The 57,671-nt window shown below is 60.5% G+C and carries 45 protein-coding genes, 1 tRNA gene and 1 riboswitch (1 of these 47 only partly in view); of the genes, 13 read left to right on the top strand and 33 right to left on the bottom strand.

What is annotated here, in order from left to right:
• Both PUT78_RS10775 and gltB read left to right on the top strand, forming a co-directional pair.
• On the top strand, window positions 1-350 hold the 3' end of the coding sequence (locus PUT78_RS10775) for an NAD(P)-dependent oxidoreductase (protein WP_274352272.1). It extends 1,093 nt beyond the left edge of the window; the window shows 350 of its 1,443 coding nt (coding positions 1,094-1,443); its start codon lies off the left edge, out of view; its stop codon occupies window positions 348-350.
• A 26-nt stretch (window positions 351-376) separates the two neighbouring features.
• The gene (gene gltB, locus PUT78_RS10770) at window positions 377-4,915 is read left to right on the top strand and encodes a glutamate synthase large subunit (protein ID WP_274352271.1); all 4,539 of its coding nucleotides are present in this window, start codon (window positions 377-379) and stop codon (window positions 4,913-4,915) included.
• A gap of 432 nt (window positions 4,916-5,347) precedes the next feature.
• Here the strand turns inward: gltB and PUT78_RS10765 are convergent, their stop codons facing one another.
• The 5 genes from PUT78_RS10765 to PUT78_RS10745 all read right to left on the bottom strand — a co-directional run bounded on the left by PUT78_RS10765 (window position 5,348) and on the right by PUT78_RS10745 (window position 9,041).
• Entirely contained in the window at window positions 5,348-6,181 is an 834-nt protein-coding gene (locus tag PUT78_RS10765) for a C40 family peptidase (RefSeq protein ID WP_274352270.1), read from the bottom strand.
• Entirely contained in the window at window positions 6,178-7,587 is a 1,410-nt protein-coding gene (locus PUT78_RS10760; protein WP_274352269.1) for a leucyl aminopeptidase family protein, read from the bottom strand. Before PUT78_RS10760 ends, PUT78_RS10765 begins: the two co-directional genes overlap by 4 nt.
• A gap of 208 nt (window positions 7,588-7,795) precedes the next feature.
• Window positions 7,796-8,176 (bottom strand): hypothetical protein, encoded by a 381-nt coding sequence (locus PUT78_RS10755; RefSeq protein WP_274352268.1) that lies wholly within the window; start codon window positions 8,174-8,176, stop codon window positions 7,796-7,798.
• A 171-nt stretch (window positions 8,177-8,347) separates the two neighbouring features.
• Window positions 8,348-8,740 (bottom strand): SgcJ/EcaC family oxidoreductase, encoded by a 393-nt coding sequence (locus PUT78_RS10750; RefSeq protein ID WP_274352267.1) that lies wholly within the window; start codon window positions 8,738-8,740, stop codon window positions 8,348-8,350.
• Window positions 8,741-8,888: 148 nt separating this feature from the next.
• Window positions 8,889-9,041, bottom strand: a complete 153-nt coding sequence (locus PUT78_RS10745) for a hypothetical protein (RefSeq protein WP_274352266.1) — start codon at window positions 9,039-9,041, stop codon at window positions 8,889-8,891.
• A gap of 58 nt (window positions 9,042-9,099) precedes the next feature.
• Here PUT78_RS10745 and PUT78_RS10740 point away from each other — a divergent pair, with 58 nt between their 5' ends.
• The 4 genes from PUT78_RS10740 (at window position 9,100) to PUT78_RS10725 (ending at window position 14,912) form a co-directional block, all read left to right on the top strand.
• The gene (locus PUT78_RS10740; protein ID WP_274352265.1) at window positions 9,100-11,289 is read left to right on the top strand and encodes a gluzincin family metallopeptidase; all 2,190 of its coding nucleotides are present in this window, start codon (window positions 9,100-9,102) and stop codon (window positions 11,287-11,289) included.
• The gene (locus tag PUT78_RS10735) at window positions 11,289-12,836 is read left to right on the top strand and encodes a ComEC/Rec2 family competence protein (protein ID WP_274352264.1); all 1,548 of its coding nucleotides are present in this window, start codon (window positions 11,289-11,291) and stop codon (window positions 12,834-12,836) included. Before PUT78_RS10740 ends, PUT78_RS10735 begins: the two co-directional genes overlap by 1 nt.
• 45 nt (window positions 12,837-12,881) lie before the next feature.
• Complete coding sequence (locus PUT78_RS10730; protein ID WP_274352263.1) at window positions 12,882-14,000, top strand: patatin-like phospholipase family protein; 1,119 nt, start codon at window positions 12,882-12,884, stop codon at window positions 13,998-14,000.
• Between the two features lie 198 nt (window positions 14,001-14,198).
• Window positions 14,199-14,912: a DUF1428 domain-containing protein gene (locus tag PUT78_RS10725; protein WP_274352262.1), complete on the top strand. Its 714-nt coding sequence runs from the start codon at window positions 14,199-14,201 to the stop codon at window positions 14,910-14,912.
• 128 nt (window positions 14,913-15,040) lie between these two features.
• On the opposite strand, the gene pheT is transcribed toward PUT78_RS10725, so the two are convergent.
• On the bottom strand, window positions 15,041-17,461 hold the full coding sequence (gene pheT, locus PUT78_RS10720; protein WP_274352261.1) for a phenylalanine--tRNA ligase subunit beta: 2,421 nt from the start codon (window positions 17,459-17,461) through the stop codon (window positions 15,041-15,043).
• A gap of 51 nt (window positions 17,462-17,512) precedes the next feature.
• Complete coding sequence (locus tag PUT78_RS10715; RefSeq protein ID WP_274352260.1) at window positions 17,513-18,292, bottom strand: DUF1013 domain-containing protein; 780 nt, start codon at window positions 18,290-18,292, stop codon at window positions 17,513-17,515.
• Between the two features lie 145 nt (window positions 18,293-18,437).
• Here PUT78_RS10715 and PUT78_RS10710 point away from each other — a divergent pair, with 145 nt between their 5' ends.
• Window positions 18,438-19,100: a ribonuclease T2 family protein gene (locus tag PUT78_RS10710; RefSeq protein ID WP_274352259.1), complete on the top strand. Its 663-nt coding sequence runs from the start codon at window positions 18,438-18,440 to the stop codon at window positions 19,098-19,100.
• 26 nt (window positions 19,101-19,126) lie between these two features.
• Here the strand turns inward: PUT78_RS10710 and PUT78_RS10705 are convergent, their stop codons facing one another.
• On the bottom strand, window positions 19,127-21,265 hold the full coding sequence (locus PUT78_RS10705; protein ID WP_274352258.1) for a hybrid sensor histidine kinase/response regulator: 2,139 nt from the start codon (window positions 21,263-21,265) through the stop codon (window positions 19,127-19,129).
• A gap of 279 nt (window positions 21,266-21,544) precedes the next feature.
• Between PUT78_RS10705 and carB the strand changes: the two genes are divergently transcribed.
• The 4 genes from carB to PUT78_RS10685 all read left to right on the top strand — a co-directional run bounded on the left by carB (window position 21,545) and on the right by PUT78_RS10685 (window position 27,656).
• Window positions 21,545-24,877, top strand: a complete 3,333-nt coding sequence (carB, locus tag PUT78_RS10700; protein WP_274352257.1) for a carbamoyl-phosphate synthase large subunit — start codon at window positions 21,545-21,547, stop codon at window positions 24,875-24,877.
• An 88-nt stretch (window positions 24,878-24,965) separates the two neighbouring features.
• Complete coding sequence (locus tag PUT78_RS10695; RefSeq protein ID WP_274352256.1) at window positions 24,966-25,781, top strand: WecB/TagA/CpsF family glycosyltransferase; 816 nt, start codon at window positions 24,966-24,968, stop codon at window positions 25,779-25,781.
• Complete coding sequence (locus PUT78_RS10690; protein WP_274352255.1) at window positions 25,778-26,779, top strand: hypothetical protein; 1,002 nt, start codon at window positions 25,778-25,780, stop codon at window positions 26,777-26,779. The genes PUT78_RS10695 and PUT78_RS10690 overlap by 4 nt, the downstream gene beginning before the upstream one ends.
• 43 nt (window positions 26,780-26,822) lie before the next feature.
• On the top strand, window positions 26,823-27,656 hold the full coding sequence (locus tag PUT78_RS10685) for a glycosyltransferase family 2 protein (protein WP_274352254.1): 834 nt from the start codon (window positions 26,823-26,825) through the stop codon (window positions 27,654-27,656).
• A gap of 242 nt (window positions 27,657-27,898) precedes the next feature.
• Here the strand turns inward: PUT78_RS10685 and PUT78_RS10680 are convergent, their stop codons facing one another.
• The 11 genes from PUT78_RS10680 to uvrB all read right to left on the bottom strand — a co-directional run bounded on the left by PUT78_RS10680 (window position 27,899) and on the right by uvrB (window position 37,880).
• Entirely contained in the window at window positions 27,899-28,663 is a 765-nt protein-coding gene (locus PUT78_RS10680) for an ABC transporter permease (protein ID WP_274352253.1), read from the bottom strand.
• Complete coding sequence (locus PUT78_RS10675) at window positions 28,660-29,391, bottom strand: ABC transporter ATP-binding protein (RefSeq protein WP_274352252.1); 732 nt, start codon at window positions 29,389-29,391, stop codon at window positions 28,660-28,662. The genes PUT78_RS10680 and PUT78_RS10675 overlap by 4 nt, the downstream gene beginning before the upstream one ends.
• A complete protein-coding gene (locus PUT78_RS10670; protein ID WP_274352251.1) occupies window positions 29,388-30,062 on the bottom strand; it encodes a TenA family protein in 675 nt (224 codons plus the stop codon). Before PUT78_RS10670 ends, PUT78_RS10675 begins: the two co-directional genes overlap by 4 nt.
• Complete coding sequence (locus PUT78_RS10665; protein ID WP_274352250.1) at window positions 30,059-31,009, bottom strand: ABC transporter substrate-binding protein; 951 nt, start codon at window positions 31,007-31,009, stop codon at window positions 30,059-30,061. The genes PUT78_RS10670 and PUT78_RS10665 overlap by 4 nt, the downstream gene beginning before the upstream one ends.
• A 13-nt stretch (window positions 31,010-31,022) precedes the next feature.
• Window positions 31,023-31,976, bottom strand: a complete 954-nt coding sequence (locus PUT78_RS10660; RefSeq protein ID WP_274352249.1) for a HesA/MoeB/ThiF family protein — start codon at window positions 31,974-31,976, stop codon at window positions 31,023-31,025.
• Window positions 31,973-32,569: a thiamine phosphate synthase gene (locus PUT78_RS10655; protein WP_274352248.1), complete on the bottom strand. Its 597-nt coding sequence runs from the start codon at window positions 32,567-32,569 to the stop codon at window positions 31,973-31,975. Before PUT78_RS10655 ends, PUT78_RS10660 begins: the two co-directional genes overlap by 4 nt.
• On the bottom strand, window positions 32,566-33,327 hold the full coding sequence (locus PUT78_RS10650; protein WP_274352324.1) for a thiazole synthase: 762 nt from the start codon (window positions 33,325-33,327) through the stop codon (window positions 32,566-32,568). Before PUT78_RS10650 ends, PUT78_RS10655 begins: the two co-directional genes overlap by 4 nt.
• A 65-nt stretch (window positions 33,328-33,392) precedes the next feature.
• Window positions 33,393-33,590, bottom strand: coding sequence for a sulfur carrier protein ThiS (gene thiS / locus PUT78_RS10645; RefSeq protein WP_274352247.1), 198 nt, complete (start codon window positions 33,588-33,590; stop codon window positions 33,393-33,395).
• Window positions 33,580-34,548: an FAD-dependent oxidoreductase gene (locus PUT78_RS10640; RefSeq protein WP_274352246.1), complete on the bottom strand. Its 969-nt coding sequence runs from the start codon at window positions 34,546-34,548 to the stop codon at window positions 33,580-33,582. The genes thiS and PUT78_RS10640 overlap by 11 nt, the downstream gene beginning before the upstream one ends.
• Entirely contained in the window at window positions 34,541-35,344 is an 804-nt protein-coding gene (thiD, locus tag PUT78_RS10635) for a bifunctional hydroxymethylpyrimidine kinase/phosphomethylpyrimidine kinase (RefSeq protein WP_420793492.1), read from the bottom strand. Before thiD ends, PUT78_RS10640 begins: the two co-directional genes overlap by 8 nt.
• Window positions 35,345-35,402: 58 nt before the next feature.
• Window positions 35,403-35,506: riboswitch (TPP riboswitch) on the bottom strand.
• A 196-nt stretch (window positions 35,507-35,702) separates the two neighbouring features.
• On the bottom strand, window positions 35,703-37,880 hold the full coding sequence (gene uvrB, locus PUT78_RS10630; protein ID WP_274352244.1) for an excinuclease ABC subunit UvrB: 2,178 nt from the start codon (window positions 37,878-37,880) through the stop codon (window positions 35,703-35,705).
• Window positions 37,881-38,000: 120 nt separating this feature from the next.
• Between uvrB and PUT78_RS10625 the strand changes: the two genes are divergently transcribed.
• Window positions 38,001-39,803: a Na/Pi cotransporter family protein gene (locus PUT78_RS10625; RefSeq protein ID WP_274352243.1), complete on the top strand. Its 1,803-nt coding sequence runs from the start codon at window positions 38,001-38,003 to the stop codon at window positions 39,801-39,803.
• 57 nt (window positions 39,804-39,860) lie between these two features.
• Window positions 39,861-40,085 (top strand): hypothetical protein, encoded by a 225-nt coding sequence (locus PUT78_RS10620; RefSeq protein WP_274352242.1) that lies wholly within the window; start codon window positions 39,861-39,863, stop codon window positions 40,083-40,085.
• A 174-nt stretch (window positions 40,086-40,259) separates the two neighbouring features.
• On the opposite strand, the gene PUT78_RS10615 is transcribed toward PUT78_RS10620, so the two are convergent.
• From PUT78_RS10615 to PUT78_RS10550, 14 genes are all read right to left on the bottom strand, one after another.
• Complete coding sequence (locus tag PUT78_RS10615; protein ID WP_274352241.1) at window positions 40,260-41,162, bottom strand: DMT family transporter; 903 nt, start codon at window positions 41,160-41,162, stop codon at window positions 40,260-40,262.
• A gap of 199 nt (window positions 41,163-41,361) precedes the next feature.
• Window positions 41,362-41,436, bottom strand: a tRNA-Glu gene (locus tag PUT78_RS10610).
• Window positions 41,437-41,528: 92 nt separating this feature from the next.
• On the bottom strand, window positions 41,529-43,289 hold the full coding sequence (gene recJ, locus PUT78_RS10605) for a single-stranded-DNA-specific exonuclease RecJ (RefSeq protein ID WP_274352240.1): 1,761 nt from the start codon (window positions 43,287-43,289) through the stop codon (window positions 41,529-41,531).
• On the bottom strand, window positions 43,282-43,848 hold the full coding sequence (locus tag PUT78_RS10600) for a cysteine hydrolase family protein (protein ID WP_274352239.1): 567 nt from the start codon (window positions 43,846-43,848) through the stop codon (window positions 43,282-43,284). The genes recJ and PUT78_RS10600 overlap by 8 nt, the downstream gene beginning before the upstream one ends.
• 49 nt (window positions 43,849-43,897) lie before the next feature.
• Entirely contained in the window at window positions 43,898-44,860 is a 963-nt protein-coding gene (glpX, locus tag PUT78_RS10595; RefSeq protein WP_274352238.1) for a class II fructose-bisphosphatase, read from the bottom strand.
• A gap of 116 nt (window positions 44,861-44,976) precedes the next feature.
• A complete protein-coding gene (locus tag PUT78_RS10590; protein ID WP_274352237.1) occupies window positions 44,977-46,263 on the bottom strand; it encodes a homoserine dehydrogenase in 1,287 nt (428 codons plus the stop codon).
• 121 nt (window positions 46,264-46,384) lie between these two features.
• Entirely contained in the window at window positions 46,385-50,440 is a 4,056-nt protein-coding gene (locus PUT78_RS10585) for a PAS domain S-box protein (protein ID WP_274352236.1), read from the bottom strand.
• Window positions 50,441-50,590: 150 nt separating this feature from the next.
• The gene (argE, locus tag PUT78_RS10580; RefSeq protein WP_274352235.1) at window positions 50,591-51,769 is read right to left on the bottom strand and encodes an acetylornithine deacetylase; all 1,179 of its coding nucleotides are present in this window, start codon (window positions 51,767-51,769) and stop codon (window positions 50,591-50,593) included.
• 114 nt (window positions 51,770-51,883) lie between these two features.
• Window positions 51,884-52,798, bottom strand: coding sequence for a prephenate/arogenate dehydrogenase family protein (locus PUT78_RS10575; RefSeq protein ID WP_274352234.1), 915 nt, complete (start codon window positions 52,796-52,798; stop codon window positions 51,884-51,886).
• Entirely contained in the window at window positions 52,795-53,883 is a 1,089-nt protein-coding gene (hisC, locus tag PUT78_RS10570; protein ID WP_274352233.1) for a histidinol-phosphate transaminase, read from the bottom strand. Before hisC ends, PUT78_RS10575 begins: the two co-directional genes overlap by 4 nt.
• Window positions 53,884-54,001: 118 nt before the next feature.
• On the bottom strand, window positions 54,002-54,991 hold the full coding sequence (locus PUT78_RS10565; protein ID WP_274352232.1) for a DMT family transporter: 990 nt from the start codon (window positions 54,989-54,991) through the stop codon (window positions 54,002-54,004).
• Between the two features lie 64 nt (window positions 54,992-55,055).
• Complete coding sequence (gene ygfZ / locus PUT78_RS10560) at window positions 55,056-55,802, bottom strand: CAF17-like 4Fe-4S cluster assembly/insertion protein YgfZ (protein WP_274352231.1); 747 nt, start codon at window positions 55,800-55,802, stop codon at window positions 55,056-55,058.
• Between the two features lie 63 nt (window positions 55,803-55,865).
• The gene (locus PUT78_RS10555; RefSeq protein ID WP_274352230.1) at window positions 55,866-56,777 is read right to left on the bottom strand and encodes a pirin family protein; all 912 of its coding nucleotides are present in this window, start codon (window positions 56,775-56,777) and stop codon (window positions 55,866-55,868) included.
• 348 nt (window positions 56,778-57,125) lie between these two features.
• Window positions 57,126-57,503: a hypothetical protein gene (locus tag PUT78_RS10550; RefSeq protein WP_274352229.1), complete on the bottom strand. Its 378-nt coding sequence runs from the start codon at window positions 57,501-57,503 to the stop codon at window positions 57,126-57,128.
• Window positions 57,504-57,671 lie beyond the last annotated feature (168 nt).

Raw genomic sequence — 57,671 nt, 5'->3', positions numbered from 1 at the left:
TCCGGGTGCAGAAAATGCGTCTGGGCCAGCCCGATGCGTCTGGCCGCCGATCACCGGAAGTCATCGACGGGGCGGATTATACCGAAGACGCCGACATGGCGATCATGGCGCTGGGTTTTGAAGCGGAAGACCTGCCAACGCTTTGGGGTGTGCCCGAATTGCCGGTGACCCGCTGGGGCACCGTTCGCGCGAAATTCAACACGCATGAAACCGACATGCCCGGTGTCTGGGCGGTTGGGGACATCGTGCGTGGGGCCAGTCTGGTGGTCTGGGCCATTCGTGACGGGCGCGAAGCTGCGCAATCCATTCTGAATTATCTTTCGGCACCCGCACAGGTCGCTGCCGAATAATCCAATTCCGGTCGAAGGAACCCGACATGACGCAATATGATGACGCTTGGGCCGCCCGTGAAGAAGCCCACCGTGCCTTTGTCGCTGAACATGGCCTGTACAAACCCGAAGACGAACATTCGTCCTGCGGCGTGGGATTGGTCGTGTCACTGGACGGTAAACCGTCGCGCAAGGTGGTCGAAAACGGTATCGAAGCGCTGAAAGCCATCTGGCACCGCGGCGCTGTTGATGCCGATGGCAAGACAGGTGATGGTGCGGGCATTCATGTGCAGATCCCCGTCAGCTTCTTCTATGACAAGATCCGCCGCACTGGCCATGAACCATTGGTGGACCAGTTGGTGGCTGTGGGTCAGGTTTTCCTGCCACGCACCGATTTTGCCGCGCAGGAACGCTCGCGCACCATCGTTGAATCCGAAGTTCTGCGCATGGGCTATGCTATCTATGGCTGGCGGCATGTGCCGGTGACGGTCAGTGTGCTGGGCGAAAAGGCAAATGCAACACGGCCAGAGATTGAACAGATCCTGATCCGCAACGCCAAAGGAACGGACGAAGAAACGTTTGAACGCGAACTCTATGTCATTCGTCGGCGGATCGAAAAAGCAATCACCGCAGCGGGCATCGCGGGTTTCTATATCTGCTCGCTGTCGTGCCGGTCGATCATCTACAAGGGGATGATGCTGGCCGAACAGGTGGCCGAATTCTATCCCGACCTGAAGGATGAGCGCTTTGAATCAGCCTTTGCCATCTATCATCAGCGTTATTCGACCAATACTTTCCCGCAATGGTGGTTGGCCCAGCCATTCCGCATGCTGGCGCATAACGGCGAAATCAACACGCTGAAGGGCAACCTGAACTGGCTGAAAAGCCATGAGATCCGGATGGCGTCGGCGGCATTTGGCGAAATGGCCGATGACATCAAGCCGATTGTCGCATCAGGCGGGTCTGATTCGGCGGCGCTGGATTCCGTGTTCGAGGTGCTGGTACGCGCAGGCCGCAGCGCGCCGATGGCCAAGACGATGCTGGTCCCCGAAGCATGGTCCAAACAGGCCGTGGAAATGCCCAAGGCTTGGCGGGACATGTATTCCTACTGCAATTCGGTCATGGAACCCTGGGACGGCCCTGCCGCGTTGGCAATGACCGACGGGCGCTGGGTCTGCGCGGGTCTGGACCGCAACGGGCTGCGCCCCATGCGCTATGTGGTAACAGGTGACGGCTTGCTTATCGCAGGATCAGAAGCTGGCATGGTGGTCGTCGACGAACTGAGCGTCCGTGAAAAAGGCGCGCTTGGTCCGGGCCAGATGATCGCGGTCGATATGACCGAAGGCAAGCTGTATCACGACACCGAAATCAAGGATAAACTGGCACAGGCGCAACCGTTCGGCGACTGGAACGACAAGATTGTCGATCTGAATGACAAGCTGCGCGATGTGCCGGAACACCGCAAGCTGGATACGGCAGAACTACGCAAGCGTCAGGTCGCGGCGGGCTACACCATTGAAGAGGTGGAACAGGTTCTGGCGCCCATGGCCGAAGACGGCAAGGAAATGATTGCGTCCATGGGCGATGACACGCCGTCTGCCGTGCTCAGCGAAATCTATCGCCCGCTGTCGCATTACTTCCGCCAGAACTTCAGCCAGGTTACGAACCCCGCCATCGACAGTCTGCGCGAATTCCGCGTCATGTCATTGAATACGCGCTTCGGGAACCTGCGCAATGTGCTGGATGAAGACAGCAGCCAGACCGAAATTCTGGTTCTGGAAAGCCCGTTTGTTGCCAATGGCGAATTCGACGAAATGGTGCGCGAATTCGGCGATCAGGTCGCCTTCATCGATTGCACCTTCCCTGTTGACGCGGGCGAAGATGCGCTGCGCGACGGGTTGGAACGTATCCGCGCCGAAGCCGAAGATGCGGTACGTTCGGGCGCAGGCCATCTGGTCCTGACCGACGAACATCAGGGGCCGGACAAGGTTGCGATGCCGATCATCCTTGCAACCAGCGCTGTGCATGGCTGGCTGACACGCAAGGGTCTGCGCACATTCTGTTCGCTGAACGTGCGGTCGGCGGAATGCATCGATCCGCATTATTTCGCAGTGCTGATCGGCTGCGGCGCAACCACGGTCAACGCCTATCTGGCGCAGGAAACAATTGCTGACCGCATTGACCGTGGCCTGATCGAAGGCACGCTTGTTGCCGCAATGCGCCGCTACCGTGCTGCCATTGATGCAGGACTTCTGAAAATCATGTCCAAGATGGGCATTTCGGTGATGTCCTCCTACCGTGGCGGTCTGAACTTTGAAGCTGTGGGCCTGTCGCGCGCGCTGTGCGCGGAATATTTCCCCGGCATGCACAGCCGCATTTCCGGCATTGGTCTGCACGGTATCCAGATGAAACTGGAAGAAGTCCATGCCAAGGGTTGGCGTGACGGGCAGGATGTTATGCCTATCGGCGGGTTCTACAAATCACGCCGCACTGGCGAAAAACATGCCTGGGAAGCGCAGACAATGCATCTGCTGCAACAGGCCTGCAACCAGTCCAGCTATGCGTTGTGGAAACAGTATAGCACAGCCATGCAGGCCAATCCGCCGATTCATCTGCGCGATCTTCTGGACATCAAATCGCTGGGCAAGGCCATTCCAATTGAAGAAGTGGAAAGCATCACAGCGATCCGCAAGCGTTTTGTCACCCCCGGCATGTCACTTGGGGCGCTTAGCCCCGAAGCGCATATGACGCTGAACATCGCCATGAACCGCATCGGCGCGAAGTCCGACAGTGGCGAGGGCGGCGAAGATCCCGCCCATGCACACCCGCTACCCAATGGCGACAACCCCTGCGCGAAGATCAAGCAGGTGGCGTCTGGCCGGTTTGGCGTGACGGCAGAATACCTGAACGCCTGCGAAGAACTGGAAATCAAGGTAGCCCAGGGTGCGAAACCCGGCGAAGGTGGCCAGCTTCCGGGCATGAAAGTGACCAAGCTGATCGCACGCCTGCGCCATTCGACCCCCGGTGTGACGCTGATTTCACCGCCCCCCCATCACGACATCTATTCGATCGAAGATCTGGCGCAGCTGATCTACGACCTGAAGCAGATCAACCCGCGCGTGAAAGTCACGGTCAAGCTGGTGGCGTCATCGGGCGTTGGCACAATTGCGGCCGGTGTGGCCAAGGCCAAGGCAGATATCATCCTGATTTCGGGCCATAACGGCGGCACCGGGGCCAGCCCGGCAACGTCAATCAAATATGCGGGTCTGCCGTGGGAAATGGGCCTGACCGAAGCGCATCAGGTGCTGGCTATGAACAAGCTTCGCGAACGTGTAACCCTGCGCACGGATGGCGGGCTGCGCACCGGGCGCGATATTGTCATGGCGGCAATGATGGGGGCCGAGGAATACGGCATCGGCACTGCGGCGCTGATTGCCATGGGCTGCATCATGGTGCGCCAGTGCCAGTCGAATACCTGCCCTGTGGGTGTCTGCACACAGGATGAACGCCTGCGCGCCAAATTCACCGGCAATGCCGACAAGGTGGTGAACCTGATCACCTTCTACGCGCAGGAAGTGCGCGAGATATTGGCCAGCATCGGTGCGCGGTCCATGGATGAAGTCATCGGCCGGGCCGATCTGCTGGCCCAGGTCAGCCGTGGTGCGGCGCATCTGGATGATCTGGACCTGAACCCGCTGTTGCTGACGGTCGACGGGTCCGAGCATATTCGCTATGACCGCGACAAACCGCGCAACGCTGTGCCCGACACGCTGGATGCCGAAATCATCCGCGATGCCGCGCGCTTCTTTGAAGATGGCGAGAAGATGCAATTGTCCTATGCTGTGGAAAACACCCACCGCACTGTCGGCACACGCGCATCCAGCCATATCGTCAAGCGGTTCGGCATGCGCAATAATCTGCAACCCGACCACCTGACCGTCAAACTGGCGGGCAGTGCGGGCCAGTCGCTGGGGGCATTTGCCGCACCGGGCCTGAAGATTGAAGTGTTCGGCGATGCCAATGATTATGTCGGCAAGGGGTTGTCCGGTGGTATGGTGGTTGTGCGTCCGCGCATGTCATCGCCCCTGATCGCGCATGACAACACCATCATCGGCAATACGGTGTTGTATGGCGCAACAGATGGCTATCTGTTCGCGGCGGGGCGCGCGGGCGAACGTTTCGCGGTGCGCAATTCCGGCGCGAAGGTCGTGATCGAAGGCTGCGGGTCGAACGGGTGCGAATACATGACCGGCGGGGTCGCCGTCATCCTTGGCAGCATTGGCGCGAACTTCGGCGCAGGCATGACCGGCGGTATGGCGTATCTGTATGACCCCGACGGGATGGCGACAGACCTGATCAATATGGAATCGCTGGTCACCTGTCCGGTCACCGTTGACCATTGGGAAGATCAGTTGAAAGGCCTGATCGAGATGCATGCCAAGGAAACCGAATCGCAGCGTGCGCTGGAAATCCTGCGCAACTGGGACAGCGAGCGGGCGAATTTCCTGCAGGTTTGCCCCAGGGAAATGCTGATTCACCTTACCCAGCCGCTCAGCTATGAAGCGGATGCTGTCCCGGCGGAGTAACCCGCCGCACCTTCCTGAATCAAAACGGCGCAAGGAAATGTCCTTGCGCCGTTTTAATATACATTGCCGGGTGTCGGGGGCAGGCGGGATGATGTCTGATTACAGCCCAAGGCTGGTTGAATATTGGCCTGAAGGGGACGTTGGGGGCTTGGTTGTAGCCCGCGCTATCGGCGGGCCGGGGTCTGCCGGTCCCACGTAGTAGAAGTTCACTTTATGCAGGCGGCATACTCCGGCTTTCAAGGCTTGGACTGACGCCAGCAAAACCGGCAGGCCGCGGTACGGCCCGCCGATAGCGCGTTTTCCGGGCTTTCGCCGCGCCACTGGCGCGACGGTCCCTTCAAACCCTGCGGCCTTTGCTCCACGCTTTTGGCATTCCCAATGCCCCTTCAGGCCGGAAATCACCCGGCAAACAGGTGATTCAGGCCAATCTCATCACCCTGCCGGGGTCGGCCGGATATGGGCGATGAAAGCGGCCTCCGCTGCGATACGGGTCATGGCCGCACGAAGCCCCTCAAGCGCAACGGACATGGTATGGGCATTGGCATGCAGGATCGTGTCAGCATCGCGGATAAACGCCACATGCCCGCGCCAGAACAACAGATCGCCACGCCGGGGCGCAGTGCCTGCTGGCAGGGCTGGACCAAATGCCTGCGCCTGAAGGTCACTATCCGCAGGGCAGCGCATGTTGCAGGCCTGCAAGGCCAGTTGCACAAGGCCCGAACAATCAATGCCATGGCTGGAATTTCCGCCCCATAAATAGGGCGTGCCCAGCAGCATTTCCGCCACCGCGACAGGATCAGGGGCGGGCCGGTCCACAAGGACCACATGCTGCACCGGCACCCACCCCCCGCACTGCGCGCGCAGGAATTGCCCCTCGCCCTCGGTCACCAGAAGCTGCGTGTTCAGTGACAGCCAGCCAAGTTCGGGGCTTTTCAGGTCCGGGCGGGAATACAGATGGGTCGCACGCACACAAACCCGGTGCGTGACGGCGTGATCGGCCGCCATTGCCGTGTCGCGCAACCAGCCGCAATACCCGTCGGCCTGCAACTGCACGAAGGAATACCCGTCGCGCTGGTCAATCAGGGTCAGGGCCGCGCCCCGCAGAACCTGCCTGTCGCGCGGCCCGTCAGGGTGGCGCAGCAGGTCCGCCACTGCCGCACCCACACGCATTGGCGTCCCGCTGGTAAATTGCGGTGCGTCCATCACGGGGCGCAACACGTCCAGCGCGACGCGCCCGCTGAACGGGGTCAGGCGCGGATCGCTCACAGCGCAAGCGCGGCGGGCAGCGCGTCAAACAACGCCCGCGCAGCCTGCCCCACCCCGCCCTTGGGCCGCGCCGGGGCCGCACTGGGCTGATGCCCGTAAATGTCGAAATGCACGAAGCGCGGCGTGTTCTCGACAAACCTGTGCAGAAACAACGCGGCGGTGATTGCGCCCGCCATGCCGCCAGCTGGCGCATTGTCCAGATCGGCAATAGCCGGCTGGATATTGGTTTCATATCCGGAATGTAGCGGCAGCGGCCAGACCGGGTCACGCACTGCATCGCCCGCTTTCATCAAGGCATCGCTTAGCGCGCGGTCCCGGGTGAAGAAGGGGGCAATATCGGGGCCGACCGCGACCCGGGCGGCCCCGGTCAGCGTGGCCATGCACACCATCAGGTCCGGCGGCTCCTCATCCGCGAGCGCAAGGGCATCAGCCAGAACCAGCCGCCCTTCGGCATCGGTGTTGTTGATTTCGATGCTCAGGCCCTTGCGTGACAACAGGATATCGCCTGGTCGCATGGCATTGCCCGAAACGGAATTTTCGACAGCCGGGATGATGACACGCAACCGGACCGGCCAACCCTGCGCCATGATCATATGTGCAAGGCCGATCACTGTCGCCGCGCCGCCCATGTCCTTTTTCATCAGGCCCATGGACGCGCCGGGTTTCAGGTTCAGCCCGCCGGTATCAAAGCACACGCCCTTGCCGACAAGCGTAAGCAGCGGGCCAGCCTTGCCCCAGCGCATATCCACCAAACGTGGGCTGCGGTCCGATGCGCGCCCGACGGCATGCACCAACGGAAAGTTGTGATATAGCAGATCGTCACCATAGATCACCGAAACCGCTGCGCCAAATCTGTTTGCCAGCCCGACAACAGCGCCTTCCAGTTCCTCTGGCCCCATATGGGATGCGGGTGTGTTGATCAGGTCGCGGGTCAGCGCTTCGCCTGCGGCAATGGCTTCCAGACGTGCAACATCCACCCCATCCGGCGCGATCAGGTCTGCCAGCGGGCGTGCGTCGGGGCGGCGGAAACGGTCAAACCTGTAGCCCGCCAGCAACCAGCCAAGCAATTCTTCATCAAGTGCTGCCTGTGGCAACGCATGTTCCAGGTGGAATGTCGCGGCAGGCAATCTGGCGCGCGCCCCCCCAAGATTGAAGCGCGTGCGCTGGCGGTCAATGTCGGAACCAAGCCCGACAGCCGCCGCAGCAAGCCCCCCGTCCGGATCCGGAACAAGGGCCACTGTCCCGACACGCGCGGCAAAACCCGTTGCCTCCAGCCAAGCGCGCATGCGCCGGGGCTGCATTTCAGTCCATGCTGCCAGCCCGTCAGCCGTAACCAGATGCAAGGGAACGGTGCGCCCGCTCTGGGCAACAAACCGCATGGATGGCGGGGCAGTCAGTTCAGTCATGTTGGCTTTCCGGTCATGTTCGGATGAAACGCAACCCTACAGCATGTTGTGCAGAAGTTGGAACCGGTTTTGCATGTGCCGGACAGGCGCGATGAAGGCAGAAAGGCAGGGCCGATGGAACATGCACGTCATTGATGCCTGTGCCGGTCTGACCGGAATACAGTGATCCGCAGGAACGCGACATGTATCGCGCCGCGGACCGGCCCTGTCACATCTGCAATAGCGGCAATTGCCACAGATCCACGAATGAACTGTCACCCACGCGGGTCGCGCGATGCCACAGAGCATGGGCCGCAGTCGTGTCCTGCTGCTGGCATGCCGTTTCCAGTTGATCAAGGATTGCCGCCAGGGAAATAAGCCCGATTTCTTCTGCATGCTCACGCGCGGCATGCAGGTCCGAGGGAACCTGATCCAGCGTACCCGCTGATATGGAGGATTCGATTTTGCGCAAACGGGCCGTTAGGTGTTCCATCGTCGTGATGATAGCCATTTCGGCCTGCACCGCGCCCATATGGCGGAACATCGCGGCAATATGACTCGAATCGACTGCGATGGCTTCACGCTGCCGAAGTTGAACAATTTTGCCCATTCTCGTCCCCCTTTTCGTGCCAGCTTCCCGACGGAAACGCATGCAGGCGACACATCTGTCACGGGATGCGGTACCATATTATAATGGGAATTTTTAATCAAAGAATGCAGCAAGAATAAGGCACGTCTGCGCGTCACCCGATCTGGCAGGGCCTAAAACCCCCGCATTGTGTTATTCGGGCATCGCCGATGAGTGGTGTTCGATGATCTTCCACCCCGTATCCTCCCAACGATAGATGAAAGTGTAGCGGCAGGTCACACTGGTCGGAATGGAATTGTCCAGCATGGAAATGACATAGACGCCGGAATTTATCGCCAGCCCGTCGAACAGCCGGATATTCTGATCGATCGCCCGCGCCCTGGGCCGTCTTTTCAGGAAAACTTCAAAATAGTTGCGTATGGCTGCCGGTGTTTTGCGTACTTCGTTGGAAACTGTCGGCAGCAAAATGGCATCGGAAGCATAAAGCGCGGCCACTGTTGCGGGATCACCTGTTCGCAACGCCTCGTTCCAGCGTTGCAATAATCCGGTGATTTCCTGCGCTTCATGTTGCTTTGCGACTGTCATGCTGCATGTATCCCTGAATTGGCTTGCGTACTGGACTTTGCGGTGGCGGGCGCTTTACGACAACCTTAGATAAGCTTTGGCCATCCGGCAAGCCGGGGGATTGCCACAGGGACGGACCAAACAGATTCAGAATGAATCACTTTCCCCGTCAGGCGGCCGCGTCATTCCCGTGTTCCTGCCTCATCTGGTTGTGAAACCGCGCGGCTGAATTGCCGATCATCCGGTCAGAACCACGGGCCTGGGCATCATGCGCCCCTGTCGCGGCCAGACCCACGATGCGCTGCGCGATATCGGGCAACATGCAGACAAGCCTTGGGCGTTCTGCTATGCTTTGCGCATGCTTTCCGGATGTAAACCTTATGCCCAACGGTTTTGAACCACCACGCCGCCTGCGTATTTTCGCATTTGATCCCTGGACCGCGATCCGCCCGGGAAACCGCAATATCCGTGAAGTCACGCTGTCAATCCCGTCCGAGCTGGACCCGATTGATCGCAAATCCCCGTGCTTCGGGCCATCGGGGGAATATATTGAGGTGGTTGATTTCGATTCGGCATCTGGCCGGTTCTACCAGCCCATTGACCTGAATTCCCCGGAAGTGCTGTTCAATGACGGGCTGACGCCAGCAGCGGATGATCCGCGATTCCATCAGCAGATGGTCTACGCGGTTGCGATGGAAACCATCGGCAATTTTGAACGCGCGCTTGGGCGCTATGTGCTTTGGTCCCCGCGCAAAGCCGACGCACCGCAGAAGGACAGCTATGTCCCCAGGCTGCGGCTATATCCGCACGCCCTGCGCGAAGCGAATGCCTATTACGACCCGGCCCGCAAGGCGGTGCTTTTCGGGTATTTCCAGCTTGATGCACAAAGCCGCGCCGCACCGCCGGGAACAGTGATGTTCACCTGTCTGTCGCAGGACATCATCGTGCATGAAATGTGCCATGCAATCCTTGACGGGATGCACCCGCATTTCGTTGAACCGTCAAACCCCGACATGCTTGCCCTGCATGAGGCGTTTTCCGACATTGTTGCCATTTTCCAGCATTTTTCACATGCCGGGGTGCTGCAAGACCAGATCGGGCGCACAGGCGGGGATCTTGAACGCCAAAGTTTGCTCGGCGCGCTTGCGCAGGAATTCGGTCAGGGGCTGGGGCGCAGCGGTGCCCTGCGGGATGCGATCGGGGGGTATGTGGACGGCGAATGGCAACCCCATGTGCCGGACAATACCGCGCTGCGCAATGCTCGCGGACCGCATGCCCGCGGGGCCATTCTGGTAGCTGCCGTTTTTCGGGCTTTTCTGAATATCTACCGGACGCGCGTGGCGGATCTGTTTCGCATTGCATCCGGCGGCAGTGGAATCTTGCGACCGGGAAGCCCGGACCCGGACCTTGTAAAGCGACTCGCGGATGAAGCTGCAACGTCTGCGCGCCACATGCTGAACATCTGTATCCGGGCCATGGATTATGTGCCGCCAGTCAATGTCAGCTTTGGCGATTATCTGCGCGCCGTCATCACCGCCGATCATGACCTGTTTCCCGAAGACGCACATGGCTACCGCGCGGCATTTCTGGAAGCCTTTGCCGCATGGGGCATTGTGCCGGACGGCATGCCGGTCCTGTCCGAAGGCAGCCTGATCTGGCCATCATTCGAACACGCCGCCCGTAACATCGGGGCTGCAGATGATACGCTTCAGGCCAGATTTGGCGTGCTGATCACCCGTCCTGATCGCCTGCTGGTCGAATTGCGCGCAGAACACCCCGAACCCGACGGGGCTGAGCCTGGCCTGATCAGCTTGCTTGAAGCTGACAAGAATGCATTGCTGAACAGTATGAACAACGCCCTGCGTGAGCGCCTGAAAGCGACAGGCAACGAGGATCGCGCCGACGAATTGTCGAAAGAAGGACTGCTTCAACAAAACCTGCTGGAACTTGAATTCACCACCCCGCGCGAGGTTATCCACCACGCGCGCCGCTTCTACGCGCGCCTGTTCTGGGGCATTGTCGTCAAGCAGCCACCGGCCCTGTTGCGGACCATCGGCATCTGCATGGACCATGACGCGCCGCAAACCATCCGGCGATCGGGCATAAACGGCCTTCCCGCGATGCGGGTGCGTTCCGTCCGCGTTGCCAGCCGTCTGGGCAACCGGGGCCATTTTGAACGCGAATATGTGGTGGAACTGGTTCAGTCGCGGGACGGTTATCTGGACCACGCAGTGCAGGAACTGGCCGATAGCGGACAAAAGGCCGAAGCATTGGCACTGTGGAACGCGAAAAACCCATTTCTGCAACGCCAGACATTGCAGCGCGACTTCACCTATCGCACCGGCTGCACCCTGCTGATCGACACGCGCAGTTTCCGGATACGCCGGGTGATCTGCACACCCTGCCGCATTGACGAAAACGCGGGTCTGGAACAGGTGCGCGCCTATTATGCCGCAGCACGCGGCACCCCGATGAATGCGTTTGATGCGCCCGAAACGGCCAGCGACACCAGTTTCGCGGCGCTGCACCGCCATGTTCATCATGGCCAGTTTCATTTCGGGGGGCATTGATGGCACGCATGGCCCCGCCCCGTTCCGGTGTGAAAATCCGCATGTACCGTCACGGACATGGCGATTGTTTCCTGCTGGCCTTCGCCGGGCGCGACGGGCGAAAATCGCGCCCGGTCTATGTGCTGATCGATTGCGGCCTGAAAAACGGATCAGAGGTTGATGCCGGTATTAACGACATCATCGACGATATCTTTCGCGCATGCAGTGGCCATATCGACATTGTCATTGTCACGCATGAACATCAGGATCATGTGAACGGGTTTTCCCGCAGATCAGCAGGAAAGCGGCTGTTTGACCGCCTGACGGTCGGGCAGGTCTGGCTGGCCTGGACCGAGGATGGCGACGATCCGCTTGCCAATGATCTGCGCGCAAGATTCAACGACACGCTGATCACTCTTGCCTTTGCCGAAGCGCGGCTGCGCGCGCATCCCGGTCTTGCTGCCCAGGCGTCACGCATGGCGGAACTGGTGGAAACTGAAACCGGCGATGATTGCGCAGCGCTTCGCAACGCCTTCACACAAGCCAAAGCGGCCCACCCGCATGCCCGTGCGGCTGCGCTGGCTGAAATGGCAGTCGCGGGCATAACCAATAAACGTGCAATTGCATGGCTGCGTGAAAAGGCCAAGAACGATGTGGTATTTCTGAGCCCAGAAAACCCGCCCGTCGCCCTGCCTTTCGTGGCGCGGTCTGAAGTCTTCACGCTCGGGCCGCCGCGTGACCCCGCCTTGCTGCTGGATCTTGACCCCCAGGGGGCAGAGATGTTTGACCTGCATCGCGGTGGCTTTGGCCTTGATGGCGCGGGTCAGGGCCTCTCCATTGCCCTGATGCCCGCATCAGGCCCGGATCAGACTATTGCGCCCTTCGCCACGCGCCATTGCATCGCACCGGGCAGTGTTTTCGCCGCGAACCCGGACCGCAAGACACCCGAAGGGTATTACCGCGATGTCTATGACAACGCGGATGAATCCTGGCGCCGGATTGATGATGAATGGCTGCACCCCACCGACACCATGGCACTGCGCCTGAACAACGAAGTCAACAATACCAGCCTTGTCCTTGCCTTCCGGCTGCCCGGAACCGGCAAGACCCTGCTGTTCACCGGCGATGCGCAGCGTGGCAGCTGGATCGGTTGGTCCGATCTGGCCTGGACAACCGATTCCGGGCAGGTGACCGCGCGCGATCTGCTGCGCGATTGTGTGTTATACAAGGTCGGGCATCATGGTTCGCATAACGCAACCCTGAACGGGCGACCCGATGATGCCCATGCAAATCTTGGCTGGATGGCGCAGGGCGACGCCGCCCGCGAATTCGTGGCGATGATACCTGCCAATACCGCCTGGGCCATGGGCAAGGCGCGGCCATGGGCGCACCCGATGCCGCAGATCGAAGCGGCCCTGCACCGCAAGGCGGAAGGCCGGGTGCTGCGCAGTGATCTGACACCACCGACATCCGCCCCGCCAGAGACCCGCAAGGACCAATGGCAGCATTTCCAGCGCCGCTTGCGCACCGACAGGCTGTATTTTGAACTGACGATAAACGATTCCTGATACCCCTTCCGGCCAGCAAGGGGCACATTTTCAAAGGAGACGGGAATGGACCCTGTAGAACTTGAACGAACCACAGATCGCAACGCGCCTGCGCTTGCCCTGTCGGGCGGTGGGTTTCGCGCGACCCTGTATCATTGCGGGGCCTTGATACGCCTGAATGAACTGGGGTTGCTGGCGCAGATGGGGCGTATCGCTGCTGTTTCGGGCGGATCGATCACGGCGGCCAGGCTCGCGATAGCATGGGATGACATGACACTGGTGAACGACCGGTTCACCAACCTTGACAGCCACGTCATTGCCCCGCTGCGCAATTTCTGCAGCCGCGGCATTGACATTTCCGCCGGCGTCATCGGCGCATTGAATCCTTTCACCTCTGCGGGGGCGCGGCTGGCAAAGGCCTATGAAACCCTGCTGGATAAGCGGACATTGCAAGACCTGCCTGATGCGCCGGATTTTGTTTTCAAGGCCACCAACCTGCAAACCGGCAGGGCAGTGCGGTTTCAGAAACGCTACATGGCTGATTACATGATCGGCTGCATCTTCAATCCTGACCTTCCGTTAAGCACTGTGGTCGCGGCATCCAGTGCGTTCCCGCCGGTTCTTTCACCGGTACGAATCAAGTTGAAACCATCGGCCTGGACCAATCTGACAGGCGCCAGCCATTTCAGCGACAACAATTACAAGCGCGAATTGCGCCTGACAGATGGGGGGGCCTATGACAATATGGCCCTTGAATCTGTCGATGATTTCAATCCGGTCATTGTCAGTGACGCAGGCAAGCCATTCTCGGTGACGGAAACCGCAAGCGGGTTATGGCCGAAGCAATTGTCCAGAATTCTGTCGATCAGCACGGATCAGGCCCGAAGCCTGCGGCGGCGATTGCTGTATACCGCATGCGTGAGTGAGGGGCGCGCTTTTGCGATTTCCCAGATCGACTGTGGCATCGCGGACCGCCCGGCAGAACAGAAAATCGCGTTCTCTGCGGAGATGATCGCGCATCTGGCCGGAATCCGGACGCGGCTGAACCGTTTTTCAGTCGCAGAACAGGATAATCTGATCAACTGGGGCTGGCTCTCCATGGATGTGCTGGCGCGGTCCTACCTGCCGCAGGCAAGAAACGCCCCGGCACCCACCGCGCTGCCACTGCCGGTACATCCGGTCTAGGGAATGCATTTACATATAGGGTGAAAGCGCAAGGCTGGTTGAATACGCCCCTTGCGGTTACGTCAGCCATCCGCGCACCAAAAACTTGTATATACAAGTTTTTATTGTTACACAGATCTACACACCGATTCCAACGCGAGGGGCCGATGCGCAGAACCACCCGCCCGGCCCCGGCTATTCGCAAACAGGAGGATTGAAATGACCTATGTCCAAGGCTTTGTCGCTGCGGTCCCAACCAAAAACCGCGACGCGTTCCGCACCCATGCCCAAAAGGCAATGGAAGGGTTTCAGGCCTATGGCATGCTGCATGGCGCAGAATGCTGGGGCGATGACGTCCCCGAAGGCAAGCTGACATCCTTTCCGATGGCAGTGAAGGCGCAGCCTGATGAAACCGTGGTCTTTGCGTGGTATCTGTGGCCATCAAAGGAAATTCACGACGCCGCCATGAAAGACGCCATCAACGACCCGCGCCTGAGCATGGATACCAACCCCATGCCCTTTGACGGCAAGCGTGTCATCTATGGCGGGTTTGAACCACTGCTTGAACTGGGATCGCGGCAGCCGGGCGGGTATTTTGACGGTTTCGTCTGTGCCATACCCAAGGACGGGCGCGAGGCATTCCGCAGCTTCGCGAAAGAAGTCGACCCGATCTTTATCGAATATGGCGCGACATGGATCATGGAAAACTGGGGCGTTGATATTCCTGATGGCACATCCACGGATTTCCGCCGCGCCGTGCAGGCTGAACCGGGTGAAGTACTGATGTTCTGCTGGACCCAATGGCCCGACAAAGCCACCCGCGATGAAGGATCGCGCCGCATGATGCAGGATGAACGGTTCGCCAATATGCAGATGCCCTTCGATGGCAAGCGCATGATCATTGGCGGGTTTGAAGCACTGGTCGATATCTGAGCCGGGCAACGCGCTGACAGGCTGCACCCGCGGCCTGTCAGCGCAAATGCCGACATGCAGGCATTGCCGGGCCTGATGCGATCAGGCACCGGCGTTTTATCCGGCGAAAACGCTATCCGCGCCAGATATCAGCTGCGCAATGTTCCGCCAGTGGCCTTCTGGACCTTTTCGACAATCTTGCGGCTGACCTGATCGATATCATCCTCGGTCAGGGTCTTGTCACTGGGTTGCATCCGGACCGTGATGGCCAGTGATTTCTTGCCAGCGCCCAGTTGCGCATCGGCTTTCGGCCCTGCGAATTCGTCGAAAACCTGAACGCCCGAAATCAGCGCCTTGTCTGCACCAAGGGCCGCATTCACAAGATTCAGCGCCTCGATATCTGCATTCACGACGAAGGCAAAGTCACGGTCCACAGGCTGCAACGCGCTGCTGTTCAGCGCCTGCCGCGAGGTTTTGCGCGCTTTGGGCATGGGCGGGTTTTCCAGATAGACCATGAAACCAACAACCGGCCCTTTGACGTCAAACGCTTTCAGGACGCGCGGATGCAATTCGCCAAACACCGCCAGCGGCAGTTTCGGTCCAAGCGAGATAACGCCCGCACGACCGGGGTGAAACCATTCCGGCAGGTTGCGGTGAATCTGGAACTTGACCGGCGCGCCGATGGCCGACAGCACCGCTTCGGCATCAGCCTTGGCGTCATACAGGTCCACCGCGCGGCGGCTGCCGAACGGGTCACGCGGCGCAGTCGCACCAACCAGAATGCCCGCCGCCTGAATATGCTGCTCACCGGGTTCGCCGCCGGAAAACGCTGGCCCCACTTCGAACAAGGCCAGATCAGGCGCACCACGCGATTGGTTCCGGCTGGCCGCCTGCAACAACCCGGGCAACAAATCAGGGCGCATATGCGTCATTTCCGATGAAATCGGGTTTTCCAGCCGCACATCATCCGCGCCACCGCCAAATGCCGCAGCGGCGGTACTGTCAATGAAGCTGTAGGTCACGCATTCATTATAGCCCAACCCCGCCAACATGCGCCGCGCTGCGCGTTCGCGTGTCTGCAAAGGCGTCAGAATGGAGCGCGGTACACCGGCCTGCACACGCGGCAAGGGCTTGCCCTGCAGCTTGGTCAAGGATGCGATACGCGCGATTTCTTCAACCAGATCGGCCTCGCCGTGAATGTCCGGCCGCCAGCTGGGAACGAACGCCTGATCACCATCCAGCCGGAAACCCAGCGCGGCCAGCGTTGCGCGCTGGTCGTCTTCTGCAATCTCCATGCCCACCAATGACCCGACGCGCGCGGCGTCAAACCGATAGGCGCGCGTTGTGTCCGGCACCGCGCCATCCACAACAACCGCGGACGGGGTGCCGCCGCACAGGTCCAGCACCATCTGCGTGGCCAGTTCCAGCCCGTCAAGGGTGAAGGCAGGGTCGACCCCGCGCTCAAACCGATAGCGCGCATCCGAATTGATCTTCAGCGCACGGCCCGTCGCGGCAATGGTTATCGGATCCCAATAGGCCGATTCCAGAAACACATTCACCGTGTCCGCAGTGCAGCCGGACTGCGCCCCCCCCATGATGCCCGCAATGCTTTCGGGACCGTGATCATCGGAAATCAGCATCTGACCAGCCGCAAGCGTATAGGTCTTTTCATCCAGCGCCGGAATTTCTTCGCCACCCTGCGCGGGATGAATGCGCAGACCACCCTGCACCTTGTCGGCATCGAAAACATGCAACGGGCGATTCAGGTCGAAGGTGAAATAATTGGTAATATCTACCAGCGCGGAAATCGGGCGCAGCCCGATGGCCCGCAGGCGCTTTTGCAACCAGTCCGGCGACGGACCATTGGTCACACCGCGAATGACGCGACCGGAAAAAAGCGGGCAGCCCTTTTCCTTCAGTTCAGGCGCGATGGTCACGCTGACCGGGCTGGGAAACTGGCCTTCAACCGCTGTCACAGCTAGCGGTTTCAACTTGCCCAGACCACGCGCCGCCAGATCGCGGGCAATGCCGCGCACGCCCAGCGCATCGGGGCGGTTTGGGGTAATCGCGATATCGATCACCGGATCATTCAGGCCCGCATAGTCGATATACCGCTGACCAAGGGGGGCATCATCCGGCAGGTCAATGATACCATCATGATCTTCAGACAGCATCAGTTCCCGTTCGGAACACAGCATACCATTGCTGGCCTGCCCCCGGATGACACCGGGTTTCAGGTCAACACCGGTGCCGGGAACATGGGTGCCCACCGGCGCAAACACACCGCGCAAGCCCGTGCGCGCATTCGGCGCGCCACAGACAACCTGCACTTCTTCTGAAGGCGCATCTGGTCCGTTTGGCCATGTTTCCACACGGCACAGCCGCAACCGGTCCGCATCCGGGTGCTGCACAGCTTCGATCACGCGCGCGATGCGGAACGCCCCAAGCGTTGCAACAGGGTCGGTCACTTCTTCGACTTCAAGACCCAGATCCGTAAGCGCATCGGCGATCTGGTCCAGCGTGGCATCAGTTTCCAGATGATCCGCCAACCAGGACAACGTGAATTTCATAAAACTTCCCCAATTATGCGTCCCACAAGGGCAAATTCGCGTTTTCAGGTATCAGCGGTCCCGTGGGTCGGTGCTGTCGTCATCTTCTTCATCTGCATCATCGGGCAGGTTGAAGAAACTTTCAGCATCGCTGTAATCGGCCGGGCGCGCAGTGTCTTCTTCATCATCCGATTTCAGGTCGTTCATGGTGAAGTTTTCCAGACCGGCAATGCCTGCGGGCATCTTGGGTTCGGGGTCCATGTCAAGCGACTGTTCGGTCGATACCAGTTTGCGGCGCTCGTCATCGGACATGAAGCCACCTTCGGCAGCGCGCTTGGCGGCAGATTTCTGAACTTCCTTGTCCAGTTCTGACTGCCGGCACAGGCCAAGCGCCACCGGGTCAATCGGTTGCAGGTTGCTGATGTTCCAGTGCGTGCGTTCCCGAATCGCCTGAATGGTGCTGTTGGTGGTCCCCACGAGGCGCCGGATCTGCGCATCCGCCAGTTCTGGGTGGAACTTGACCAACCACAGGATCGACGCAGGACGGTCCTGCCGTTTGGACAGCGGCGTATAGCGTGGACCGCGACGCTTTTCCTCGCCTTCGGCAGCGGGGTTATACTTCAGCTTCAGCTTGTAGCGGGCGTCATTCTCGCCACGGTCAATTTCGATCTGGTCAAGCTGGTTATTGGCAATAGGGTCAAAGCCCTTCACGCCACCGGCCACATCACCATCGGCGATTCCCTGCACTTCCAGTTCATGCAGTCCGCAAAAATCTGCGATCTGCTTGAAGCTGAGAGTCGTGTTGTCCACCAACCAGACAGCGGTTGCCTTTGGCATCAGCGGTTTCGACATGACATGCACTCCTGTCATTTGGCACACCAGACGTGCGCACATAAATCCTTCCCGCCGGAGAATCGGCCGCAGGGCGAACCTGCTTATCCTCGATTTCGGGGAATGGCTGGGTTATAGCGAGAACTGGCTGCAAGGGAAAGTGAAAATGCGGGCAGTTTTCGGGGTCGTTATTCTGGTGTTTGTGCTGGCGGCCTATGCTGTGCTGGACGGGACACCTGCAGCACGGGCACCCAACGCACAGGGCCACGACGGATATTTTATATTGTCGATCAGCTGGACACCAAGCTGGTGCGCCTATGAAGGCGACAGCCGCAATGACGACCGCTGCGCGCGCGGGTCCGGTGCCGGGTGGCTTGTACACGGGCTGTGGCCCCAGAATGCAGACGGCACCTGGCCGGAATTCTGCGACAGCAGCCAACCTGCACCCAGCCGCGCGCAGACTGCGGGCATGACAGACATCATGGGGTCATCGGGTCTGGCCTGGCACCAATGGCGCAAGCACGGCACCTGCAGCAACCTTTCAGCCGACGCATATTTTGCCGCCATGCGCAGCGCATTCAATGCAGTGCAACTTCCCCCCGGTGCGGGGCCTCAGGACCAGCGCGTGCAACCTGCGGACCTGATGGGTGCGCTGAAACAGGCCAACCCGGATATGCAGGGTGACGTGGCATTCCTGACCTGCCATTCGGGCAGGGTGCAGGAACTGCGCATCTGCCTGTCACATGACCTTGGCCCCACGCGCTGCGACGCCCGGACGCTGGAACGCGCCTGCGCGGCGTCCCCTCTTGTCATGCCAGCTGTCCGGTAACGGCCTCGGGGGGCGGAATTCCGCCCCTATGCCATGCTGACGACCCGTGTCAGGGCCGCAAGAAGGTCTTCGCGCCGCAGGGGTTTTGTCAGACAATCATCGAAACCGGCGGCGCGGTAACCCGCAATCTGGTGGGACATGGCATTGGCGGTGAAGGCAAGCGCCGGTGTGTGTGGCAGCCCGCGCAGGCTTTCTTCTGTGCGGATCGCATTCAGCAATGTCACGCCATCCATACCCGGCATGGAAATATCCAGCACAAGAACATCGAACCGGCCTTGCTTGAATTTTTCCAGCGCCGCCAACCCGTCATCGGCCATCACGGCTTCAGCGCCAAGCTGGCCAAGCATAATGCCAAGAATCATCTGATTGGTCCGGTTGTCATCCGCGACCAGAATCGACAACGGCGGCAGCACAGATTTTTCAGACGACGCCCCGCGAGAGGGGGGGGGACGGTATTTCACATCCGCCTGTTCCGCTGTGGCGACGGGCAGCGGCAGATTGATCGTTATTTTCGTCCCCTGCTTTTCACTGCTGTCCAGCGTGATCGTTCCCTCCATCATTTCGACCAGACGCTTGACGATGGACATCCCGAGGCCGGTACCGCCGAACCGGCGTGAAATGGAACTGTCCGCCTGCGAAAACGGGTCGAACACCCGCTGCAACTGCTTGCTTGTCATGCCGATACCGCTGTCTTCGACACATAGCCGTATCATCTTGTCATCCAGCGCAGACAGCCAGACATTGACGTAACCCTGCTGCGTGAACTTCACTGCGTTGCTGATCAGATTATGCAGAATTTGCGTCAGGCGCTGCGGGTCGCCCAAACGCAGCGCTCCGACAGGATCGTGGCTTCGCACGCTGAAGGACAACCCCTTTTCCGCGGCGCGCAGGGTGTGAACCTCCTCGATGCGGCGGGCCAGATCGCTCAGCTGAAAAGGCACCGCCTCCAGTTCCAGCGCGTCGGCTTCGATCTTGCTCATATCCAGCAGATCGTTGATGATCCCCATCAGCAATGTGCCCGAATTGCGCAATACATTGATCATCTGCAGGCTGGTCTTGTCTTCGACGGTTTCAGCAAGAATATCTGCGATGCCCAGAACACCGTTCAGCGGCGTGCGGATTTCATGGCTCATTTTCGCCAGGAAGTTCGACTTCGCAATATTCGCGCGGCGCGCTTCATCCAGCGCAGCCTCCCGCGCCTGTTCCGCGGTGACCAGCGCCGTCACATCGCTAACCGCATAGACGACACGTGCCGCCTGTCCATCCGATGTGGCTATAGGGGCGGCATTGAAGGACGCATAGCGCACCCCGTCGTCGCAATGCAGGGCGACGCGGTGGTTCTGAACCATGCCCCCGGTCCTTTGCACCAGCGCGAATGGTTCATCTTCTTCCTTCACCCGCTCCCCGTTCAGGTCCGTCATCTGCCATTTCGGGCTGTTATACATTTCGCCCATCATGAATTCGCGCGACGCGCCCAGAACGGTTTCCGCAGCGTCATTGGCGTAGATGATGCGCCCTTCTTCTGACATCACGACAAAACCTGTCGCACTGGTGCTGACGATACCTTGAAGGAAGGCACGTTCGCTGGCCAGTTCGTCCTGCGCACGGCGCATATCGAGTGTCGCCTGACGGCGCAACAGAACCGACATCACCACATCCGCAAAGGACCGCAGCAGATATATTTCGCCCGGCAGAAAGGCACCGGGCATACTTACGCTGTCAAACCCCACCAACCCGAAAAAGCGCCCCTCATCCAGCATCGGCACAATCAATACCGACCGGATTCCTTGTGATGCCAGCAATTCATATTCCGCGCTTCCCGGTTCAAAATGGGCGATATCGGGCGCGTGAATGACCTGCCCTGCCGTCATGGGAACGCGAATATCTTCCAGTTCACGAATGGGCAGGGCTTGCAGATGTTCCTTCATCCGGTCAATGCCATCAGCACACCACTCATGCGAGTTTCGCGCGTATTCCCCTTCTATAACAAATACATAAGACCTGTCGCGCCCGGTGAAAGCACCCAGCTTGGATAGACCATCGTCAATGGCGGCATCGACTTCATCAATGCTGGCGGAAAGCAATCGGTTAATGAGTTCGACCACCAACCCCTGAATGTCAGTCAGACGCGCTTCATTGCCATAGGGTTTTATATCGGCTGTCATGTCGTCCTGTTTTGCACCCATCCCTGGCCATAACATCTGATCAACATTAACAAATTCTTTCATGAACACACCAATGAAATAAAATTAAATCGTCCACTTTCTGACATACTACTATGGTTGAGTGAATTTCGCCAACCAATCGTTTTACGCGATGTTAACATTCCACGGCTGCATCGAACAGGGGTTGCACCGCCGCATGCCTTGGATATAACGCGCGCAATTTACACGGTGCAATAATGCGCTGTGTTATTTGCTGCGCGCGCCATCCAGGGGTCCAACATGCCGAAAAGAACCGATATCCAGTCCATCATGATCATCGGTGCGGGGCCTATTGTCATCGGACAGGCCTGCGAATTCGACTATTCCGGTGCGCAGGCCTGCAAGGCGCTGCGCGAAGAAGGGTATCGGGTGATTCTCGTCAACTCCAACCCGGCAACAATCATGACCGATCCCGGCCTTGCCGATGCGACCTATATCGAACCCATCACCCCTGAAATTGTCGCGAAGATCATCGAAAAGGAACGCCCCGATGCGCTGTTGCCCACCATGGGCGGCCAGACCGGGCTGAACACGTCGCTGGCGCTGGCGGATATGGGCATTCTGGACAAGTTCGGCGTCGAGATGATCGGTGCCAAGCGCGAAGCCATTGAAATGGCCGAAGACCGCAAGCTGTTCCGTGAAGCAATGGACCGGCTGGGTATTGAAAACCCACGCGCAACCATTGTTGCAGCCCCCAAACTGCCCAACGGGAAATACGACATCAACGCAGGCGTGGCCGAAGCGATGGCCGCCATCGAATATGTCGGCCTGCCCGCGATCATCCGTCCCGCCTTTACGCTGGGGGGCACGGGTGGCGGTGTGGCCTATAACCGCGATGATTACGAACGCATCTGCCGGTCTGGCCTTGATGCATCACCCATGGCGCAAATTCTGGTCGATGAATCCCTGCTGGGCTGGAAAGAATACGAAATGGAAGTCGTGCGCGACCGCGCCGACAATGCCATCATCGTCTGCTCCATCGAGAATGTGGACCCGATGGGCGTGCATACAGGTGATTCCATCACCGTCGCACCCGCGCTGACGTTGACCGACAAGGAATACCAGATCATGCGCAACGGCTCCATCGCCGTGCTGCGTGAAATTGGCGTCGAAACCGGCGGGTCCAACGTGCAATGGGCGATCAACCCCGAAGACGGGCGCATGGTCGTGATTGAAATGAACCCGCGCGTGTCGCGGTCATCTGCGCTGGCATCCAAGGCGACGGGCTTTCCGATTGCGAAAATCGCCGCGAAACTGGCCATCGGCTATACGCTGGACGAGTTGGACAACGACATCACCAAGGTCACGCCAGCCAGTTTTGAACCGACAATCGACTATGTTGTCACCAAGATCCCGCGTTTTGCGTTTGAAAAATTTCCCGGCTCAAAACCCGAACTGACCACCGCCATGAAATCCGTGGGCGAGGCGATGGCAATTGGCCGTACCTTCCACGAATCCATGCAAAAGGCACTGGCCAGCATGGAAACCGGCCTGACCGGGTTTGACGAAATCGCCATTCCCGGTGCGCCGGACAAGGCGTCCGTCATCAAGGCCATTTCCGCGCAGACACCCGACCGCCTGCGCCTGATCGCGCAGGCCATGCGCGAAGGGCTGTCAGATGATGAAATTCAGGCCGCAACCGCGTTTGACCCATGGTTCCTGAGCCGCATCCGCGAAATCATCGACGAAGAGGCACGGATTCGCGCCAATGGCCTGCCCCTTACCGCCGAGGGCCTGCGCGATCTGAAGATGCTGGGCTTTACCGATGCACGCCTTGCGGCCCTGACCGGCCGGGACGAAGGGCAGGTGCGCCGCGCACGCCGCAATCTGGGCGTAACGGCGGTGTTCAAGCGCATCGACACCTGTGCCGCCGAATTCGAGGCCCAGACCCCCTATATGTATTCAACCTATGAAACCCCTGTCATGGGCGATGCCGAATGCGAAGCGCGCCCGTCAGACCGCAAGAAAGTGGTCATTCTGGGTGGTGGTCCCAACCGCATCGGTCAGGGGATCGAATTTGATTACTGTTGTTGCCATGCTTGTTTCGCGCTGACGGATGTTGGCTATGAAACCATCATGATCAACTGCAACCCTGAAACGGTTTCAACCGACTACGACACCTCGGACCGGCTGTATTTTGAACCGCTGACGCTGGAACATGTGCTGGAAATCCTGCGTGTGGAACAGGAAAACGGCACGCTGCGCGGGGTGATCGTGCAGTTTGGTGGCCAGACGCCGCTGAAACTGGCCAATGCGCTGCAGGAAGAAGGGATTCCGATCCTTGGCACCAGCCCCGACGCCATTGATCTGGCCGAAGACCGCGAACGCTTTCAGGCGCTTCTGAACAAACTGGGCCTGAAACAGCCCGTCAATGGTATCGCATCCAGCCCGGAACAGGCATTTGCGATTGCGCAAAAGGTGGGCTACCCGCTGGTCATCCGTCCATCCTATGTGCTGGGCGGGCGTGCGATGGAAATCGTGCGCGACGATGCGCATCTGGAACGCTATATCCGCGACGCGGTGCAGGTATCGGGCAAGAACCCGGTATTGCTGGACAGCTATCTTGTCGGCGCAGTGGAGGTGGATGTCGATGCCCTGTGCGATGGTCAGGCCGTCCACGTCGCGGGCATCATGCAACATATCGAGGAAGCGGGCGTGCATTCCGGTGACAGTGCCTGTTCCCTGCCGCCTTATTCCCTGTCGCAAGACATTATCACTGAATTGCACCGCCAGACCGAAGCCATGGCACGCGGCCTGAATGTTGTGGGCCTGATGAATGTGCAATTCGCCATCAAGGATGATGTGATCTATGTGCTGGAAGTGAACCCCCGCGCCAGCCGCACAGTTCCCTTCGTCGCCAAGTCAACAGACAGCGCAATCGCGTCAATTGCGGCACGGCTGATGGCGGGCGAACCGCTGTCGAACTTCCCTATGCGCGCGTCACTTGATGGCGATGTCAAACCCACCGAACCACTGCCCATGGGCGATCCGCTGACACTGGCAGACCCGCAGACGCCGTGGTTTTCGGTCAAGGAAGCTGTCTTGCCGTTTGCGCGCTTTCCGGGCGTTGACACCCTTCTGGGGCCGGAAATGCGTTCAACCGGCGAGGTCATGGGCTGGGCACGCAATTTCGCGCGCGCCTTCTACAAGGCGCAGCTTGGTGCAGGCGTGACCCTGCCCGAAAGCGGCAAGGTCTTTGTGTCGATCAAGGATTACGACAAGGGACCGATGATGCTGGAAACCGCGCAGTCACTGATTGAACTGGGCTTCCGGATCGTCGCAACGCGCGGCACGGCCAACTGGCTGGGGGAACAAGGCGTCACCTGTGAGATCGTGAACAAGGTCTATGAAGGGCGGCCCAATATTGTCGATCTGCTGAAAAGCGGCGAGATTGCAATGGTCCTCAATACCACCGAAGGGGCGCAGGCGATTGACGACAGCCGCGAAATCCGTTCGGTCGCCCTGTATGACAAAATTCCCTACTACACGACCGCCGCAGGCAGTCATGCCGCGACGATGGCAATGCGTGCCCGCGCCGAAGGGGAAATCGGGGTGCGTGCCCTTCAAGGTTAGGGTGCGCATCGTCCCTTGGTGCCCATGCAAAAGAATTATGGTGGTCTGTCCCTACTTCTGCCAGAATTTCAGGCCATGATCTGACATTATGACTGTCAAACTTGCGGGACCAGGAACGCCTATGTCGCAGCAATGCCACCCAGTGCGTGACGACGGGAACAGCACGGATGTGCTGATCCGGCTTTTCGGGCTGCCCTTGCTGAGTGCGTCAGAGGCGCAAGCAGTCGGAGCGCTTCTGGGGCGGGCAAAATGTCGTGCGGCCTTCGTCAATGCGCATTGCGTCAATGTCGCATACCGGAACCCCGCATACCGGCGCGCGTTGGACAGCGCCGATCTGTTGTTGCCCGACGGGGCGGGCATTGACCTGGCCGCGCGCTGGCAGGGGGCACGTCTGGCCGCCAATCTGAACGGAACCGACCTGTGCCCACTGCTTCTGGCGGAAGCCGCGCGCCGCGGATTATCGGTTTTTTTGCTTGGGGGGCAGGCAGGCGTCGCCGCAGATGCGGCAAATGCATTGTCGCGGTCCTTCCCTGATCTGCGCATTGCCGGAACGCTGGACGGTTTTGCACAAGCCACCCCCGAGGTGGCCATTCCCACCATCAATGACAGCGGGGCGGACATTCTTCTGGTGGCGATGGGTGTGCCTTTGCAGGATCTTTGGCTTGCACAGTACGCACCCGCCCTGCGCCCCCGGCTGGTTATGGGCGTGGGCGCGCTGTTTGATTTTCTGGCCGGGCGGGTGCGGCGTGCCCCGCGCTGGATACGACGCATACGGATGGAATGGGCGTGGCGGTTGGCGATGGAACCGCGCCGCATGTTCGGCCGCTATGTCATCGGCAACCTGGTGTTTCTGTGGCGGGCCAGACGCGCTGCACGCCTGGCAAAAACGGGGCAAGACCTATGAACCGGCGCGGCGCGGTTTTGGGCATGGCGGGCTTGTCAGGTGTCGCAGGTGCAGGACTGTGGTGGCTGTACCCACGCCCCCCCGCACAGCTGACGGACGATGCATTTCGCGCAAGTTACGCACACCCGCTGCCCGCACCGGCAACCGGACTGCCAGTGTACCACCTTGGCCACAGCCTTGTGGGCCATGATATGCCCGCGTTCATCGCGCAACTGGCCGAAAGCGCGGGCTTTGCCGGGCATGGCTTTCACAGTCAGCTGGGCTGGGGCAGCAGCCTGCGCGACCATTGGGATCCCGCGCATCCGGTGAACGGGTTTGCGGAAATGAACGCCACGCAACAGACATGGCGCGACCCGCATGAAGCGCTGGAATCAGGCGCATATGACGCCTTCATCATGACCGAGATGGTCGAACTGAACGATGCCATCCGCTGGCACGACTCCCCGCGCCACACTGCATTATGGGCCGCAACGGCCCGCCGGAATGCGCCCGGTATACGCATTTACATGTATGAATCATGGCCCCATCTGACCACATTGGACGACTGGCTGCACCGGCTGGACAATGACCCGGAAACCCTGTGGGAAGGGACCATTCTGGCGGGCGCGATGGCGCAGCCCGATACAGGCGTCATCCATGTCATCCCGGCAGGCCGCGTCATGGCCGCCCTGACCCGCGCGGTGGCAGCACAGGGCGGGCTGGCCGGTATGCCCGACCACACCGCCCTGTTTGCCCGCACCCCCACGGGCGAGTTGGACCCCATCCACCTGAGCGATATGGGGAAATATCTGGTCGCGCTTACGCATTTTGCAGTGCTGTATCACCAGGACCCGCGCGGATTGCCGCATGCACTTCTGCGTGCCGATGGCAGCCCCGCGCAGGCCCCATCGAATGAACTGGCGGACCTGATGCAGGCTATCGTCTGGTCGGTCGTGCAATCCGTGCCGGAAACGGGGCTGGCGATTGCCAATCCGCACATGCAAAGGGCCACGCAATGACACTTTGCACTGGCTGTAGTGAACACATGCGGGGCGCGCGGCCATGACCGGTCTTGTGTCCGTCATCATTCCTGCCAGCAACGAAGGGCAATATATCGGCACTTGCCTGAAGGCTGTTCTGGCGTCCCGCCCGCTGCCGCAGCACGGACTGGAAGTTGTGGTTGTTGCCAATGGCTGCAGGGATGACACTGCCACAATCGCGCAGGGTTTCACCGCGATGGCGCAATCGCGCGGCTGGTCGCTTCATGTTCTGGACCTGCCCGAAGGCGGCAAGATCAGGGCATTGAACGCAGGAGAGCAGCGCGCAAGCGGGCATATCCGCGTTTATCTGGATGCAGATGTTGTCGTCAGCCCCGATCTGCTGGCCGAATTGGCCAGCGCATTATCGGTTGATCAGCCGCGCTATGCGGCTGGCACAGCGCAGATTCCCGCCCCCGCCAGTTGGGTTACCGCACGCTATGCCCGCTTCTGGCAACGCCTGCCCTTCGCCAGAATGCAGGCCGCAGGCTTTGGCCTGTTCGCAGTCAATGCTGCGGGGCGGCAGCGCTGGGGGCAGTTTCCCGACATCATTTCCGACGATACCTTCGTCAGGTTGCAGTTCACCCCGCAGGAACGTATGCAAGTGAACGCCCGATATGACTGGCCAATGACCGAAGGTCTGGCGCGGCTGGTCCGCGTGCGGCGCAGGCAGGATCAGGGCACTGCGCAGCTGGCAGCGCTGTTCCCCGCCCTGATGCAGAACGAAGACAAACCACACCCCGATTTTCTGGCCTTGCTGAAGGCCGACCCTGTCGGGTTTTGTGTCTATGGATTTGTCTCGGTTATTGTGCGGCTAACGCGTAAACGCGACAGCACCCATTGGGCGCGCGGGCGCTGAACGTCAGAGGGGCCCGCAAGCCCGCGTTGTTTCAGGTGAGCAGGGGTCTTTGGGCTGCGTATAAAGCCCGCGCTATCGGCGGGCCGGGGTCTGCCGATCCCACGTTGGAGACGCTCACTTTATGCAGGCGGCATACTCCGACAACCAAGTCTTGGTGTGACGCTGGCGGTATCGGCCTTTGCCCCGCGCCTTTGGGGGCCCAATGACCGTTTCAGATCAGACCGCAGCGAACAGACAGGTGGTCACCCGACCCTGCCCTTCCGGCCGGGGCGGGCCAGTCTGCCTATGATGGTTTCAAATGTCAGAAACAGTATAAGGCTAAGGGCCGCCAGAACGACAAGGGATGCAAACATCAGGTCGGTCTGCCCGCGACCATTCGCCATCAACATCAGGTAACCCAGCCCCCGCGACGACCCCACCCATTCACCGATCACCACCGCGAAAGGCGCATAGACCACCGCAAGGCGCAAGCCCGATGCCAGCGACGGCAGTGCATGCGGCACCTGCATCCAGATCAGGCGTCGCACGGGTGTCGCCCGCATTAGCTGCGCCATATCCGCCAGCGGTGCGGGCAACCGCATCAGACCGTCGAAAAATGCCGATGTGACGGGAAAATAGATCACCAGCATGACCATCACAATCTTGGACGGCGCCCCATAGCCCAGCCATAATGTCACCACAGGGGCCAGCGCAAAAACCGGAACGGCCTGCGCGAAAATCAGCATCGGGCGCAGCAACAGGCGCGCACCGGGTGACAGCGCAAGGTTCAGCGCGGTTGCCACCCCAAGGGCCACACCTGCGGCCAGCCCGGTCAACAGATTGACCGCAGTAAACCGCGCATTCTGCGCCAGCATGGCCGCATTGGCCCACAGGCTTTCGGCGACGCGGGCGGGGCCGGGCAGGATGAAGGACGGCACGCCACTGGCCCAGACCACGCCCTGCCACAGCGCCAGACCGAACCCCAGTGCCAGCAGGCCGCGCAAAAAGGCCCCAAACGCGCCGATCATGCCGCCTGCATGCCCTGCAACCGCGCCAGCAGGCGTGCCTGCATCGCCAGTGTTGCATCATCGCAGTAGCTGCGCGGGGGCGGCGCGGTTGCGGGCAGGTCCAGCGCTTCTGCCCCGCCGGAGGACAGCAGCCATGCCCGGTCCGCCAGCCGCACCGCTTCCAACGGGTCATGGGTAATCAGAACAACAGTGCGCGTGGCCAGCATGCGCGCCGCCAGATCCTGCATTGCCAGTCTGGTTGCCGCATCCAGCGCCGAGAATGGTTCATCCAGCACCACGACGGGGCAATCCTCTATCAAGGTGCGCGCCAGCGCGACACGCTGGCGCTGTCCGCCCGACAATGTTCCGGGGCGGCGATGTGCCATTCCCACCAGTCCCAGTTCCGCCAGCAAGGCACGGGCGCGGGCGGTATCAGGTTTGTCACCGCGCAAACGTGCGCCAATGGTGACATTGTGCAGCACACTCGCCCATGGCAAAAGCTGCCCGTCCTGCGCCATCATGGCAACCTGTCCCCGCAGGGACACCCCATCGCTGGACCGGCACGCCCCTTGCAACCGGAACGGCCCCGGCAGACCCGCGATCAACCGCCCCAGTGTGGATTTCCCGACCCCGGACGACCCCAGAAGGCAGGACCACCGCCCTGCGGGGAAATCCAGCGCCAGATTGCGGATCAGTGGCGCAGTCTCCAGCCATAAATCGCCATGCAGGTGCAGGCCCGGCGCGGTCATACGCCCGCAAGCCCCATGTCCCAGAACCCCACTTCCAGCCGTGTGGCCATCGCGAAATGGTCTGACAGGCGGGCAGCGCGCGGCAGGCTATGCCATTGTGCACCCAGACGATGGACCAGCGCATCATCAATCAACGCGCCCACATCGTGGCACAATTGCTGATACCCCGCACCCCCATAGGTTTCGATCCAGTCCGAATACGGCCCGCCAGACCCCGCCAGCCGCGCACCGATTTCGCCATAGCCCAGCACACAGGGCGCAAGCGTTGCCATCAGGTCCAGAAAATCCCCCGAATAGCCCGCTTCCAGCACATAACGGGTATAGGCCAGATTGGCGGGCGCTTCGACAGTGGCTTCCAGTTCTGCGGCATCAATCCCCTCTCTCGCGCAGATTTCCACATGCAGAGGCATTTCGTGATGGACCAGCGCATGGACCGTGGCGGATGCCGCGCGCATTTCCGACAAGCTGTCGGCTTTGACTGCAGCCAAGGCCCATGCGCGGGAAAAATGCATCAGGAAAACATAATCCTGTTGCAGGTAATGCAGGAAATTCGGGCGTGGCAAATCCCCCTGCCGCACCGCTTCGACAAAGGCATGATGCGTGTATTCGCGCCATTGTGGTGCCTGATCCCGCCACAGGGCAAAAGCACGGCCATAATCCGGCGCGGTCATTCCCCGCCCCCTGCTGTCACATCAACTGCCAGTTCACTGACCGGCAACCCACCTGCTGTTGCCCCACGCTGCGCCAGAAACGCTTCGAACCGGGCATAGCGGCCTGCGTCAAGGGCGGCGGGGCGTGTGGCGAAACGTGGCCATGTGTCACCCCAGGCGCGGATGTTCAGTTCGGTCTGCAATTCGGCTGCGGTGGCCGAAAATATATTCCATGCCTGCTGGGGGTGATTCAGGATGAAGCCCGTCGCGCGCTCCGTCGCATCCAGAAAACGCGCGATCACCTGCGCATCCATGCGGTCGGGGTTGGCGACATAGATCAATTCGTCATAGGCAGGCACGCCTTCCGCTTCGGGGTAGAAGCAGCGCCCTTCGGTGCCTTCGATCTGCAGCTGGTTCAACTCGAAATTCCGGAATGCCCCGATCACACCATCCACCTGTCCCGACATCAGCGCGGGCGAAATGGACCAGCCGATATTGATCTGCTCGACATCACCCGGTTCCAGCCCGTTATGGGCCAGCATGGCATTCAGCATCACTTCCTGCACACCGGCCACGGCAAAGCCCACTTTGCCGCCGCGCAGATCTGCCATGTCCTGAACCGGCCCGTCCGCAAGTACCACAAGGCATGTCAGCGGTGTGGAAATCAGCGTCCCCACCCGGCGCAGGGGCAGGTCGTTATGGCGGCTGAGATGCAGTTGCGGCTGATAGGAAATCGCCAGATCGACACGGCCGGCCGCAACCATGCGCGGCGGGTCATTGGGGTCCGAGGGGGTAACGGTTTCCACCTCCAGCCCCGCATCTGCGAAATAGCCCAGTTCCTGCGCAAGAATGATGGGCGCGTGGTCGGGGTTTACAAACCAGTCCAGCATCACGCTAAGGCGGTCCTGTGCTGCGGCTGGCAGGGCAGTGGTGACGACAAGCGCCAGCGCGGCAAACGGGTATTTCATGGTGTTCCTTTCTTCAGTCGTTCAGCGCCAGCAGGGCAATTTCACCCTGCCAGCATGATTGCAGCGCCTGCCCCGCATTATGCGCGCGCAAACCCGTGGCACAGGCCAGTACGACACGGCGATCCGCAGGCGGGGTCAGAGTGGTGATGTTTTCGGGCGGAATATGCCGCGCATCCGGGCTGAAGGGCGGCGCTTCTGTGCGCAGGTCGATCAGCAGATCATCTGCGCATATCTGTCCGCGCGCGATGAAGGGCAAGGGTGCGGGGGGTTCCGGCGCACGGTCAAACCGGAAGCCACCCATGCGCCAGCGCACCGCATCAAGGCTGACAAGCTGGCCCAGCGGGCTGGGCGTCAGTCCCAGAAGCACGGATAGCGCCATCTGCGCCTGCAACGCGCCAATCGCCCCCACCACAGGCCCCATGACCCCCGCAGTCGCGCATGTCGCCCCGCGTTCAGGCAGGTCGGGGAAAATCGCGCGCAGGCTGGGTGACCCGCCACAGCATCCCGCCACATAGCCAGACAGCGCCAGCGCAGATGCCGTGATCAGGGGTTTGCCCATGTCGCGGCAGATGTCGGATAATGTCAGACTGGCCGCGAATGTATCGGCACAATCCAGCACCAGATCGGCCCCGGCCACCAGCGCAGGCGCAGTCGCGGGGTCCAGCCATTCCACACGCGGGGTGACCGCGACATCTGGGTTCAGGGCCGATAATGCCGCCGCCGCAGCCAGTGCCTTGGACTGGCCCAGCTGATCGATACGGTAAAGCGGCTGGCGATGCAGATTGAAGGTTTCCACCGTATCGCCATCGACCAGCGTAATGCGCCCGACGCCAGCCCCGGCAAGGTATTGCAGCACCGGCACCCCCAGCCCCCCGGCCCCCACAACCAGCACATGGGCGCGCGCCAGCCGCGCCTGCCCGTCCACGCCAATTTCCGGCAGAACCATCTGGCGGGCATAGCGGGTCATGCGCAGGCCACCAGCCATTCATGCATGCGCAGTTCCGGATCGGGGTTCAGGGTGATATCGGTGACCGCTGCGATCACATCCGCCCCTGCCGCAAACGCGCCCGGTGCGCGTTCCACCGACATGCCACCAATGGCGCATAACGGAATATCGCCCACCAGCCGCTTCCATTCACTGACCCGTTCCAACCCCTGCTGGTGCCATTTCATCTGTTTCAGGATGGTCGGGTAAACCGGGCCAAGGGCCACATAGTCAGGCGACAGCGCCAAAGCGCGGTCAAGCTCCGCATGGTCATGGGTGGAAATGCCCAGACGCAGGCCAGCACGTCGAATGGCAGGCAGATCAGCGCTATCCAGATCTTCCTGCCCCAGATGCAGCCAGTCCGCGCCTTCATCAATCGCCAGTTGCCAGTAATCATTGACGACAAGCACCGCGCCATATTGGCGCGCAAGCGCAAGCCCCGCGCGGATATCCAGTCGTAATGCGTCAGGTTCGCAGTTCTTGATGCGCAGTTGCACCAGCTTCACCCCAAGGGGCAGGGCGCGTTCCAGCCATTCAACGGAATCGAAAACCGGATAGAAACGGGGTAATGTCATAGCCATGCCTTTCCGATCAACGGGGTTGAAGGGGCGGCCATGTCGCGCGCCTCCATCGGGTCGGCGGCACAGGCCAAGGCCCCTGCGCTGGCGGCCATACCGAATGCCCGCGCCATGGCCACAGGGTCGCCGGCCTGCGCCACGGCGGTATTCAGCAAGACCGCATCGAACCCCAGTTCCATCGCTTCCGCCGCATGGCTGGGCAGGCCCAGACCGGCATCAACCACCAAAGGGATGTCAGGAAAAGCCGCGCGCAGGGTTTTCAGCCCATAGCGGTTGTTCAGCCCCAGACCAGACCCGATGGGCGCACCCCAGGGCATCAGCACCTTGCAGCCCGCATCAACCAGACGCTGCGCCAGAACCTGATCTTCAGTGGTATAAGGGAACACCTCGAACCCGTCTGCGGCCAGTATTTCTGTCGCTTCCAGCAATCCGAACGGATCAGGCTGCAATGTGTCGGCGTGACCGATGACTTCCAGCTTGATCCAGTTGGTTTCAAACACCTCGCGCGCCATCCGGGCTGTGGTGATGGCTTCGCGCGCGCTGTGGCAACCGGCGGTATTGGGCAGCACATGCACGCCAAGGCCGCTGATAATGTCCCAGAACGCCTGCCCCTGCCCGCTTTCACGGCGCAGCGATACCGTTGCCACAGACGCGCCCGATGCGCGAAAGGCAGCTTCCATCACGGCAGGCGACGGGTATTGCGCCGTGCCCAGCATCAAGGGATGGTCCAGCGTCACGCCATAGAAATCACGCATCATGGCACTCCTTGTTGCGGCGCGCAGGCACCTGTCGGTCAATGGGGCGCATCTGCATCACCGGCCTATCCCCCCTGCATCGGCGCCAACACTTCCAGCCGGTCACCGACATTCAACTGCGTGGTTGCCCGGGCGGATTTCGGCAGGAATTCCCCGTTCAGCGCTGTTGCCACCCGCGCGCTCCCCCAACCCAGCTCCGTCAATGCGTCATCTACAGTCGGGCCCACCACCTCCTGCGCTTCGCCGTTCACATCAATCTTCATGGAACAAATCCCCTTTGATACCCATCGTCAGGAAATCCGCAGCCTGCTTCGCAAGTGCCGGTGCCATCAGATAGCCATGCCGGAACAGCCCGTTCAGATGCAGCACGCGCCCCCGCCGCACCACACGCGGCACATTATCGGCAAAGGCGGGGCGCAAATCCGCGCCGGTTTCCAGCACTTCAGCCTCGGCGAAGCGCGCATCAAGCGCATAGGCGGCAGACAGCAATTCCAGCAGCGACCGGGCCGAAATACCCCGACGATCCGCGCTTTCGATCTGTGTCGCGCCAAGCATGTAAACACCGTCCCCCCGCGGCACGATGTAAAGCGGGTGGCGCGGATGCAGCAGGCGTACCGGACGTGTCAGCGAAATGTCACCCGCCTTCAGCACAACCATTTCACCGCGCACAGCACGCAGGCCGGGCAGATCGGCGGCCATGCCGCGCGCATCGATCACCGGTCCGTCAATTTCCTCGGGCGTGGCCTCGCCGGTTTCGACATCAATGCCGCGCGCGGCCAGCGCGGCAACCAGATCAGACAGCGCCGCACGAGGGTCGAGATGCGCCTCATCCGCGAAAAACAGCGCCTGCCCGGGGCCATGCAGATCGGGTTCCAGCTGGCGTAGCCCGTCGGTAATCATCGCGTGCCCGGTGGTACGGCGTCCGAAACGGGCAAGTTCCTTTGTATCGCGATCCAGCGCCACAACAAGCGAGCCACGCCGCGAAACCTGCGTGACCTCTGCCCAGGCACGGGCTGCGTTCTGACCATGTCCGACGATCACCGGCTCGGCCACGGCCCCCTCACAATAGGGTGCAAGCATACCGCCCGCCCACCAGGAACACCCATGCGCGCCAGGCGCACCATTGCGGTCAATCAGACGCGGGGTCAGCCCGGCCTTGCTCAGCATCCAGGCTGCCCAAAGCCCGGCCACACCCGCCCCGATGATGGTGACATCAGCCATTGGGCCAGATCCCGTGAAAATGATGCACCGGTCCATGGCCAGAACCGACGCCCAACCCGTCCGCATGCGCAATCGCGCCTTGCAGATAGGCATGCGCACGCGTCACCGCCTGCGTCAGGTCCATGCCCTGCGCCAGCCCCGCCGCAATCGCCGCCGACAATGTGCAACCAGTGCCATGGGTGTTCTGCGTCGCGCGGCGCGGCGCACTCAGACGGGTGACGCCATTCGCACGGATCAGCAGGTCCACACATTCCGGCCCGCGCCCGTGCCCGCCCTTCATCAGCACCGCCTGCGCGCCAAGTTCACACAATGCCTGCCCTTGTTCCAGTATCCGGTCTTCGTCGCACGCAGGGGCGGTATCCAGCAAATCCGCTGCTTCAGGCAGATTTGGCGTCAGCACTGTTGCAAGCGGCAACAGCTCGGTGCGCAGCGCCGTCAACGCGTCTGTCGGCAACAACCTGTCCCCGGATTTCGCCACCATCACCGGATCCAGCACAACCGGCACATCCCGCCCGCGCAGCCCCGCCGCCACTGTCGCGATGGCCTGCGCGTCCCCCAACATGCCCAGTTTGACCGCGCGAATTTCCAGATCATCAAACACCGCCTGCATCTGCGCGGCTATCATCGCGCAGCTTGCGGGTTCAACCATGGTCACGGCGCGGGTATTCTGTGCCGTCAGCGCCGTGATGACCGATGCGCCATACACACCCAGCGCGGAAAACGCCTTCAGATCCGCCTGAATACCGGCACCGCCCCCGGAATCAGAACCTGCAATGGTCAGGGCTATGGGAATCAAGCGCGCCTCCATGCGTTGCAGATACCAACGTCAGAGGACGGAATGCGGGCCTGTCGCGACCCATATGCGCACCGTTCCCTACGCCGGTATGATCCGGGTCAGGTTCGATGGGTTGGCGCGAAGCCTCTCAGCCCTGAAAACAGGGCACCCCAACGGTTGTTGCACATTACCTAATTCAGTTTGCGCCAGCCGACAAGCCCCGCCATCGCGGCGCTGTCCCACCCCTTCATTCTGGCAAAAATATCCACCGGGGGTTTCGCAAGGGGGGGCGTGCCCCTCCTTGCGGCAGGGGGTTTGGGGGGCGGCAGCCACCCAAGCCGCCCGCAGGATCAGCAAGGCAGGCTGCGGGAGCAAAACATCACCGCTTGCGCCGCTTGACCCCGCCGCGTTGCCCCGGACGGCCCGCAGTGGACCGCCCCTTGACGGCTGCGGCCTCGACCGCGTCCTGCACTTCGGACTGGCGCGCCAGCGGGTCATCGGCAATGGCCAGCTCCACGGCTTCCAGCCGCCTGACTTCATCGCGCAGGCGGGCGGCTTCCTCAAATTCCAGGTTCTCAGCGGCCTTGCGCATCTCGGTGCGCAGCGCGTCCAGATGCGCGGTAAGGTTCGCGCCGGGTTTCACCTTGTCCACCTGGGCGGTAACACGCGCCATATCCGTGTCGCCCTGCCACATGCCGGCCAGAACATCCTCGACATTCTTGCGGACCGTCTGCGGGGTGATGCCATGTTTTTCGTTATAGGCGATCTGCTTGTCACGGCGGCGGCTGGTTTCCGCAAGCGCGCGTTCCATCGACCCGGTAATCTTGTCGGCATACATGATCACGCGCCCGTCGGCATTGCGCGCCGCACGCCCGATGGTCTGCACCAGTGACGTTTCAGACCGCAGGAACCCTTCCTTGTCGGCGTCCAGAATGGCCACCAGACCGCACTCGGGAATATCCAGGCCCTCGCGCAGCAGGTTGATGCCGATCAGCACGTCAAACGCCCCCAGCCGCAAATCGCGCAAAATCTCGATCCGTTCGATCGTGTCGATATCGGAATGCATGTAGCGCACGCGAATGCCCTGTTCATGCAGGTATTCGGTCAGATCCTCGGCCATGCGCTTGGTCAGCACGGTCACCAGAACGCGCAGGTCACGCAGCGCCACTTTGCGGATTTCATCCAGCAGATCATCCACCTGCATATGCACAGGACGGATTTCCACCTGCGGGTCGATCAGGCCAGTGGGGCGGATCACCTGTTCGGTGAACACGCCGCCGGTCTGTTCCAGTTCCCATCTTGACGGTGTGGCCGACACAAACACCGATTGCGGGCGCATCGCGTCCCATTCCTCAAATTTCAGGGGGCGGTTATCCATGCAGGATGGCAGCCGGAATCCGTGTTCGGCCAGCGTGAACTTGCGCCGGTAGTCGCCCCGGTACATGCCACCGATCTGGGGCACAGACACATGCGACTCGTCCGCAAACACAATGGCGTTGTCAGGAATGAATTCAAACAGGGTCGGCGGGGGTTCGCCTGGCGCACGGCCCGTCAGATAGCGCGAATAATTCTCGATCCCGTTGCAGACGCCGGTGGCTTCCAGCATTTCCAGATCGAATTTCGTGCGCTGCTCCAGTCGCTGCGCCTCCAGCAGCTTGCCGTCAGACGTCAACTGGTCAAGACGCTGCTGCAATTCATGTTTGATGCCCTTGATCGCCTGCTGCATGGTCGGGCGCGGGGTCACATAGTGGCTGTTTGCATAAATCCTGATCTGTTCGAAACTGTCGGTCTTTGCCCCGGTCAACGGGTCGAATTCGGTGATCCCTTCCAACTCATCGCCAAAGAATGACAATTTCCATGCGCGGTCTTCAAGGTGGGCGGGCCACAGCTCTATGACGTCGCCACGCACGCGAAATGACCCGCGCTGAAAGGCGGCATCGTTGCGGCGGTATTGCTGGGCGACCAGTTCGGCCATGATCTGGCGGGGGTCATAGGTCTGACCCGCCTGCAGATCCTGCGTCATTGCCGAATAGGTTTCAGCCGAACCGATGCCGTAGATACACGATACCGATGCCACGATGATCACATCATCGCGTTCCAGAAGCGCGCGGGTGGCCGAATGGCGCATCCGGTCGATCTGTTCGTTGATCTGGCTTTCTTTCTCGATATAGGTGTCGGACCGGGCCACATAGGCTTCGGGCTGGTAGTAATCATAGTAGCTGACGAAATACTCCACAGCATTGTCGGGAAAGAAGCCCTTGAATTCGCCATAAAGCTGCGCGGCCAACGTCTTGTTGGGGGCAAGGATGATAGCGGGGCGCTGGGTTTCCTCGATGATCTTCGCCATCGTATAGGTCTTGCCGGTGCCGGTCGCGCCCAGAAGCACCTGATTCTGCTCGCCCGCATTCATCCCCTCGACCAGTTCCGCGATCGCGGTGGGCTGGTCACCTGCGGGCAGGAACGGGCTGGACATGCGAAACTGCCTGCCCCCTTCCAGTTTCGGACGGGTCAGGACATCGGGACGAGGGGCGGGCTGGTTCAGGTTATTATGCGGCATGGGACCATGTGTTTTCCTGTCTTCGCCATACTTGGTCTTTTGGCCCCGGCATTCAAGTCGCATTCGCCATCTCTATCGCTGATAGACCCCGTGCGCGGGACTGCTATAATTCGCGCCAAGATGACAGTCATTGTCCAGCGTTACGCCACCCTCCTGCGCCTTGCCCTGATTCTGGGGCTGTTGGCGCTGGCCTTTGCCCTGAGCACCGATTTCCAGCGCATCGCGGCCGGTGTGGCGGTGTTTCTGCTGGGCATGATGATGCTGGAAGACGGGTTCAAGGCACTGGGCGGCGGTGTGCTGGAACGTATTCTGGCGCGCACGACCAGCACCTTGCCCCGCGCGATGGGGTTTGGCCTTGCGGCAAGTGCCATCACGCAGTCCAGTTCGCTGATTTCCGTAATTTCGATTTCCTTCCTCAGCGCGGGGTTGATTACGTTGCAGGCGGGAATCGGCATCATTTTCGGGGCCAATCTGGGCACGACAACAGGGGCCTGGCTGATTGCGGGTGTGGGGGTCAAGGTCGATATTGGTGCCTATGCCTTGCCTTTACTGACGCTGGGCATAGTGCTGATGTTCCAGCGCGGCAGCCATAGTCGCGGTGCGGGGCAGGTGCTGACCGGTATCGGATTGCTGTTTCTGGGCATTGCCTTCATCAAGGACGGGTTCGACACGTTCAGCGCCGGTTTTGACCTGACACAGCTGGCGCTTGACGGGGTTGTCGGGCTGCTGGTCTATACCGGCATTGGGGCGCTGGCCACGGTTGTCATGCAGTCCAGCCATGCAACCATGCTGCTGGTCATCACTGCGCTGGCCACCGGGCAGATCGGCTATGACAACGCGCTGGCCGTGGCCATCGGGGCAAATATCGGCACTACGGCAACTGCATTGATCGGCGCAGGGTCAGCCAATTATCAGGGCAAGCGGCTGGCACTGGCGCATCTGATCTTCAACACCATGACCGCTCTTGTCGCGCTGGCGCTGATTGTGCCCTTGCGGCTGGTGGTTGATGGCATAAGCGACATTCTGGGCATTGGCGAAAGTGATTTTGCACTGCGCCTCGCGGTGTTTCATACCTTGTTCAACCTGCTGGGTATTGCGCTGATGATTCCGCTGATTCCACGCCTGATAACGCTTATCGAACGCCGCATTGCCGCACCCCCGCTTGGTATCAGCCGACCACGCTACATCGGGGCAGAACTGGGTGATTTCCCCGCCCCGATCCTGACCGCATTGCACAAAGAACTTTGGCATATGTACCAGAACACTGTCGGGCTGATCTGTGCGGGGCTGAACATGCGACTGGATGACCTGCGCGCATCAAAAGACGTGGCGACAACCATTTCCCGCAGCCGCGAATCGATCCGCGTGGATTTCGACCGCCGCTATCAGGACAAGGTCAAATCCCTGCATGCCGAGATACTGGCGTTTGCCACCAGCAAAGCCGCGCTGCCCTTGCCCGAACCGGCCCTGACCCGCTTGCAGGAGTTGCGCGACGGCGCGAACGCACTCGTGCGCGCGGTCAAGGCCGCCAAGCATATGCGCCCGAATATTCAGCGTTTCACACAGGACGATATGGGCGCGATCACCGCACTTTATGACGGGCTGCGCACGCAGATCGGCGAATTGATGGTGGCGATTGCGCAACTGGAAAGCCAGCCCGCGATCCAGCAAAACGCCCTGACCTTGCTTGAAGAACGTGCCCTTCCGGCCCGGACATATGCAATTCAGTCCCGGCGTGCCGAAAGGCTGCTGCAGGCCCGGCAGATTTCGGCCGCCGACGCCACCTCTTTTCTGAATGACACGCATTATACCGAAACACTGCTTCTGGCGCTGCAGGACGCGGCGCTGGCCTGTTTGCGTGACAATGACAGCGACCCGGCCGGCCTCGACCCCCGCCCGGACCCCCTTGAGACAGAGGCGTGAATATCATGAAACCTACAGCAAACTGGTGCTGAAACATCCTGTTTGGGGCCTGCCGCTGTGGCGGTTGGTTCCGCGCCCTGCTTCCTGTCGGGTATCAGCGAAGAACGGCACCGCGACATTTCGGTAACCGCGATGATGGCCAATGCCCCCGAAGAAGCCGAACGGATGGAAAAGGGGCTGCAAGAAATCCAGTCCGCATTCTATGTCGATAGCGTCGCCGCGAAGATGGGCAGCTTCGTTGACATTGATGCCCCGTTCGCTGCACCTGCCACAGCCGAATAGTCTTCCGTGAAGGTCGGAAAACACCGGCCGCTAGCGCAGGTCTCAGAAAACCGGTTCCCATTTTTTTTGCTTCCCGAACCTGCGTTGACGACAGGTCAGATCATGTTGCGCAATTGTGGTTTGCGCTGCATGGTCTTTTCGTGTTGATCGCGGCTGCATCAATGCGGGTAGTGGTTATCGCAGCAGCACGACCCCAACCACCGACAGGGTAATCAGCGTGATCGCAACACCTTCGCGCGCGCTGATCCGCTCGCCAAAGAACAACACTGCCGCCAGCAACGAGAAAATCACCTCGACCTGCCCAACGGCAAAGACCATGGCGGCGTTTTGCAGGGTGAAGGCCGTAAACCAGCACAGGCTGCCCGCCATTCCGGTCACTCCGATCCAGACAGCAGTGCGATGTGCTGCCATCACCCGCCCCACCTGACCGGGTTCGCGCCATGCCAGCCATAGCGACAGCGCCGCGGCCTGCAACACGGTCACGATCGCCAGCGACAGTCCCGCCCGCAACAAGGGATCGGTGCTCGCAATCTCAAGCGTAGCAGCGCGGTAGCCTACGGCCGAAACCGCAAAGCACGCCCCCGAGATCAGCCCCAGCGCAGCCGCGCGATTGCACAGACGCGCCCACCAGCGCCCGCCAATATCTGGCATTTGCGACAGGATCAGCACGCCGACCAACCCAAGAAGGACCGCGCCCATCGCGGGCCAGGTTATCCTGTCACCAAGGATCACAAACCCGACAAGCGCGGTCTGCACGACTTCGGTTTTCTTGAAGGTGATCCCGACTGCGAAATTGCGTTCGGCAAACAGCGCCACAACGCACCATGTCGCAAGAATCTGCGCCAACCCGCCGATGGTCGCATAGACCCAGAATTCTGCTGTCACCGCAGGCCATGCCTGCCCGCTGGCAAGCAGATATCCAAGCGCCAGTGCCACGATGAAAGGCACAGAATAGACGAACCGCGCCAGTGTCGCGCCCCAGGCGCTGAGCGGCCCCATGCTGAGCTGCTTTTGCAACATGAAACGCAACGTCTGAAACGCTGCTGCGGCAATCGAAAGGGCGATCCATGGCTCCATGCGCCTTTATGTGTTAAAAACAAATGCTTGGCCAGCCAGATATCAGAACCCCCTGTTGCCCGCGCTTACACACCAAAGACAGATCGCACGAAGCCGGAAGACAGCGGCTTGGCAAACGTTCTCAAATCGTCCGGCTTGTCAGAGGTGCCGGGCAATGATGAGGGAATTCCCCTGAAGATTAACTACTTGAAGGAAAAAATGGCAGCCCGTAGGGGAATCGAACCCCTCTTTCCAGGTTGAAAACCTGGCGTCCTAACCGATAGACGAACGGGCCACGCTGGCGGTGAGGCGCTGTTTAGGCAAAGCGCGCGACCAGCGCAAGTGGTTTTCTTGCAGAATGCCACATGAAATGGGCAGTTTTTTCATTCAGACAGCATCAGGCGCTGCGGCATCATCCAGCCGCAACTGCGGGGTCTGGCGCCCCCCCCAGCTATTGATCTCAATTTGTCCTGCCAGATGGACCCTGCGCCCCTGCGCCGCAGTCAGAAAAGCGCCCAGACCGGTTTCGAATGCGCGGAAGGCAACAGCGTCCAGCGCCGGGCCGTGATCGCCACCGAAACGCAGCCGCAGATGTGATTCGCCCATCGGCCGTGTGGACCGGATCGCCATATCGGCAAAGGCAAAGCGCGGCGCGCGCATGCTGGCGCCGAATGGCCCCGCCCGGTCAAGCTGGTCAATCAGTTCGGGGGTCACTGCCCCCGGCATCAGCAGGCCATCCAGTTTCAGGCTGGAAACCTCTCTGTCGGCGGCTCCTTGCCGCGCCAGAAGCTCCCCCAAGCGGTCCATGGCATCCTGCAGTTGCGCGCGCGCCACGGTCAGGCCTGCGGCCATCTTGTGCCCGCCGCCTTTCAGCAACAGTCCTTCATGTGCCAGTCGCTGTATGGCCGCGCCCAGATCGACCCCCGGCACGGACCGCCCGGACCCTTTGCCCAGATCGCCGTCCAGCGAAATGACAATGGCGGGGCGGTCTGTCGCTTCTTTCAGTCGGGCGGCGGCAATGCCTATGACGCCCGGGTGCCAGCCTTCGCCAGCGGCCCAGACCAATGGCCCGTCCACCCCGCGCGTTTCCGCCTGCTTCAGCGCGGCAGCGCGCACCTGCGCTTCAATCTCGCGTCGTTCGGCATTCAGGGTTTCCAGCTTCTCGGCAAGGGCCGTGGCTTCATGCGGGTCATCGGTGGCCAGCAGGCGCGCACCCAGATCCGCCGCGCCGATCCGCCCGCCTGCATTCACACGCGGCCCCAGCACAAACCCCAGATGATAGGCCCGTGGTGACGTGTCCAGCCGGGCAATGTCAGCAAGGGCGCGCAGGCCGATGCGCTTGCGTTCCGCCATCACACGCAGGCCTTGCCGCACGAAGGCGCGGTTGACACCGATCAGCGGCGCAACATCGGCCACGGTCGCCAGCGCAACCAGATCCAGCAACCCCATAAGGTCGGGGCCGGTCTGACCGGCTGTTCGCAGCTGCCGGTTACTTTCGACAAGCATCAGAAACACCACAGCAGCAGCGCAAAGATGGCCCAGATCGGTGGTTTCATCCTGCCGGTTGGGGTTCACAACCGCCACCGCGTCAGGCAGGGTTTCGCCGCCCAGATGGTGGTCCAGCACAATGACATCCGCGCCTTTTGCCGCCGCGACCGGGCCATGACTTAGGGTGCCGCAATCAACACAGATGATCAGGTCATGCGTGTCCGCCAACTCGGCCATGGCGGTGTCATTCGGTCCGTATCCTTCGTCAATACGGTCGGGAATATACAATGTGGCGCGGCATCCCATATCGCGCAACCAACAGATCAACAGCGCCGCAGACGCGCCGCCATCCACATCGTAATCCGCAAAAATCGCGATACGTTCGCGCTGCGTCACTGCATGCAAAAAGCGCGCTGCGGCTTTTTCCATGTCCAGCAAGCTGCGGGGGTCCGGCAAATGGTCGCGCAATGTGGGCGCAAGATAGCTTTCGGCCTGATCCGGTAAAACCCGGGCGCGGGCAAGCACAGCGCAGACCGCACGCGGCAGTGCGGTTGCCTGCGCTATGGTTTCGGCCAACCGGTCGCAGGCCGCATCCGGCCCGGTCCAGCGCCGCCCGGTGGCAGATGACGCCACGCCAAGAAAGGGGGGGGCGTTATCCATCACACAGGATCGCGCTGACGGGTTTTGCGTCCAGAAATTCACCATGCAGATGGGCGATGGCCATGTCGTGAATTTGCGCGGCGCTGAATGTCGGGGGTCCGGTGTGCCAGCTTGTATCTGCATTGCTGGTAAATGCGGCGCAGGCATCATGTGCCAGTGTCACCTGAAACCCCAGATTGGCGGCCATCCGGCATGTGGTGGACACGCAATGTGGTGTGGTCAGCCCTGCAATGACCAGTGCGTCCAGATCATGAACGCGCAGCCAGTCTTGCAGCCCTGTCCCGATAAATGCTGAATTGACCTGCTTTTCGAACACCGCCTCACCGTCCTGCGGGCCAAGCCCCTCAATCCAATCAGCGCCTGCACCCGTCAGCGGACTTCCTGCGTCACGGCTCAGATGGCGAACATGGACAACTGCCGCACCCGCCGCGCGCCAGGCAGCAAGCAAGCGCGCGGCATTTGCTTCCGCATCAGGGTTATTCCGCGCCCCCCAGACAGGCGCAGAAAAACCCTTCTGGAAGTCGATCAACAGCAAGGCCGTGTTCTGTTCCGGTTTCATCTTGCCCAAAATACTCCGGGGGGAAGGGGGCGCGCCCCCGTTTTTTGGCTCAGAGCGGGGTGCGATAGCTCATGCGCCGCACTGATCCGGTTTTCGACCGCATCAACAAGGTATCAGTCGTAACCCAGCCCGGTTCAGTCCGGATGCCCTTGACGATGGACCCGTCGGTTACACCAGTCGCGGCGAAGATCACATCACCGGTCACCATTTCATCGCGGGTATAGATCTTGTTCAGATCTTCGATTCCGGCGCGGCGGGCGCGGCCAATCTCATCGTCATTGCGGAACAGAAGCCTGCCATAAATCTGGCCGCCCATGCATTTCAGCGCGGCTGCCGCCAGAACCCCTTCGGGCGCGCCACCAGACCCCATATACATGTCGATCCCTGTAAGTTCGGGTTCGGCACAATGGATCACCCCGGCAACATCGCCATCCATGATCAGCCGGATCGCGGCGCCCGTGGACCGCAGATCGGCAATCATGTCCTCATGCCGGGGGCGTTCCAGTACACAGACGGTAATATCGGATGGCGCGCAGCCTTTGGCTTTGGCCAGGGCGCGCACGCGCTCCGACGGGGACATGTCCATGGTCACTGTGTCGGTGGCATAGCCGGGGCCGATGGCCAGCTTGTCCATATACACATCCGGAGCATGCAGCATGGTGCCACGCGGGGCCATGGCGATAACGGTCAGCGCATTCGGAAAATCCTTGGCGGTCAGCGTCGTGCCTTCCAGCGGGTCCAGTGCAATGTCCACTTCAGGACCGTTGCCGTTGCCCACTTCTTCGCCGATATACAGCATCGGGGCTTCGTCGCGTTCGCCTTCGCCAATGACTACGCGGCCCGCAATGTCGAGCATGTTCAACTGCGTGCGCATGGCGTCGACTGCGGCCTGATCGGCTGCTTTTTCATCACCGCGCCCGACCAGTTTGGCTGATGCAAGCGCGGCCGCTTCTGATACGCGCGCAAGCCCAAGGGAAAGCATGCGGTCATGAAATTCGGGTGACGTCGTCATTGCGGAGTTCCTTTGCAAAATGCGCTTTGGCGTTATCTAGACCCCTGCGGATGCATGACACAAGCCTTGACTGGCGTGGTTGCGCCAACTCTGCGCGCGAATGCGCGCAAAACCACTCAATCTTCCTCTATCGCCATTGCAACCGGCTCCCCGACAAGGACACCGGTTTTGACGGCCAGTGCACTGGCATGATCGATGGCATCGCGCGTGGTCTTATGCGTGATGATGACGACAGGGGCGCGCGTGTCCTGGTGGCCGTATTGGCGCATCCGGTTGATGGACACACCCGCATTGCCCAGGGCTTCGGCCACTTTGGCAAGTGCGCCGGGTTTGTCCAGCAACGACATGCGCAGATACCAGGGTTTGGCCGCTGTCGCCTTGGCCGACACGGCAGCTTGCAGCGTTGTCGCGGGCTGACCGAAAACCGGCAGATGCATGCCGCGCGCAATATCGACCACATCACCGATCACCGCACTGGCGGTTGGCCCTTCACCTGCGCCGGGACCGCGCAGGATGACCTGCTCAACGGCGTCACCTTCAATGACGATCATGTTCATGCCGCCCTTCAACTGCCCCAACGGGCTGTCGGCAGGCACAAGGCATGGGGACATGGACTGTTCCAGCCCCCGGCCTGTGACGCGCGCAACCCCCAGCAGCTTGATGCGCAGGCCCAGATCGGCAGCGGCGCGGATATCCTCGATGGAGATGCGTTCAATGCCTGATGTCTGGATGGCGTCGAAATCAGGCTTTACCCCGAAGGCGATGGCCGAAAGCAGCGTCAGTTTATGCGCGGCGTCAATCCCGCCCACATCCAGTGTCGGGTCCGCTTCAAGATAGCCAAGCTGGCTGGCTTCATCGAACACGGTTTCATAGGGCAGACCGGCGTCTTCCATGCGCGTCAGAATGTAATTGCAGGTGCCGTTCATCACGCCTTTGATGCGGGTGATGCGGTTTCCGGCCAGCCCTTCGGACAGGGCCTTGATAACGGGAATCCCGCCCGCGACAGCCGCTTCGAACCGCAGCGCGACGCCCATTTCCTCGGCGCGTTCGGCCAGTTCCTGCCCGTGCAGCGCCAGCATCGCCTTGTTCGCGGTGACAATATCCTTGCCCGCGTCGATTGCAGCTTCGGTCAGGGCCTTGGCGGGGCCATTTTCCCCACCCATCAATTCGATGACCACATCCACGTCATCACGACGCGCAAGGGCTACGGGGTCATCTTCCCAGTCATATGCGGAAATATCGACGCCACGATTGCGGGTGCGGGATTTGGCGCTGACCGCTGAAATCACGATCTCGCGCCCCGTGCGCAGCGTCAGCAAATCCGCATTCCGCTGAATAATCCGGACAAGCCCGACCCCGACAGTGCCAAGCCCAGCAATTCCAAGTCGCAATGGGGATGTCATATGCCGCGCTCCGATTATGGATGAAAATCGCAGCCCTGTTAGCGCCTTGTGCCCGGGCTTGCAATGCGGGCCTGTGCTATTTCCGCCAATGCAGGGGGTATGCGCAACGCTGCGCGGGGTTTCAGTCCGACGTCTGGCGCTGCCGCTGCAGCGCCACGGCAAGGGCTTGCTTCAGATCAGCCGTCTTGTAGGGTTTGCCCAGCACCGCGACGAAGCCCTTCTCGTAATAGGTGGTGATCTGGTCCTGCATAATATTTGCTGTGGCCGCGATGGCCAGCGGCGGGGTACTGCCGTGAAAAGCAGCCTTTTCGCAAATACAATTCAGCGCCTCGAACCCGTCCATCACCGGCATGGAAATATCCAGAAGCAGGACATCATATTTGCCGGGCTGCCAGCGCGTACAGGCTTCCTGCCCGTTTTCCGCGAAATCCGCGGCAACCCCAGCCTTGCGCAGCATCGCCTTCAGGATGGTGGTGTTGGTGCGGTTATCCTCTGCCACCAGAACATGCAGCCCGTCCGGCAATACGCATGGTGTGCTTTCGGTCGCAGCCGGGGTGATCTGGGCCAGTGGCAGCGGCAGCCGCAGCGTGACGCTTGTTCCCTGCCCGGGGGCACTGGAAACGTCGATATGGCCATTCATTATCTGGACCAGCTTCTGCACGATTGACAATCCCAGCCCGGAACCGCCGAAACGGCGCGTCACCGAATTGTCGGCCTGCTCGAATTCGTTGAACACGCGCCCAAGCTGATCGCGCGTCATGCCTATACCGGTGTCGGCAATGCAAAACGCAAGTTCCTTGTCCGAAATTGCCTTCGCACTCACCATGATGGTGCCGCTTTCCGTGAACTTTACCGCATTTCCAAGGATGTTGCCCAGAATCTGGCCCAGACGGTTCGCGTCGCCCAGACGGGCCTGTTCCAGTCCGGGGTCAAGTTCCAGTTTCATTTGCAGGTCCTTGGCATGCGCATTCACACCATGCAACGATTGCAGGTGATGCAACAGTTGCGCAGGCACGAATGGCGCGGGATCAAGTTCCATTTTCCCGACTTCTATCCGCGCAAGATCCAGAATGTCATTCAGGATTGTCAAAAGCGTGTCGCCGGACGCGCGGATCGTATCCAGCATATGCGCCTGCGGTTGCGACAAGGGTGTGTCCGCCAGCAAATCGGCCATGCCCAGAATACCGTTCATGGGCGTGCGGATTTCATGACTCATATTTGCCAGAAAGGTAGATTTCGCGCGGTTTGCAGCTTCTGCCTTTTCGCGGGCAAGATGCAGTTCGGTAACATCCGTGCGCAGGCCAACGCGCCCGCCATCGCGCGTCGGCATTTCGCAAACGCGCAGGATACGCCCGTTTGTCAGCCGCTGTTCGAACACACGTTCGGCGTGGCGGTCATGGGCGATATTGCGGGCGAACCATTTGTCTTCCTGGCCCAGGGCATCTGCGATTTCGCCCGCATCCAGCGACGCTTGCAGGATCGCGCCGAACTGCGCGCCTTCTACCAGTGCCGATGCGGATTTGGGGTAAATCTCGCGGTATCTTGAATTTGCCAGAACAAGCCGGTCATTGGCATCGAACAGGATGAACCCGTCCTGAAGCGCCTCGACTGCGGAATATAACTGCGCCATCGCCGATTCAGCTGCCTGTTCCGCGGCGTTTGCCTGTTCCCGCGCCTCGATCAGCGGCGTAATATCCGACCCGACCCCGCGATACCCCTGAAACACGCCATTGCCATCATAGAAGGGCACACCGCTGGCGCGCAGCCAGACCTTTTCGCCGTTCTTCTTGCGTATCCAGTAGACGAAATTGCTGAAAGGTTCGCGCGCATCCATCGTGGCGCGCAGGTCTTCCAGATCCGAGCGGACCTTCATATCAGGGTTATGCGCGTTCAATTGCGTGCGGGTTTTTCCGATATGGGCGGGGGCTTCGCCCACTGTGCGTTCATACCCGCCTGAAACATAGGTGAACCGCTGTTCAGCATCCTGTTCCCAGAACCAGTCTGAACTGCTGTCGGCGATATCGACCAGGCGTTTTTCGGCCATGTCGCGTGCGTTAAGCGCGCTTTCCAATGCATCGCGGGCGGACAGAATGGCCTGTTCGCGCATGACTTCTTCGGTGACATCCAGTGCGATGCCGGACATCTGCAGGGCCTGACCATCTGATCCATGCAGCACGACATTGCCACGCAGATGCACCCACACCCAACTGCCATCAGCATGTTGCAGGCGCAGTTTCGTATCCAGATGGTTGGTGTGCCCGGCGAGTATGGATTCGAATTCCGTGTCGATCTTGAGTTTGTCATCAGGATGAAGCATCCGTCTGAATTCCGCCACACCAAGTATATCACGCTTGATCTGGCGGCCCAGCATCTCACCCCAGACGTTGTTCACCATGGTGACGCGCGTGCTGAGATCCCATTCCCATGTACCGACGCAGGCCCCTTCGATAACCAGTTCCAGGCGCTGCTGGGCCTTGCGCAATTCAGTGACATCAAGGCACAAGGTCACCCGCCCACCGTCGGGCGTGTCCTTTTCGTGGACCCTGATCCAACGGCCATCGGACATGTGAAGTTCGGTTTCAAACCGCGGGCTTTTACGTTCGGTCATGTAGCGTTCAAGCCAGGCGTCTTGCTGTCCGACAGCATCCTTGTATTCGTGATGCGTCAGGCGCAGACGCATGATCTGTTCATAAGACATGCCGGGCCGGACATGTTTGCCCGATTGCGCAAACATGTCCTGATAGGGCGTGTTGCACAGCACCAGCCTGTCAAGCGGGTCAAAAATGGCAAATCCGTCAACCAGCGCTTCAACTGCGGCAGTCAGGCGCTGCCACGCATCTTCGGCATCCTGCTTGCGACGTTCGATTTCGGCTTCGTGGGCACGGCGGTCCGTCTGGTCGTGGACAAAATGCCAGATCGCCGGTTGCTCTGCGGTGTTTGTTGTCAGAACCCCGCTGAGTTTGACATGGGCAATTGACCCGTCTGCCCGGAAATAGGTCTGGTCTATCGGGCCGTAACGCCCGGTTTTCATGACGATCGCATGCTGCACCATCGCATCCTGCAGGCTACTTTCACTGACGATGGCGGCCATGTTCAGCTTCCGGAAAAGCGTACGGTCATAGCCGGAATCACGCAGGAATGCCGGGTTCGCATCCAGAAATGCGCCGGTGTGCAGATCGCTTTGCACAATCCCGATCGGCGAGGAATCGAATATCTGCTGCAACTGGTTTCTGCGCGTCTTCTCGCGCTGGGCGGCGTCCTGTTCAGATGTCATATCCCGGATGATGAAGACATAGCCGCCAGCAGTGCCTTGCCATTGCGCGGCGCGGGCTTCGAACCAGCGCTGTTTTCCGTCAATGGTCAGCCGATAGCGCTGGGGCGTTGCAGGGGTGCCGGTATCAACGGCTTTCATCAGGTCGGTGGCGATGCGCGCGGCTTCCGCAGGCAATGTCGCAATCAGGGATTCCCCCAGAAGCGCTTCATGCGGGTGTAGTTCCGACTGATCGGTTGATTGGTGAACCATGCAGATAATACCATGGCGGTCCACTTCCAGAATAAGGTCAGGCATTGCCGCCAGTGTGGCGGCCAACTGATCACGGCTTTCGCGCAGTGCCTGCTCTGCCTTCAGGCGCAGGTTCAGGCCACCGATCCCGTTTGCCACCGCCCGCAATAGGGACATGTCATCTTCGCTGAAATCGCGCGGGCCATTCACGGTATCATAGCCCACGAACCCGACAGGTCGCCCGTTTTCCACCACCGGCACAACCAGCAGCGACACCACACCCTGACTTTGCAGGATTTCGCGTTCGCTGGTCCGGCTATCAGGCAAATCATCAACCCGCGCGATATAGATGGATTCGTCGCGCAGGAAATGCGTGTACCACGGCCCGACAATGTCATGCGACATGCCTGGAAACTGGTCTTTCACTGGCTCGATGCCGGGTGCGACCCATTCGTGGGTATAGTCCCAGAATGTCTGGTCGCGTTGCCAGAACAGGTATGTCCGGTCCAGTCCCGCAGCGCGACCCAGTTCCCCAAGAGTGCTGTTGATAGCTTCGTCAGCGTCTTCGGTATTGACCCGCGCAAGCCGATTCAACAGTTCAATTGCAAGCCGTTCCAGACTGAATGCCGTCTGTGCCTGAACCATGGAATCGCTGTTCTTGTTCATTTCGGTCATTGGGGAGTGTCGCTGTCTATAAGCATTCAGTCAATCTGGAGTTGATATGTATCAAGGGTAATATTCCACAAAGGGGTTAACGGCCTCAGAATATGCAGCCCCCTTTTTGGCGGACACGAACGCCGTTTTCTGTGCTTTGTCCCCCGGAAGTCAGCGTTGTTCCAACTGATCCGCCAGCCTGCCCAGCATTTCCAGGCAGCGCCCGAGTTCGGAAACGTCGATATATTCATCAGGTTTATGCGCCTGCGCGATGGATCCCGGCCCACAGATAACCGACGGAATGCCGATGCTCTGGAACAATCCCGCTTCGGTGCCAAAGGGCACCAGCCCCGCACCATTCGCCCCTGTCAGCGCCATTGCCAGCGTGCGCGCAGGGTTCACCGGTTCCGGAATCAGCCCCACCACTTCGCCCACGATATCGGTTCTGATATCGGCTGCGGGGTATGTGGCCTGCATCTGATTGCGCAATATGTCCACAAACGCAGCCAGTTCTGCCTTGACGAAATCTGCATCTGATTGCTGGACAGGGCGCATTTCCCAATCGATCCGCGCGGTCCCGGCAATAATGTTGTGCACATGTCCGCCGCGCAGCGCGCCCACATTGATGGTGCTGTGCGGCGGGTCAAAGGGGCAATCGGCAGGCGCGCGGGTTTTCAGCACATCGCGCAATTCGACCAGTTTCAACACGATCCGCGCGGCAAAATCGACGGCATTCACACCCAGATCGGGGGCGGACCCATGCCCTTCAAGACCGGTGACATGGGTGGTGTATTCATAGCATCCCTTATGCCCGTCAATGACCTGCATCAGGGATGGTTCACCGATAATTGCGCCCATGGCGCGGAAATTCCGTTCCCGCAGCAGCGCAGTCAGGCGCTGGGCACCAAAGCAGCCGGTTTCTTCGTCATGGGTGAAGGCGAAATGCACAGGGCATGTCAGATCGCGCGCGGCGAATTCCGGGGCCATTGCCACACAGGCAGCAACAAACCCTTTCATGTCGCAGGTGCCCCGACCGTATAGCCGCCCGTCAGCTTCGGTCATGGCAAACGGATCATGGGTCCAGGGCTGATCCACGACGGGGACCACATCGGTATGGCCGGACAGAATGATCCCGTCATCTGTGTCCGGCCCGATTGATGCAAAAAGATTTGCTTGCAGGCCGGTCGCATCGGGCATCACCTCAACGCGCGCGCCGGCTTGTGTCAGCATATCCGCCAGATAGTCGGTGACCGCGCGGTTCCCATCTGCGGAAACAGACGGGAACGCGATCAGATTTGCCAGAATTTCCTTGCAGCGGGTCAACCGGTCAGTTGTATCCGTTTGCGTCATGCTGCGCGCCCTCCTGCCCCTGTCTGTCCATGGCTAACGGGCGCGGCGCGGCGGGTCAATCCACCGGGGGCGGATCAGTCTGAAACTGAAGGCTGGTGCAGACTTTGTCTGGCGCTAACGCTTTGCACGTCCGAAATCGGGGGCTGCGGTATCCTGACCCGCTTCGATGATCCCCCGGCGGATCGCGCGCGTGCGTGAGAAGTAGTCATGAAGCAATACACCATCGCCCGTACGAATTGCACGCTGAAGCGCGAACAGCTCTTCTGTGAAGCGGCCCAGCACCTCCAGGGTGGCTTCCTTGTTGGTCAGGAACACGTCGCGCCACATTGTGGGGTCAGATGCAGCGATGCGGGTGAAATCCCGGAACCCGGCGGCGGAATATTTGATTACTTCGCTGTCGGTTACACGGCGCAGATCATCGGCGACGCCGACCATGGTGTAGGCGATAAGATGCGGCGTGTGGCTGGTGACGGCCAGCACCAGGTCATGATGCGGCGGGTCCATCAGATCCACATGCGCGCCGATCCCCTGCCAGAAACTGACAAGACGTTCCAGCGCGGGCGCATCACCGCCGTCGAGAGGCGTCAGGATACACCAGCGGTTGTCGAACAATTCGGCAAAGCCCGCACGCGGGCCGGAATGTTCGGTGCCCGCCAGCGGATGACCGGGGATGAAATGAACATGTTCCGGCAGATGCGGGCCGACCGCGGCAATCACCGCCTGCTTGACGGAACCGACATCAGTGACAGTTACCCCCGGTTCAAGATATGGCGCGATTTCCTGTGCGATTCCGGCCATTGCGCCGACCGGCACGCACAGGACAACCAGATCCGCACCGACAACCGCTTCAGCCGCGGTGTCAAAGACAGCATCGACCAGCCCGATTTCAAGCGCAACCTGCCGGGTTTCGGCCGAACGCGCAGTGCCGGTAATTTCCCCGGCAAGGCCCGCACGCCGGATGGCATGCGCCATGGAAGACGCAATCAACCCCAACCCGACAAAGGCGACACGCTGGTATATTGCGCTCATGCCTGCCGCTCCATGAACTGGGTGATCGTATAGAGTACGCGCCGGCAAGCAGCTTCATCACCGATGGTAATGCGCAGACATTCCGGCAATCCGTAGCTGTCGACCTTGCGCACGATAAGCCCATCGGCCAGCAGTGCAGCATTACAGGCTTCTGCCTGCGCGGCATCACGGAAACGGGCCAGGACAAAATTGGCATGCGACGGATCAGTCGCTACCCCGATGGCGTTCAGCCGCTCTGCCAGCCAGGCGCGCATCCGTGCGTTTTCCGCAAGGCTGCGGGCAATATGCGCATCATCGGATAATGCGGCTTCGGCCACGTCCTGCTGGGTGGTGGACAGGTTGAAAGGCCCGCGCACCCGACTCAGCACATCAATGACATGCTGCGGCCCATAGCCCCAGCCCACGCGCAAGCCGCCCAGCCCGAACAGCTTGGAGAAGGTGCGCGTCATCACCACGTTCTGGCGCTGGTCCGCAAGGGCCGCGCCGCCATCATAGCCTTCGGCATATTCGGCATAGGCCCCGTCCAGAACCAGCAATGCCTGCGCGGGCAGATTATCCGCAAGGCGTTCCAGTTCCGAAACCGGCACCATTGTGCCCGTGGGGTTATTGGGGTTCGCGATAAACACCAGCCGCGTCCGGTCAGTACAGGCGGCAAGAATGGCGTCTATGTCGGTGGTCCGGTCCCGCTCCGGGGCGACAACAGGCGTCGCACCTGCCGCCAGCGCGGATATGCGATACATCAGGAATCCATGCTGACTATACACCACTTCATCACCCGGACCGGCATAAGCCTGGCACAGGAAGGTGATCACCTCATCTGAACCGGCCCCGCAAATGATACGCCCGGCATCCAGCCCGAAACGCGATGCAATCGCGGCCCGCAAGGCGGCATGATCAGTCGTTGGGTAGCGATGCAGTTCATGCCCCGCGCGCATATAGGCCTGCCGCGCCAGATCACCCGCCCCGAAAGGGTTCTCATTAGACGAAAGTTTGATGGCATCATCGCGCCCGGCAATCTTTGCGGTTCCACCCTGATAAAGGGCGATATCCAGAATACCAGGCTGCGGTTGAATGGCGGTGGTCATGCGGGGTTCCTCGGCAATACTCCGCGCATGTCATAGCGCCCCGCCCCCCCCGAGGCCAGACCAGAAGCACATCTGAAGAGCAAGTCGTCGCGGGCGTTGCACTTGTGCCGCGACAGAATTATTGCGGCGTACCGGGGTCGTCATCAGGCGCATCATCGAACCGGCCCAACTGGCTGGCGCGCGGGAATGTACCGGTTTCCGTGCGGGTGCGGGTTTCAAGCACCGGCCGGTTTTCCGACACCTCGGCGGAATCCTCGCGCAGGACGATATAAACGCCGCTGGCGATAATCACAGCAGCGCCCAGAACCGTGGCCCCGTCCAGCGACTCGCCGAAGAAGATTGCGCCAAACAGCGCGGCCCAGATGATTTGCGAATACTGCATCGGTGCAATCTGAACTGCGGAGGACAGCTTGTAAGCCGCGATCACGCACAGGCTGGCCACAAAGGCCATCGCCGCCATTGCCGCCCATGCCCCCAGATCCGCAAGTGGCATGGGTTGATAGACGAATGGCAGCGCCAAGCCCATAACCCCCAGATTGGCCATCAGCGGGTACACAAGCAAAACGACATTGCGTTCCTCATGGCCGATCTTGCGCACGATAATCGCGGAAACCGCCCCGCCGAATGCCCCCAATATTGCCGCCAGATGCCCAAGGCTGATTCCCACCCCCTGCCCCGGACGCAACACAATCAGCACACCAATCAACCCCAGCACAACTGCGCCCCCGCGCCGCCAGCCCACTTTCTCGCCCAGCATCGGCACCGATAGAAGCGTAATCAGCAGCGGCGTGGCAAACAGGATGGCGTAGACCTGCGTCATCGGCAAAACCGTGAAAGCGTAGAACACGCTTACCCCGGTCCACACCGCCGCAGCTGTACGCAATGCTGTCCAGCCCGGACGACGCGGCAACAGGTTGCCGTCGGTCTTGTCGCGCATCAGCATCAGGAACGCCAGCGGCAGACTCAGCAGCACGCTGAAAAACACGATCTGAACAGGGCTGTAACTGCCACCAAGCATCTTGACGACAACATCATGCGCCGAAAACAGCGCAAAGGCGCTTAGCGCCAGTAATGGCCCGGCCGCGCGCGTTCTGAATAGGCGATTCATCGGTATCTGTCTTTTGCAGCCCCTGTCATGATACCGCTATCATGCCTTCGCGCCGCCGATCAAGTCAGCTTTGCATTTGCGGCCAGTCAATCACCGCATCGCCTGCAAGCATACCCGGTTGCGCCCGATCAAACCGCAAATAGGCGATGGCGCGGTCCCCACTTTGGGTGAATAGCTGGCCCGCTGCCTTGCCACCCGCCATGATTGCAGTCCCGATTGGTGCCGCCCCGCGAATGGGCACAGTGACAAGCCCCTTGCGCAGCTCAGTCTTGTGATGCATGCGCGCCGTGACTTCCTGACCGACATAGCACCCTTTACGGAAATCGACGCCGTTCAGGCGCGGAAACCCGGCTTCCAGTATGAAGGTTTCGTTGGGAACAAGTTCTACGCCCGCTTCCGGAATACAATGCGCCACACGCAGCGCGTCCCAGTCGGTGCCGTCATCCGCCAATGCCTGCCCGTAAAGCCGCCAGCCCAATGCAGGGTGGCGCGGGTCCGGCACGGCCCCGTCAGGTGCTGGCCCCGTGCCCCGGCTGACCGGCAAATCCACCCGTTCCAGTGTGACAGGCGTGCGTAATTTATACATACTCAGGCGTTTGAACAGGTCATCCGCAAGCGGCGCCGCCACATCCAGAAGGATGCTGTCACCGTCCTGAACCAGAAAGAAATCTGCCAGATATTTGCCTTGCGGTGACAAAAGCGCGGCGTAAAGCGGGGTCTGCGGCGCAAGCCGCCTTGTGTCATTGGTGACAAGACCCTGCAAAAACGCTGCAGGGTCCGTGCCGGTCAGTCTGATAATGGCGCGTGTCAACGCATCCTCCTGCATGGGTGTGTCCTGACTATAGGCACAAGCCCGCGCACATCAACAGCGGCATCAATGCGCGGGGCGAATGAAGGTTCCGTTGCGCAGTTCGCGGATTGCCTGCTGGATCTCTGCCTGGGTGTTCATGACAATCGGGCCATGCCATGCAACCGGTTCCTGAATGGGAGCGCCCGACACCAGCAGGAACCGCACGCCATTTTCGCCCGCCTGCACGGTCACTTCCTCGCCGGTGCCAAAGCGGATCAGGGTGCGGTCCCCGGACATATCGCGAATGTTCACTTCCTGGCCCATGACCTCTTTTTCAAGCAGGATTCCGGTCGGTTGCGATGCGTCTGCAAACGCCCCCGACCCGGCAAACACATAGGCGAATGCCCGGCGATAGGTATCAACCTTGAAGGTTTTGCGCACGCCCGGCGGAACAGATATGTCCAGATATTGCGGGTCTGCGGCGATCCCGTCAACGGGGCCGCGCTTGCCCCAGAATTCACCAACGACAACACGCACGCGGGTGCCGTCATCATCAATCACATCGGGAATATCAGCCGCTTTCACGTCCTGATAGCGTGGCGCAGTCATTTTCAGACTGCCGGGCAGGTTTGCCCAAAGCTGGAAACCGTGCATCTGGCCACTGGTATTACCGCGCGGCATCTCCTGATGCATGATGCCCGATCCCGCAGTCATCCATTGCACGTCACCCGCGCCAAGCATGCCCCGGTTGCCCAGACTGTCGCCATGCTCCACCTCGCCCGCCAGAACATAGGTGATTGTTTCAATGCCCCGGTGCGGATGCCAGGGAAAGCCGCGCAGATAATGCTCTGGCACATCGTTGCGGAAATCATCGAACAACAAAAACGGGTCCAGCTCGCTCGGATCCTGAAAACCGAACGCGCGATGCAGATGTACCCCCGCGCCTTCAAGCGTGGGAACGGATTTACGGGTTTCCAGCGTGGGACGAATGGACATTGCGCACTCCGATCAATGTTCTGACCAGCGCACCCCTTGCATTCAGTTGCATCGGGGGGATGCTCCGGTCTTCTGATAACGCATGTGCGGGAAACGGAAATCCGGTGCCCAGTTTGTCCCGCAACATGCCATGACTTGTCACAAAGATCAGCCTGTGCACATAAGTTACAAGTGCGGTTTTGTGAACTCCCGGTGTTCAAATGCGCACAACCCGCATGAAGCGCGCCTTATGCCAGGTTCACGCCCGGACACTGCCGCGTGCGCAAGTCCACCTGCATCCCCGCGCCAACCTTTTTATGACGCATTCGCGGAAGCGGAAAACCGGTTCCCACTTTTGCGCGACACACGCTAACGCGAAACGCCATAGCCAATGGCAGCGGCAATCACGATGGCAAGACACAACAACGCGACCCACCTGCGCGGAGGGGCACCCATCCGCGCAATGTCGGGCGGCGCGCCGAATCCGGCGGTGCGGGTTTTCCCATCGCATTTGCCCGCGCGCATATCACGCGCGAAAGCGCCCAGCAGCCTGCCGTCCAAAACCGGGTCTTCGGGCTGGTCAGCGCCGCCGCCCCGTTCACGCGCATTATACCGCCGCCGTGACCGCATATCCGGCCAGCGGGACCATACATCTCGCGGCAGATGAACAGGTACCCGGACGGTGGCCGGGTTGGCAATAATGCCCACCCTAGCCTGCCGCATCGGCAAAGCTTCTGTTCGTCGCATGCTGTCACACCCTTGTCTTGCGCCGGAAATGCCAACAGCACCGAACCGGCAGTAATGCCCGGCATTCAGGATGGCACATGCCTGTTAAGGATCGGTTACTCCTGCGTCAGCCGACGCAGCCCCGGCAGACAGAGCGTATCTCGTTCATCCGCACCCTGACCCGCTGAT

Source organism: Roseinatronobacter alkalisoli (genome assembly GCF_028745735.1).
Lineage (GTDB): Bacteria > Pseudomonadota > Alphaproteobacteria > Rhodobacterales > Rhodobacteraceae > Roseinatronobacter > Roseinatronobacter alkalisoli.
The sequence above is the reverse complement of the archived record's forward strand: the minus strand, read 5'-3'. Positions and strand labels throughout refer to the sequence as shown.

Excerpts from the sequence above, each read along its gene's own strand:
- PUT78_RS10755 (WP_274352268.1), bottom strand. The coding sequence starts at position 8,176 with ATGGGCAAAATTGTTCAACTTCGGCAGCGTGAAGCCATCGCAGTCGAT.
- thiS (WP_274352247.1), bottom strand. The coding sequence starts at position 33,590 with ATGAAGATTGATGTGAACGGCGAAGCGCAGGAGGTGGTGGGCCCGACT.
- PUT78_RS10615 (WP_274352241.1), bottom strand. The coding sequence starts at position 41,162 with ATGGAGCCATGGATCGCCCTTTCGATTGCCGCAGCAGCGTTTCAGACG.
- PUT78_RS10550 (WP_274352229.1), bottom strand. The coding sequence starts at position 57,503 with ATGCGACGAACAGAAGCTTTGCCGATGCGGCAGGCTAGGGTGGGCATT.
- PUT78_RS10660 (WP_274352249.1), bottom strand. The coding sequence starts at position 31,976 with ATGACCCGCTATGCCCGCCAGATGGTTCTGCCGGAAATTGGCGTGGAC.
- PUT78_RS10650 (WP_274352324.1), bottom strand. The coding sequence starts at position 33,327 with ATGCGTGATTTCTATGGCGTGACGCTGGACCATCCCTTGATGCTGGGC.
- PUT78_RS10685 (WP_274352254.1), top strand. The coding sequence starts at position 26,823 with ATGACCGGTCTTGTGTCCGTCATCATTCCTGCCAGCAACGAAGGGCAA.
- uvrB (WP_274352244.1), bottom strand. The coding sequence starts at position 37,880 with ATGCCGCATAATAACCTGAACCAGCCCGCCCCTCGTCCCGATGTCCTG.
- PUT78_RS10565 (WP_274352232.1), bottom strand. The coding sequence starts at position 54,991 with ATGAATCGCCTATTCAGAACGCGCGCGGCCGGGCCATTACTGGCGCTA.
- PUT78_RS10710 (WP_274352259.1), top strand. The coding sequence starts at position 18,438 with ATGCGGGCAGTTTTCGGGGTCGTTATTCTGGTGTTTGTGCTGGCGGCC.
- PUT78_RS10730 (WP_274352263.1), top strand. The coding sequence starts at position 12,882 with ATGGACCCTGTAGAACTTGAACGAACCACAGATCGCAACGCGCCTGCG.
- PUT78_RS10715 (WP_274352260.1), bottom strand. The coding sequence starts at position 18,292 with ATGTCGAAACCGCTGATGCCAAAGGCAACCGCTGTCTGGTTGGTGGAC.
- PUT78_RS10705 (WP_274352258.1), bottom strand. The coding sequence starts at position 21,265 with ATGACAGCCGATATAAAACCCTATGGCAATGAAGCGCGTCTGACTGAC.
- PUT78_RS10675 (WP_274352252.1), bottom strand. The coding sequence starts at position 29,391 with ATGACCGCGCCGGGCCTGCACCTGCATGGCGATTTATGGCTGGAGACT.
- PUT78_RS10555 (WP_274352230.1), bottom strand. The coding sequence starts at position 56,777 with ATGTCCATTCGTCCCACGCTGGAAACCCGTAAATCCGTTCCCACGCTT.
- pheT (WP_274352261.1), bottom strand. The coding sequence starts at position 17,461 with ATGAAATTCACGTTGTCCTGGTTGGCGGATCATCTGGAAACTGATGCC.
- PUT78_RS10585 (WP_274352236.1), bottom strand. The coding sequence starts at position 50,440 with ATGACCGAAATGAACAAGAACAGCGATTCCATGGTTCAGGCACAGACG.
- PUT78_RS10680 (WP_274352253.1), bottom strand. The coding sequence starts at position 28,663 with ATGATCGGCGCGTTTGGGGCCTTTTTGCGCGGCCTGCTGGCACTGGGG.
- PUT78_RS10735 (WP_274352264.1), top strand. The coding sequence starts at position 11,289 with ATGGCACGCATGGCCCCGCCCCGTTCCGGTGTGAAAATCCGCATGTAC.
- PUT78_RS10695 (WP_274352256.1), top strand. The coding sequence starts at position 24,966 with ATGACTGTCAAACTTGCGGGACCAGGAACGCCTATGTCGCAGCAATGC.
- PUT78_RS10600 (WP_274352239.1), bottom strand. The coding sequence starts at position 43,848 with ATGAAACCGGAACAGAACACGGCCTTGCTGTTGATCGACTTCCAGAAG.
- PUT78_RS10670 (WP_274352251.1), bottom strand. The coding sequence starts at position 30,062 with ATGACCGCGCCGGATTATGGCCGTGCTTTTGCCCTGTGGCGGGATCAG.
- PUT78_RS10725 (WP_274352262.1), top strand. The coding sequence starts at position 14,199 with ATGACCTATGTCCAAGGCTTTGTCGCTGCGGTCCCAACCAAAAACCGC.
- PUT78_RS10590 (WP_274352237.1), bottom strand. The coding sequence starts at position 46,263 with ATGACATCCCCATTGCGACTTGGAATTGCTGGGCTTGGCACTGTCGGG.
- carB (WP_274352257.1), top strand. The coding sequence starts at position 21,545 with ATGCCGAAAAGAACCGATATCCAGTCCATCATGATCATCGGTGCGGGG.
- PUT78_RS10665 (WP_274352250.1), bottom strand. The coding sequence starts at position 31,009 with ATGAAATACCCGTTTGCCGCGCTGGCGCTTGTCGTCACCACTGCCCTG.
- PUT78_RS10745 (WP_274352266.1), bottom strand. The coding sequence starts at position 9,041 with ATGTTGCCCGATATCGCGCAGCGCATCGTGGGTCTGGCCGCGACAGGG.
- PUT78_RS10690 (WP_274352255.1), top strand. The coding sequence starts at position 25,778 with ATGAACCGGCGCGGCGCGGTTTTGGGCATGGCGGGCTTGTCAGGTGTC.
- gltB (WP_274352271.1), top strand. The coding sequence starts at position 377 with ATGACGCAATATGATGACGCTTGGGCCGCCCGTGAAGAAGCCCACCGT.
- PUT78_RS10740 (WP_274352265.1), top strand. The coding sequence starts at position 9,100 with ATGCCCAACGGTTTTGAACCACCACGCCGCCTGCGTATTTTCGCATTT.
- argE (WP_274352235.1), bottom strand. The coding sequence starts at position 51,769 with ATGACGCAAACGGATACAACTGACCGGTTGACCCGCTGCAAGGAAATT.
- PUT78_RS10760 (WP_274352269.1), bottom strand. The coding sequence starts at position 7,587 with ATGACTGAACTGACTGCCCCGCCATCCATGCGGTTTGTTGCCCAGAGC.
- glpX (WP_274352238.1), bottom strand. The coding sequence starts at position 44,860 with ATGACGACGTCACCCGAATTTCATGACCGCATGCTTTCCCTTGGGCTT.
- hisC (WP_274352233.1), bottom strand. The coding sequence starts at position 53,883 with ATGACCACCGCCATTCAACCGCAGCCTGGTATTCTGGATATCGCCCTT.
- recJ (WP_274352240.1), bottom strand. The coding sequence starts at position 43,289 with ATGGATAACGCCCCCCCCTTTCTTGGCGTGGCGTCATCTGCCACCGGG.
- PUT78_RS10625 (WP_274352243.1), top strand. The coding sequence starts at position 38,001 with ATGACAGTCATTGTCCAGCGTTACGCCACCCTCCTGCGCCTTGCCCTG.
- PUT78_RS10750 (WP_274352267.1), bottom strand. The coding sequence starts at position 8,740 with ATGACAGTCGCAAAGCAACATGAAGCGCAGGAAATCACCGGATTATTG.
- PUT78_RS10640 (WP_274352246.1), bottom strand. The coding sequence starts at position 34,548 with ATGGCTGATGTCACCATCATCGGGGCGGGTGTGGCCGGGCTTTGGGCA.
- PUT78_RS10655 (WP_274352248.1), bottom strand. The coding sequence starts at position 32,569 with ATGACATTACCCCGTTTCTATCCGGTTTTCGATTCCGTTGAATGGCTG.
- PUT78_RS10575 (WP_274352234.1), bottom strand. The coding sequence starts at position 52,798 with ATGAGCGCAATATACCAGCGTGTCGCCTTTGTCGGGTTGGGGTTGATT.